Here is a 57,671-nt window from a genome sequence, read left to right as displayed (position 1 = left end):
GGTCTATCGGCATTTCGCCAGCAAGGACGAGATGATCACGGCGATCGTCGAGGAGAACATACGCGACGTCCTCGCCATGGTCCACCGTGCCGCCGAGAAGCGTCCCAGTCATTCCGTCGGTGACCTGATGGCGGACATCCTGGATATCGTGAAGGCCAAGACGGCCGAGCAGAACATCGCCGGCCTGTCGGTGCTGGTGTGGTCGGAAGCCCTCCGGAACCCCTCGCTGGCCAGGCAGTTCGACGACCTGATGGCGCAGATGCGGTCGGCCGTCACGGGCGTGATCCGCGAGCACCAGCGGAGCGGCGGCATGCCGGTCGAGGCGTCCGCCGACGGGATCGCCGCCGCACTGATGTGCATCCTGCCCGGCTACATCCTGCAGTTGGCCATGGGCGACGCCAAGAGCATGGAGGAAGTTCCCGGCGCGTTGCGGGCGCTGTGGCCGGACTCGGCGGCGTCCGCCGACTGAGCGTCGGTGGACCGGGCAGTGGCTCGGGCGGGCCGGCGGTGCCGCTACGCCACGCGGTGGGAGCCCAGGGACGGGAACTCCGGGGCGCGGAGGGGGCCGCCGTCGGAGTGCGGGGCGGCGTCCTCGGTGAGTACCCGCTCCAGCACGGCCACGTCCCCCGTCCGGGCGGCCACCAGGAAAGCCGTCAGGAAACGCTGATGGACCTCCGCGGTCACGCGGGTTCTTTTCCTCGCGGCCAGGCGTTTGCGGGCCCGGCTGACCAGCTGGCGGGTATTGACCTCCGAATGCCCGATGAGATCGGCTATTTGCCCGTACGGATAGTCGAAGGCCTCCCGGAGCACATAAGCGGCTCGTTCCACCGGCGTCAGCCGTTCGAGGAGTACGAGCACGGCGACGGCGAGGGTCTCCCCGCTGACGAAGCCCACCTCGGGGTCGCTCAGGGTGTCGACAGGCTCCGGCAGTGACATGCCGACGTAGCTCTCACGCCGGACTCTCGCGGACTGCAGCACGTTGATGGCGAGTCTGGTCACCGTCGTGGTGAGGAAGGCCTCCGGGTTCTCGACCCGGGACCGGTCGCAGGTCTGCCAGCGGATCCAGGCTTCCTGGAGGACGTCCTCGGCTTCACTGACGTTGCACAGCATCCGGTACGCGATACCGAACATCATGCCGCGGGCGTGGAGGAACACGGCCTCTGTCTCGGGGCGGTCCGAGGTGTCCAGCGCAGGCCTGTCCATCGTGGGCACGGTGTTTTTCCTTGCTTTGCTTGCTTTGGTGCTGCGGCCGGCTCGCTGACGGCCCGAGTGGGTGACGGGGCCCGTGTTCTGACGGGCCGACGAGGATCGCGCGTGGTCCGCATGAGCCGGCCGCGGCGGCGGACGCGCGGCGCTGCCCCTCGCTTCGGGAGGGCGACGAGGGGCAGGGGGGAGCCCCCTGCGCCGCCTCGTCGGTCACCGCCGCCACGACCCCCGCAGGGCCGGCCGCCGTGGCCTGCGTCAGTCGTGGAGCGCGTGACGTGCGTGGTGCGCGTGACGGTCCTGAGGCACCCCCGACGGGGAGGCGGCGGCCGCTCCGGCCGTCGCTGCCACAAGGGCGCCCGCGGGTTCGTCCGCGGCGTGCGCGTCGGACTCGTGGGACTCGTGGGAGTCCTCCTCGACGGTGTCGCCGAGGACGGTGAGGGTCCGGCGGGCGAAGACGACGGACGTCAGGCCGAGCACGCACCACAGGACGAGAACGGCGATGTGGCTTCCGGAGGCGTTGCCGTCGAAGTAGGCGGTGCTGCGCATGAGATTGGCGCCGGCGCCCGGGGGCAGCCACTGGCCGATGTCGTCGACCGCCTTCGGGAGCAGTTCCGGCGCGGACGTGCTGCCGGAGAACGGGTTGCCCACGAAGACCATCAGCACGGCGCTGGCCCCGAGCCCCGGGTGCCCGAGGAGCCTGATCAGGCCGGCGCTGGTCGCGCTGATCGCCAGCAGGGTGAGGGACAGGGAGGCATAGGTGGCCAGGTGGTTGTGCGGCAGCGCGCCCAGGATGCCCTGGGCGACCAGGTAGGCCGCCAGGCCGCCCACGGCGCACACGGCGATCAGGTCGATGACCCGGCGCCACCCCGGCAGGTGCAGAGTCGACAGTGTGATCAGCGCAGCGATGAGGATGCCGCAGATGGTGAGCGGGAGAAGTGCCGCGGTGAAGACCACTCCCCGGGGGTCCTCCGCGGAGGTCGGCACGACGTCCACGGTCTTCACGGTGACCTTGGCCGGCGCCTTGGCGACGTCCTTGCGGCCGTTGGGCCTGTGCGACGCGTCGTGGACGTCGGGGACGAACGGCTTTTGCGGCAACTTGACCGCGTGCGCGGCCAGTTGCTGTCCGGATGTCCTGAGGAGCTGGGCCACGGACGTACTCGCCGCCGTGGCTTCCAGAACGGTGACCCTGCCGGGAGCGATGACGAAGGCGCCGTAGACCTCCCGGTTCATGATGGCGGACCGTGCCGACGTCTGGTCGGGGTAGAGGTGGAAGTCGAAGCCGCCGGGGACGTTGCGGGTCATGCCCTCGACCGCGCTCTGACTGGCCGCGCTCGTGCCCACGATTCCCACGGGCAGGTCCCGCGGGGCGATGCGCGATGCGGGCCAGGCGTATGCCAGCGCGGCAAGTGAGATCACCAGTGGCAACCCCACGATCATGAGGACGACCCGGCGCCAGGCCAGGACCCTCGCCAGCGGGTTCTTCACGGTCACGCCTCTCATAAGACGAATGATCATTTTATTTAGTAGCAGTCTGGTGCGTTTGCCGAAAATCGTCAAGACGAACATTCGTTTTCTTTCGGAGTATACCCACGACCCTGGACGCGGCCGACACGGGGCCGAGGTCGCAGCCGACCCCGGCGTCGCAGGTCAGTGAGTGGTCACGGCGGGCGTGCCGTGGGGATCTCCGGTGCTGACCAGGGGGGCCGGCTCCGGCGCCGTGCGCACGGCGCGCGCTGCCCGGCCCGGGCGCTGGCGGAACAGCAGGACCCATCCGGCGACGCTGACCAGCCCGGGGGTGATCAGCCGGTAGAGGAGATCGGCGGCGGTGGCGGGGATGGTGGAGACCCCGCCGTGGTGCAGGGTGAGCACCAGGGCCGCGTCGAGGGTGCCGAGGCCTGCGGGCAGCAGGGGCATGGCCGACGCGGCCGTCATCGCCGCGACATAGGCGAGTACCACCGTGGCGAGCGTGGGCGACGCCCCGACGGCATGGCACACGGCGAGCAGGCACACGAGGTCCGCGGACCAGTTGCCCAGGGCCAGGCCGAGTCCCCGCGCCCAGAAGCGGGCCGACGGGTCCATGGCGGCCAGCTCGTCGAGCAGCCCCTCGGCCGACTGGGGCTCCGCGCCGCTGCGGCGCAGCCGGTGCCACAGGCGGAGAAGGGCGCCCACGGGACGGCGCAGCACGGCGGGGTGGTGGACCAGCGCGAGCGCCGCGCAGGCGAGGGCGACGGTCGCGAGGACATGGACCGCGACCGGGAGAAGCTGTGAACCGTCCCCCGCCACGGTGTGTCCGACCCCGGCGAGGACGGCGAGGGCGATCGTGCTCAGGACGCCGGTGGCCGCGTGGACGAAGCCGATCTGCGGTGCGCTGGCGCCCCAGGCGCGCATGCGGCGGGTCCGGTAGGTGAGCGAGATCAGGTTCCCGCCGGGCAGGCTCGCGCTCAGGGCGTTCCCGGCGAACACCGTGGCGGCGGCCGAACCGATGGTGACCCGCAGTCCGCCGGTGCCGAGCGCGAACCGCTGAAGGCGGGCGAACGCCATCATGGAAACCGCCTCGGCGGCGAGCGCCGGCAGCAGCCATCGCAGGTGGGCGTGGGTCAGCTGTCCCGCCGCCTGGCGCGCGTAGGGGGCGACGCACACCAGCTCGGTTCCCACCACGCCCACCACGGCGCAAGCGGTCAGTACCGTACGCCGGCGCGAACGCGAGGCCGTACGCTCGCTCATCGCGCCGCGGGCCAGGCGGGCAGCAGGCGGACGGGACCTTCGAGATGCATGCGGCACCGCGTGTGCGCGGGCAGGGCCAGGCCCCACAGGCCCGCGTAGAAGTGCACGTCGACGCCGAGGCGACCGGCGAGATCGAGCCGGACCAGGGGGGCGGTGTCGGTGACGCCGTTGAGGGTGAGCAGGGCGATGAGCGGCTGGTGGGTGCCGCTTCCGCCCAGGGTGCTGGGTACCAGTCGCAACTCTCCCGCTGAACCGGCGAGTTGACGTCCCAGATCGGTCCGCTTCCACCAGGAGCGCCGCGAGGGGCCGGCTTCGTCGGCGTCGGACACCCGGAACCGGACCAGACCTCCCACCGGGCCCCGGACGGCGTCGCGGACGAGGAAGGCCTCGTCCACGCGCAGCGGCAGGTACGAGGACACATGACCGCGACGGCGGCTGCGCAGCCAGCTCCCGGTGCCGCGATGGTCACCGCTGACGCCGCTGCCGTCCGCGCCCTTCGGTGGCTTGGGCTCGACGGCCGAGCGGTCGGTGCCGTCGTTCGGGGACGGGGACGGGGGCGGAGAGGCATCGATCACGGGGTTACCTGAGGGCGTGGAGGGGGACGGGGTGGCCCGGAGAACGACCGGCGTCCGGCCGTCCGGGGTTGGTACGCGCGGCCCGGGGCCGCTGAGGGCACGGGACGCCCCGTGCGCGACGGGGCGGCTTCACGCCATGGCCGCGGGCTGCCGGGCGAGCCAGTCCCGGGTGAGTGAGTAACCGGCCCGGATCAGGCGCGGTGTGTCCCGGAAGTCGACGAGGCCGACGACCTCGGTGGTGGCCGCGGGCAGCCGGAGGACCGACCCGTGGACGGCGGCCTGTCGAGGCCCTCGATGCTCGGGTCGGCCGCGAAGGCGGCGCCGTTGAGCGCGCCGGCCGAGGATCCCACGACGAGATCGGGAGTGATGCCCGCCTGGGTGAGCGCCCGCAGCGCCCCGACCTGTGCGGCGCACAGACTGCCGCCGCCCTGCAGCACGAACGCCACGGTGCCGGCCGGCGCTCCGTCGTCCCGCGGGACCTGACACGGGATCATGCCCGATCCGCCGGTGTGCACGGCAGCCATGGCACTGCGCCTCCTCCCCTTCCGGGAACGGTCATTCCAGGTGAGCGCTGCCCATCCTGCGCCTCCGGTGAAGGACGAGTCAAGACGAATATTCGTTTTTCTTTGCGTTCGGCTGCGAGGTGCGGCCGATGCCGTGCCGGTGTCAGACCCCGCGCATCGGCCCGGCCCCGGGCCGCAGATAGACCGCCCAGGTCACCACCGAGCACACGGCGTACGCCGCCAGGAAGGCCCAGTAGGCCGGGTCGCCGCTCTCGCCGTGCAGGAACGACTGCCGGAACGCGAGGTTCACCAGGACCCCGCCGAAGGCGCCGATCGCGCCGGCCAGCCCGATGAGCGCCGACGTGCGGCGGCGTGAGTCCCGCTCGGCGGTCTCCGCGTCCGCGCCTGCCGCGACCGCGGCGTGCGCCCTCGCCCGGAAGACCGCCGGGACCATGCGGTAGGTCGAGCCGTTGCCGATCCCGCTCAGCACGAACAAGGCGACGAAGCCCACCAGGAAGACCGGCAGCGACTCCCTCCGCGACGCGGCCAGCACCACGCCCACGCCCACCGCCATCGCGGCGAAGGTCCACAGCGTCACCCTGGCACCGCCCCAGCGGTCCGCCAGCCTTCCGCCCACCGGCCGCACCAGTGACCCCAGCAGGGGTCCCAGGAACGTCAGGTACGCCGCCTTCACGGGCGTGTCGAACTGCTCGTGGAACTGCACCTGGAGGACGAGTCCGAAGGCGAAACCGAAACCGATGAACGAGCCGAAGGTGCCGATGTAGAGCAGGGACACCACCCAGCTGTGCGGGTCCCTCGCCACCTCCCGCAGCGCCCGCCCGTCGTTCCTCGCCGACGCCAGGTTGTCCATCCTCAGCGCCGCGCCCAGCGCGGCCAGCACGATCAGCGGTATGTAGACCAGCGGGACCAGGCGCGGTTGCGCCGCGCCCGCCGTGGCGATCACCGCCAGGCCCACCAACTGCACCACCGGCACGCCCAGGTTGCCGCCGCCCGCGTTGACGCCGAGCGCCCAGCCCTTGAGCCGCTGCGGGTAGAACGCGTTGATGTTCGCCATCGAGGAGGCGAAGTTGCCGCCGCCGACGCCCGCCGCGCACGCCACGGCGAGCAGGGTGCCGTACGAGACCCCCGGCCGCAGCACAACCCCGGCCAGCACTGTCGGGACCAGCAGCAACAGGGCACTGAACACCGTCCAGTTGCGGCCGCCGAACCTCGCCACCGCGAAGGTGTACGGCAGGCGCAGGGCGGCGCCGACCGCCGTCGGCAGCGCGGTCAGCGTGAACTTGCCCGCCGCGTCGATGTGGTACTCGGGCCCGAGGAAGAGCAGCAGCACCGACCACATGCTCCACACCGAGAAGCCGATGTGCTCCGACAGGACCGACAGGACCAGGTTGCGGCGTGCCACCGCGGCCCCGGACCGCTCCCAGAACTTTTCGTCCTCCGGGCGCCAGTCCGTGATGGCGCGCGACCGGCTCGCGCCCGCGGCGGTGGCCGCGTCCTTGGCGGAGTCCTCTTCCGTGACGACCGTGCTCATGCGCTGTCACCCGTTCCTGTGCGTGGGGGAGTAGTGCCTCCGGCGCCGGCGGCGCGGGGCCTGTGCGTGCCTCACGCGGGAGGCCGCGAGGACGGGTCCGCGGTGCGGCGCACCGGCCAGACCCGCAGGACCGCGGGAGTGCCGTCGGGGGCGGTGGCCTCGTCCAGGCAGCGGCCGTCCCGCAGGTCGAAGACCTGCTTGTACATCGGGGAGGCCAGCGTCGGTACGTCGCCCCGGCTGCCGACGATGCCCCGCGAGAGCACGTGGGCGCCGCTGAACGGGTCCCGGTTGTCGACGGCGAACAGCTCTCCCGCCCGGTCGCGCAGGACCGCCGCCTGCTCCCCGTTCGCGAGGAGTACGGCAACGCCGCGGCCGGGGACCAGGTCCTCGTAGGCGCACGCTCGCGTCCAGGCCGTGCCGTCGAAGATCTCGACCACCGCGTTCATGCGGTCCGCACCTCCAGCCGGGGGCCGGCGACCAGCGCGGGGGCGAGCACGCGCCCGTCCTCGCCGGGGCGGGCGGGGCGGATCTGCTCGCGTTCCGGCACGAAGGTGACGGTGGGGTCGGGCGTGCCGGGCGCGTTGGCGAAGGACACGAAGCGGCGCAGCCGCTCGGGGTCGTCCAGCACGGCGGCCCATTCGTCGCGGTAGTGCTCGACGTGACGTGCCATCAGCGCGTCCAGTTCGGCGCAGATGCCCAGCGCGTCGTCCATGACGACGGCCCGTACGTGCTCCAGGCCGCCTTCGACGCGGTCGAGCCAGGTGGAGGTGCGCTCCAGCCGGTCGGCGGTGCGGATGTAGAACATCAGGAACCGGTCGATGGTCCGCACCAGCGTCTCCCGGTCCAGGTCGGACGCCAGGAGGTCGGCGTGCCGGGGCGTCATACCCCCGTTGCCGCCGATGTAGAGGTTCCAGCCGGCGGCGGTGGCGATGATGCCGAAGTCCTTGCCCTGCGCCTCCGCGCACTCGCGGGCGCAGCCGGACACCGCCGACTTGAGCTTGTGCGGCGAGCGCAGCCCGCGGTAGCGCAGCTCCAGCTCGATCGCCAGGCGGACCGAGTCCTGGACGCCGTAGCGGCACCAGGTCTCGCCGACACAGGACTTCACGGTGCGCAGCGACTTCCCGTACGCGTGGCCGGACTCGAATCCCGCGTCGACCAGGCGCCGCCAGATCGGCGGCAGTTGGTCGACGCGGGCGCCGAACAGGTCGATCCGCTGCCCACCGGTGATCTTCGTGTACAGGCCGAAGTCGCGCGCGATCTCGCCGATGGTGATCAGCCCGTCCGGGGTGATCTCGCCTCCCGGGATCCGCGGCACCACCGAGTAGGAGCCGTTGCGTTGCAGGTTGGCCAGGACATGGTCGTTGGTGTCCTGGAGGGCGGCCTGCTCCCCGTCCAGGATGTGGCCGTTGCCTGGGCCGGCCAGGATCGAGGCGACGACCGGCTTGCAGATGTCGCAGCCCTCCCCGCTGCCGTGTCCGTCGATCAACGCGGAGAAGGAGTCGATGCCGGTGACCCGGACGATTTCGTACAGCTCGGCGCGGGTGTGCGCGAAGTGCTCGCACAGGCCCCGGTCGACGACGGCGCCGCCCGCCTCCAGCTCCTCGGTGACGATCGTGCCGAGCAGCTTGACGCAACTCCCGCAGCCCGTACCGGCTTTGGTGCACCTCTTCACCTCGGTGACGGTCCCGCAGTCCGCCCGGCCGAGCGCGGCGCGGATCTCGCCCTTGCTCACGTTGTGGCAGGAGCAGACCACGGCTTCGTCCGGCAGGGAGACCTGCCCGGCGGGCGCGAGACCGGCGGGCAGGACCAGCTGCTCGGGGGGTGTCCGCAGCGGGCGGCCGCCGATCGCGAGGGGGCGCAGCACGTCGTAGGACTCGGTGTCGCCGATCAGCACGCCCCCCAGCAACTGCCCGTCGCGGCCGATGACCAGCTTCTTGTACAGACCGGAGCGGCTGTCGCTGTAAAGGACGTCGAGCGCGCCCTCGGCCGTGCCGTGCGCGTCGCCGAAACTGGCCACGTCGACACCGAGCAGCTTCAGCTTGGTGGAGGTGTCCGCGCCGGTGAACGCGGCCTCGTCGCGGTGCTCGCCCGCGAGGGAGCGGGCGGCCGTCTCGGCCATCGCGTATCCCGGGGCGACGAGGCCGTAGACCCTGCCGTCGGAAGCCTGTGCGCACTCGCCGATGGCATGGACGTGCGGATCCTCGGTGCGGCAGTGCGGGTCGACGACGATGCCGCCGCGCTCGCCGACCGGCAGACCGCTCTGCCGGGCGAGTTCGTCGCGGGGCCGGATCCCGGCGGAGAAGACGACCAGCTCGGCGGTGAGTTCGCGGCCGTCCGAGAGCTCCATGGCACGCACCCGGCCGTCCTCGCCGGTGAGGACGGCCTGGGAGCCGGCGCCGGTGTGCACGGTGACGCCCAGCTCCTCGATCTTGCGGCGCAGCAGGTGTCCGCCGCCCTCGTCGACCTGGACGGCCATGAGGCGCGGGGCGAACTCGACGACCTGCGTCTCCAGACCCAGGGAGACGAGCGCGCCCGCGGCCTCCAGGCCGAGCAGGCCCCCGCCGACGACGACGCCTGTGCGGGCGCGGGCGGCGCCCGCGCGGATCCCCTCCAGATCCTCGATGGTCCGGTAGACGTGGCAGCCGCTCGCGTCGTGGCCGGGGACCGGCGGCACGAACGGACGGGAGCCGGTCGCCAGGACGAGCGCGTCGTAGGGGTGCAGCCGGCCGGAGGCGGTGGTGACGGTCCGCGCGGCCCGGTCGATCGCGGTGACGGGGTCGGCGGGGCGCAGGTCGATGCCGTACCGGGACAGGAAACCGGCCGGGACGAGCGACAGCTCCTCGGCGCTGGTGCCGGAGAACCACGAGGTCAGGTGGACCCGGTCGTAGGCGGGGCGGGACTCCTCGGCGAGCACGGTGATCCGCCAGTCGCCGGCCCGCGGCTGCTCGACGAACGCCTCCAGGAAGCGCTGTCCGACCATGCCGTGTCCGATCAGGACGAGTTCCTTCGGGCGGTGCGTCATCGGGCGGCTCCGCGGGGGGTGAGGAGGTGGAGGGGAGGGTCGGGCATCGGGTCGTCGCGCCTCCAGGCGGAGGCGAGGTCGCCCGCGGCGGCCAGGTCGCCGAGCAGGATCGCGCCGACCAGGCGGTTGCCGCGCAGCACGAGCTTCTTGTAGCTGCCGCGGGTCGCGTCGGTCAGTCGCAGGACGTCCAGGTCGGGGTCGGCGGCCTGGTCCTCGGTGTCGAGGTGGGCCTCGCCGACGGCGGCGTACTCCAGCGGTCCCGCGCTGAGCCGGGCCGGGGTGCGCGAGCCCCGGTAGAGCGCGCCGGGGTCCGCCCCGGACAGGCGCGCGGCCAGTACGTCGGCCTGTTCCCAGGCCGGTCCGGACAGTCCGTGCACGGTGCCGCGGTGCTGGACGCAGTCGCCCAGGGCGTGCACATGGGGCGCCGAGGCGGCCAGCGCGTCGTCGACGAGGACACCGGCGGCGACCTTCAGGCCGGCGGCGTGGGCCAGGCCGGTGCGCGGCCGGACGCCGCAGGCGATCAGGACCAGGTCGGTGCCGAGACGGTAGCCGCCGGCCAGTTCGACGGCGTCGCCCTCGCCAGTGTCCACCACGGCCCGGGCGCGGTTGCCCACATACGCCTCGACGCCGAGGCGCCGCAGTCCGTCACGGAGCATCGCCGCTGCTCCGGCATCGAGTTGACGATCAATCAGGTGCGGGCCCTGGTGGACGATCTCGACGGCGAGACCGAGTGCGGCCAGTGCCCGGGCGGCACTGACGCCCAGCACGCCGCCCCCGACGACCACCGCGCGCCGCGCCGTGGCGGCGTCCTCGGCCAGCCGTGCGCAGTCGGCGAGTGTGCGCAGGGCGTGCACCCTTTCGCGCAGCCCGCCCCCGTCGGTGCGCCGCAGCCCGCGCAGGGGAGGCAGGACCGGGTTGGCCCCGGTGGCGAGGACGAGCTCGTCCCAGGGCTCGGTCCAGCCGTCGGCCAGGGTGAGGGTTCGCCGAGTCGGGTCCAGGGCGACGGTCTCGCTGCCCAGGCGCAGTTCGGCGTCGCCGGCCGGGAGCGCGATGGCCTCGGCGTCGTGGCGTCCGGTCAGCACGTCGGCGAGGAGGGCCCGATTGTAGGGCGCGCGGGGCTCGGCCCCGTACAGGGTGACGCGGCCGGTTCCGCCGAGCGCGACGTAGCGGGCGGCGAAGCGCGCGGCGGCCATCCCGGCTCCGACCACCGCGATGCGGCGGCGGCCCGTCATGGCCCTACTCCTGTAACGGACTCGGCCGAGGCGTCCCGGGCCGGCTCCACCCGTACCGCGCAGTTCTTGAACTCGGGCATCCTCGACGTCGGGTCCAGCGCCGGATTGGTCAGCGTGTTGGCGCGTCCCGCACCCGGCCAGTGGAACGGCATGAAGACCGTGTCCGGCCGGATCGTGTCGGTGATCCGTGCCGGTGCCACGGCCCGGCCGCGGCGGGAGGTGACCGCCAGCAGGTCCCCGTCCGCCACCGCCAGCCGCCGTGCGAGCAGCGGGTGCAACTCCACAAAGGGCCCCGGCGCCGCCGCGTTGAGGGCGCCGACCCGTCGGGTCTGCGCACCGCTCTGGTACTGGGGCAGCACCCGCCCGGTGGTCAGATGGAGCGGATAGTCGGCGTCGGGCACCTCGGCCGACGGGCGGTCGGTGACCGCGGCGAAGCGGGCGCGGCCGTCCGGTGTGGCGAAGGCGTCCAGGAAGAGCCGCGGTGTGCCGGGATGGTCCGTTGCAGGGCACGGCCAGAAGACCCCGTCCTCGGCCCGGATCCGCGCGTAGCTGATGCCCGCGTAGTCGGCCTGGCCCCCGGCCGAGGCGCGCCGCAGCTCCTCGAAGACCGTCTCCGGGTCGTCGGGGAAACCCCGGTCGACACCGAGCCGCGCGGCGAGTTCGCGCAGCACCCACAGATCCGTGCGGACCCCCGCGGGCGGCTCCACCGCCTTCTGCCGGAGGATCACCCGTCCCTCCAGATTGGTCATCGTCCCCGTCTCCTCGGCCCATTGGGCGCTGGGCAGGACGACGTCGGCGAGCTGGGCCGTCTCGGACAGCACGAGGTCGCTGACGACCAGCAGGTCCAGTGAGCGCAGCCGACGGGTCACCTGTGCCGCGCGCGGGGCGGAGACCACGGGATTGGAACCCATGAGCAGCAGCGCGCGCACACCGTCCGGTCCCGGCCTGCCGAGGCTGTCCAGCAACTCGTAGGCGGAACGGCCGGACCGGGGCAGCGTGTCCGGGGCCACGCCCCAGACACCGGCGACGTGCTCGCGCGCGGCCGGGTCCTCGATCGAGCGGTAGCCGGGGAGCTGGTCGGCCTTCTGGCCGTGCTCCCGCCCGCCCTGCCCGTTGCCCTGGCCGGTGAGGCACCCGTAGCCGGACCGGAGCCGGCCGGCCTTTCCCGCGGCCAGGCACACATTGATCCACGCGCCGACGGTGTCGGTGCCCTTGCTGTGCTGCTCCGCGCCGCGCGCGGTCAGCACCATGCCGGTCCGCGCGCGTCCGAAGACGTGGGCGACCTCGCGGATGTGTCCCGCGGTCACGCCGGTGAGTGCCTCGACGCGCTCCGGCCAGTGGGCCATCGCCTCGGCCCGTGCCCGCTCGAAGCCGGTGGTGCGCGTCCGGACGAACTCGGTGTCGACCAGTCCGTCCGCGATCAGGACGTGCAGCAGGCCGAGGGCGAGCGCGAGATCGCCGCCCGGCAGCGGCTGCAGATGGATGTCCGCCTGCTGCGCGGTGCGCGTGCGGCGCGGGTCGACGACGATCAGCGTGCCGCCGTTCTCGCGCAGTTCGCGGAAGTAGCGCAGCGCGGGCGGCATCGTGTCCGCGGGATTGGCGCCGACCAGGATCAGGCACTCGGTGCGGGCGATGTCCTCCAGCGGGAAGGGCAGCCCGCGGTCGAGTCCGAAGGCGATCCTGTTCCCGGCGGCGGCCGACGACATGCAGAAGCGGCCGTTGTAGTCGATGGTGGCGGTGCCCAGCACGATCCTCGCGAACTTGCCCAGCTGGTAGGCCTTCTCGTTGGTCAGACCGCCGCCGCCGAAGACCCCGACCGCGTCGGCGCCGTGCTCGGCCCCGACAGCGGCGAAGCCCTCGGCCACCCGGTCCAGCGCCTCGTCCCAGCCCGCCGCGCGCAACGTGCCGCGCTCGCGGACCAGCGGTGTGCTCAGGCGGCTCGCCGGTGCGAGCAGCGCGCCGGCCGACTGGCCCTTTCCGCAGAGCGCGCCCCGGTTGACCGGGAAGCCGGGCCGCTCGGCGACCCGCGCCCCGGCCCCGTGCGGCGCCTCCAGGCGCATGCCGCACTGGAGCGAGCAGTACGGGCAGTGGGTGTCGGTGGTGGTCGTCATGCGGACGATCCTGAACGCGGGGCGTTACACCGCTTTCACGCCCGCGTTGCGCCCGTGGTGCGCGTCGCTCACGCCGCGCCGGGGACGGGGTGCGGTCGAGGACATCTGGCGTAACACGGCACAGCACTTGTCTCACATCCGTGTGACGCCCGGGCAACCTTCCGGAAACCGCGCGGCCCGAGTCTGCACCCATGGGCACACCGGTTGAACCCACCCCGGCACCGCCGCCCGGTCCGCTGACGGGATACACCGTCGGTGTCACGGCGGCGCGCCGACGCGACGAGCTCGTCGCGCTCCTGACCCGGCGCGGCGCCCGCGTGGTGGAGGCGCCGGCGCTGCGCATCCTCCCGCTGGAGGACGACATCGCCCTCCGCCGTGCGACCGAACGCTGCCTGGCCGCCCCGCTGGACTACGTCGTCGCGACGACCGGCGTGGGCTGGCGCGGCTGGATGAGCGCCGCCGACGGCTGGGGCCGCGGTGCCGAACTGGCCGCCGCCTGCCGGAACGCCGTCGTCCTGACCCGCGGTCCGAAGGCGACCGGCGCGGTGCGCGCCAGCGGGCTCGACGAGGCATGGTCGCCCAGGAGCGAGGCCACCGACGAACTCCTCACCTGGCTGCTCGCCCGCCCCCTGGCCGGGCTGCGCATCGCGGTGCAGGAACACGGCCTGCCGCTCACCGCGTTCAGTGCCGCGCTCCGCGAGCGGGGCGCCGAGGTCGTCCCGGTACCCGTCTACCGATGGGCGCCGCCGGAGGACCCGGCACCCGTCCGGCGCCTGGTCGAGCAGACCGTCCGCCGCGAGGTCCACGCCCTGGTGTTCACCAGTGCGCCCGCGATCACCGCCTTCCTGGGGACCGCCCTGAGCGACGGGCTGCGCGAACGGGTCCTGGAGGCGATGTCCGGCGACGTGCTCCCGGTCTGCGTCGGCCCGGTCTGCGCGCGGCCCTTGCTCGACGCGGGGCTGCCGGCGGTGTGGCCCGAACGCGGCCGCCTCGGCGCGCTGGTGCGCACGCTCACCGAGACGCTGCCCGCGCGCGGCCGCCGCGAGGTGCGGATCGACGGCCGGACGCTGGTGCTCCAGGGCAGCGCGCTGCTCATCGACGGGGAGAGCCACTGGCTGTCGCCGAAGAGCGCCGCGCTCCTGCGGGCGCTGGCCGAGAAGCCCGGCTGGGTGCTCAGCCGCGCCGAACTGCTGCGCCGCGTATGGCCGGACTCCGACGCCGACGAGCACGCCGTGGAGGCCGCGGTCGCCCGCCTGCGTTCCTCGCTCGGCCCGCACGGCGACCTCGTCGGAACGGTCCCCAAGCGCGGCTACCGCCTGACGGCGACATGACGACGGCCGCCCCCGCGGCCCGGCCCGCGCCGACGCTCCTCGCCGTGGCCCACGGCACGCGGGACCCGGAGGGGGTGGCGGTGACGGAGGCGCTCCTCGCCCGGGTGCGCGCCCGCTCTCCCGGCCTGCGCGTGGAGTTGTGCTTCCTGGACCTGGTGGCGCCGTCGCTGCCGGAGGCCCTGGCGCGGCTGGACGGCGAGGTGGTCGTCGTGCCCCTGCTGCTGGGCGCGGGCTACCACCTGCGCGTCGACATACCCGCGGCCCTCGCCGCCGCGCCGCGTCTGCGGGCCCGCGTCGCGCCGGCGCTCGGCCCCGATTCCCTGCTGGCCGACGTTCTCGCCGACCGCCTCGCCGAGGCCGGGTGGCGTGCCGGCGACGGGCCGCTCGTCCTGGCGGCGGCCGGATCGACCGATCCGGCCGCCAACGCCGACACCGCGGCCATGGCCGCGCTGCTGCGCGACCGGCTTCCCGCGGTGCGGGAGGTCGTGCCCGCCTACCTCTGCGCCGCCGGTCCGACTCCCGCCGAGGCCGTCGCCGCCCTGCGCGCGGCCGGGCACGCCCGCGTGTCGGTGGCCGCGTACCTGCTCAGTCCCGGCTGGTTCGCCCGGCGCGCAGCGGACTCGGACGCCCACCTCACCTCCGCGCCGCTCGGCACCCATGACGCGCTCGTCGAACTCGTCGTGCACCGCTACCGGCAGGCTCTGGCCGAACAGGGCCCCTCGGGTCACCCGGCCCCGCATCGCGCGGCCGGGTGACCCGGTCCGGTCCGGCTACTCCTCCAGCGGTCCGAGGTCCGGGGTGTCGCACAGGTCGACGACCGCGCGGGCGGTGGCGTGCAGTTCCAGGACCACCAGCTCGTTGGTGCCGGGACGCAGGACGGGGCCGGGGACGTAGAGGCGCTTCTGCGGGCCGCGGGACCAGTAGCGGCCCAGCGCGAAGCCGTTGACCCAGGCGTTGCCCTTGGTCCAGCCGGTCAGGTCCAGGAAGGTGTCGGCGGGGCCCTCCACCTCGAAGACGCCGCGGTGGAACGTCGGCCCCACGGGCTGCGGCGCACCGGTGGCGAAGGCGAGCCCGGACAGGTCGTCCAGGGGCAGCGGCCTGCTGCGCCAGCCGGTCAGCTCGGTGCCGTTGGCGCTGACGGGGCCGGTCAGGCCCTTGCGGTCGTGGATGCCCTGGCCGTAGTTGACCCGGCCCTGGTTCTCGACCAGCACCGCCAGGGTCGCGCCGCCCGCGGGGACGGTGAGCGCCAGCGCATGCTCGTGCTGCTCGCGCTCCAGGACGCCGACCGGAGCGCCGTCGAGGAAGACCTGGGCGCGGTCCTTGACCTGGGCGAAGTGCAGCAGGGTCGGGCCCGCTTCGGTCAGCTCGGTCTCGTACAGGACGAAACCGAAGTCCTGCCCCAGTTCCTCCATGGTCAGCGGACGGGGACCGGCCACCGCCTCGCCCAGCCGGTCCGCGGAGCCGAGCAGCGACGCGGTCCCGGTGAGGGCGACGCCGAGGAGGTTGAGCTTCTTCGACGGCTCGGGCAGGGGGCCGCCGGGCACGGTGGTGTGCCGGGCGAGGACGTCGCGGAACGCGAGGTACTTCGGGGTGATGTCCCCGGCCTCGTCCAGCGGCGCGTCGTAGTCGTAGGAGGTGATGGTCGGCCGGTACGTGTGCTTGTCGTTGGCACCGTTGGTGAAGCCGAAGTTGGTGCCGCCGTGGAACATGTACAGGTTCACGCTGGCACCCGCGGACAGCAGTTCGTCGAGGTCCGCGGCGGCGCTGGCGGCGTCGCGGACGACGTGCACCCCGCCCCACCGGTCGAACCAGCCGTTCCAGAACTCGGTGCACATCAGCGGGCCTTCGGGCTGGTGCTCGCGCAGCGCCGCCAGGTTCTGCGCGGGCCGGCTGCCGAAGTTGACCGTGCTCAGGACGCCCGGGATGCTGCCGCGCGCGAGGTCGGTGGGCTGGTCGCAGGTGAACAGCGGCACGTCGACACCGCCCTGGCGCAGCTTCGTCTCCAGGTGCGTGAGGTAGGCCGGGTCCTCGCCGTAGGCGCCGTACTCGTTCTCGACCTGCACGGCCAGGACGGGGCCCCCGTTGGTGGCCAGGTACGGCGTGACGAGCGGCAGCAGCCGGTCGAGGAACGCGTCGACGGCCTCCAGGTAGCGCGGGTCGGCGGTGCGCAGCGCGATGTCGGGCGTGGCGAGCAGCCAGGACGGCAGGCCGCCGCCCTCCCACTCCGCGCAGATGTACGGCCCGGGCCGCAGCAGTACGTGCAGTCCCTCGGCCTGGGCGAGCGCCAGGAACGCGGGCAGGTCCAGCCCGCCGTCCGCGTGGAACTCGTCCGGCCGCGGCTGGTGGAGGTTCCACGGCACGTAGGTGTCGATCGTGTTCAGTCCGAGGAGGCGCGCCTTGCGCAGCCGGTCCTGCCACTGGTCGGGGTGGACGCGGAAGTAGTGCAGGCCACCGGAGATGATGCGGAACGGCTCGCCGTCGAGGCGGAATTCGTTCCCTTCTGTCCGCAGTACGGGCATGGCGGGGGCTCCTCCAGTGGAGTCGGGATCACGTGCGTGCGGTGCTGTCACGGGGTCTCGCGGACGGGCCGGCGAGGGGTGCCCGGGACGGGATGTTTGCGTTGCCATCGCGGGGCGCGACGACGAGGGGCGGGGTGGTGGAGGGGGTCAGCGGTTCACGGGCGGCGGTCTTCCGGGGGAGGGGCGGTACTGCCGCGGACCACGAGCCGGGTGGGCACCAGCGTGGTGCCCTGCTCCGCGACGTCGTCCCTGATCTGCCGCAGCACGCCGTCGACGCAGCGCCTGCCGACCTCGGCGAAGTCCTGGTGGATCGTCGTCAGGGGCGGCATGAAGGAGGCGGCCTCCGGGATGTCGTCGAACCCGACCACGCTCACGTCCTCCGGCACCCGACGGCCGTGCTCGCTCAGCGCGCGCAGCACACCGAGGGCCATCTGGTCGTTGGCGACGAAGACCGCGGTGCAGTCCGGGTCCGCCGCGATCCGCTGGCCGGCCTCGTAGCCGGACTCCGCCGACCAGTCGCCGCGCAGTAGCTCCGGGACCTCGCGGCCCGCGGACTCCAGGGCCTCCCGCCAGGCGCCGACCCGGCGCTCGGACGCGAAGGACTCCTTGGGGCCCGCGATGTGCCGGACCGTGGTGTGGCCGAGGCCCAGCAGGTGCTCGACGGCCGCGCGGGCGCCGCTGGCCTGGTCGGTGTCGACCACGCAGTACTGGTCACCTGCGTCGGAGTCGACGACGACCAGGGGTGCCGCCGGGGGCAGCGCCACCGTCATGGCGTCCAGCAGATGGACTTCCATGATCATGACGATGCCGTCCACGGCGAGCTCGCCGAGCCGCGAGAAGGCGCCGCGCACCCCGTCCTGCGTGGGCGCGGTGACCGGCAGCAGGGTGGTCGCGTAGCCCTCGCGCGCCGCGGAGGACGAGACCGCCTCCAGGGTGCGCATGTTGCCGGTGCTGGACAGGCTGAAGAGGATGACGCCTATCGTGCGGAACTCGCCGCTCTTCAGCGCGCGCGCCGCGCTGTTGGGGCGGTAGCCGAGCTGCTTCATCGCGGCGAGGACCTGCTGCCGGGTGTCGTCGAGCACCCCGGGGAAGCCGTTGGAGACCCGGGAGACGGTTTGCGCCGAGACGCCCGCCAGCTTCGCGACGTCGGCCATCGACGCGCCGCGCCGCCGTCGCTGCGCGGCGGCCACCGAGTTCTGTCCGGTCCCGTCCACGTCCGCCGTACCCTTCGTCACGCACATCAGCCGCTGAATGTCAGAAGTCTATGGGGGGCCGAACGCCGCGGATCAGCGGTCCGCGAGGCCCCGGGTGGCCGGCGCCGGCGGTTCCCCGCCGGGGAACCGCCGGGCCGGCCACGGGTGGTGCCGTTGCGTCAGTTGACGGTGAAGCCCTGGTCCTTGCCGTACTTCACCGAGGCGTCCTGCCAGTTGGAGAGGGCGTCGGGGAGCGGGGTGGAGGACACGTAGGCCTTGCCGACGGTGTCGTTGAAGATCGAGTTCGCGTACACCTGGTACGGCAGGTAGGACCAGCCGGGCGCCACGTTCTTCGCCGAGGCGGCGAAGATCTGGTTCGCCTTCTGACCGCCGAAGTAGGGGAACTCGGTGTTGAGGAACGCGTCGGAGTTCAGGTCCGCGGTCGTCGCCGGGAAGGCGCCGCCCTTGATGCGCGCCTGCACACCTGCGTCCTTGTCCGCGTACTTCACGAAGGCGTAGGCGAGGGCCTTGTCCTTGCTGGCCTCCATCACCGCCAGCGAGCTGCCGCCGTTCTCCGCGCTGGCGGTCTTGCCCGCCTCCCACTGCGGCAGCGCGGCGGCGCGCCAGTCACCGGAGGCCGAGGGGACGCCGGAGACGAAGTTGGCGGGCATCCACGCGCCGGTGTTGAGCGTGGCGATGGTGCCGTCGGCCAGTCCCTTGTACCACTGGTCGCTCCACGAGCTGATCGGGGCGAGCAGCTTCTCGGAGATGAGCTTCTGCCAGACGGCGGTGAACTCCTTGGTGCCGGGGTCGGAGAAGTCGACCTTCACCTTGGTGCCGTCCACCGTGTACGGGTGGCCGCCGGCCTGCCAGATCAAGCTGGTGACGAAGCCGGCGTCGCCGGTGTCGTTGGTGATGTACGCCTTGGGGTTCGCCTTGTGCAGCGCGCGGGCCGCGTCGAGGTACTCGTCCCAGGTGGTGGGCACCTTGATCTTGTACTGGTCGAGGACCTTCTTGTTGTAGAACATCGCCATCGGACCGGAGTCCATGGGCAGGGCGTACACGCCGTTGTTCAGAGAGACGGCGTTCCAGGGGCCGGGCGAGTAGGCCTTGGACAGGTCCTTCGCGCCGTACGGGCTGAGGTCGGTCACGGACTTGCCCAGCGCGAACTGGCTGAGCGCGTAGTACTCGATCTGCGCCACGTCCGGGGCGCCCGAGCCGGCCTGGACCGCGTTCTGCAGAGCGGTGTACTGGTCGTTGCCGGTGCCGGCGTTGACCAGCTTCACCTTGACCTTGGGGTACTTGGCCTGGAAGTCGCTGACCACCTGCTTCAGCGTCGGCTCCCATGCCCACACCGTCAGGTTGCCGCCCTTGTTCAGCGCCGCCTCGACGCTGCCCGCGTCCGCGGCCTTGGCCCCGGAGCCGGAGTCGTCCGAGGAGCCGCAGGCGGTCAGGGACAGGGCCGCCGCGCAGAGCACCGCGAACGCCTGCGCCGAACGGCGAAGTGGCTTGTTCGTCATCGCATCTCACTTCGTTGTGGTGATGAACTGCGGCGCCGCCCGACGGCCACCGCAGGGGTGTGCCGGGGAGAGGGCTGCAGGGGGGACACGGCGCCCGCCGGGCGCCGGTGATCATTCCTTGACGCTGCCGGCGCTGAGGCCGGTCTGCCAGAAACGCTGGAGGAAGAGGAAGGCCGCGATCAGCGGGACGATGGTCAGCAGCGACCCGGTGATCACGAGATTGAAGACGGGCTGCCCGCCGGCCGTGGCGGCCTGGGCGTTCCAGGCATTGAGCCCCAGCGTGAGGGGGTACCAGTCGGGATCCTTGATCATGATCAGCGGCAGGAAGTAGTTGTTCCAGGTCGCGACCACGGTGAAGAGCAGGACGGTGACGATGCCCGGCCCCAGCAGCGGCAGGCTGATCCGGAAGAAGGTGCGGATCTCGCCCGAACCGTCCACCCGCGCCGCTTCCAGCAGCTCGTCCGGGATCGCCTCGGAGGCGAAGACCCACATCAGGTAGAGGCCGAAGGGCGAGATGAGCGAGGGGACGATGACCGCCCACGGCGTGTTCGTCAGGCCCATCTTGCTGAACATCAGGAACGTCGGCACGGCCAGCGCCGCACCCGGCACGGCGACCGCGCCGATCACGACCGCGAACACCGACCGCTTGCCGGGGAAGTTGAACTTCGCCAGGCCGTAGCCGCCCAGCACGGCGAGGAAGGTCGCGCCGCCCGCGCCCACCACCACGTACAGCAGGGTGTTCAGCAGCCACCGTACGAAGATGTGGTCGTTGTAGGTGAGTGTCTGCTGGATGTTGTCCCACAGGGCGAAGTCGCCGCTGAACCACAGCCCGAAGGAGTCGAGCAGGTTCTTCTGCGTCTTGGTGGCGCTGATCAGCAGCCACGCCAGCGGGATCAGGGCGTACACCGCGACGAGCGCGGTCAGTACGGTGAGCAGGATGTTGCGCCTGGGCCGGTCGGAGGAGCGGCGCCGGCTCGCGGACCGCCCGGACAGGACGGAGCCGGAGCGCTGCCGCTTGGGCGCGAGGGTGCTGGTGCTGGACTGGGCCATCGTCACGCCTCCTTCCGCATGCCGCGCAGCTGCACGACGTAGGCGACGATCATCGTGACCACTCCCATGACGATCGCGACCGTCGCGGCGTAGTTGTGCTGCTGGCCGGAGAAGGACAGCGAGTAGGTGTAGAGGTTCGGCGTGAAGTACGTCGTGATGGCGTTGGGCGCCAGCGGCTTGAGGATGCTCGGCTCGTTGAACAGCTGGAAGCTGCCGATGACCGAGAAGATCGTCGCGATCACCAGCGCCCCGCGGATCGCCGGGATCTTGATGGACCTGACGATCCGCAGCTGGCTGGCGCCGTCGATCTCGGCCGCCTCGTAGAGGGAGTGCGGGATCACATGCAGCGCCGAGTAGAAGATCAGCATGTTGTAGCCGACGAACTCCCAGGTCACGATGTTGCCGATGCTCGCGAGCACGAGGCTCGGGGAGAGCGGGTTCGGCAGCGAGGTCCCGAAGGCGTCGTTGAGGTTGGCGACCAGGCCGAAGCGGTCGCCGTACATGAAGCCCCACATCAAGGTCGCCACGACGGCCGGGACGGCGTACGGCAGGAAGATCGTGATGCGGAAGAAGTTCCGGCCGTGGAGCCGTCCGCTGTCCAGCGCGAGGGCGATGAACAGGGCGATGCCCAGCATGATCGGCACCTGGACGGCGAGGAACAGCGCGACGCGGCCGAGTCCGGACCAGAACTGGCTGTCCTGGAAGGCCTGGGTGTAGTTGTCCAGGCCGACGAACGAGGTGCCGCCGATGAGCTGGTCGCGGAAGAGGCTCAGGTAGATCGAGTAGCCGATCGGCGCCAGGAAGACCAGCGCGAAGAAGATCATGAATGGCGCCACGAAGCCCCATCCCAACCAGCGCCGGCCCCTGCGTCCGGGCGGTGGTGCCGCCCTGCCGGTACTGGACGGCGGCGATATGGCTGCCATGATCCCATCCCTCACGTCGTCGTGCGGGGCCCCGTCGATGGGACGGAGCCCCGGATGGTTGCGTAAACATCGGCGACCGTCCGATCGCACGTTTGCGCAAACATTTTGGATGACGTGATGTTGGCACCGCTGTTCGGGAAGCGTCAAGGGGCGTTCAGGGTTTCTTCGCCGGCGGGCGGTGCGGATGGTGTCGGCGCAGGCCGGCGCGCCCCGGCCGCGCGGGTGCCGGCGGCGGGGAGGGGGCGTGTGCGTCTTTCCGGCGGCGGACGGGCGCCGGGTGCCACGGAGCCCGGGGGAACGGCCGTTCGGCGGGTGGCCGCCGTTCGGGGGATCCTCGCCTCGGGCGGGGTCGGGTGCCGCCCGGCGGGTCGCCCGTCGGGGTGGCGCGGATCACACCTTCGCCGGTGGGATCCGGCCCGTCCGCCAGGGCAACGACCCCGCCGCAGCGTGGCCGTTATGGTGAGTTATGTCCGGAATGTCGAAATGATCCGCCGCTCATGCGGCGGCAGGACCCCTCGGCGCGCCCGCTCAGTACCAGTGGTTGGTCTGCCAGAAGGACCAGGCGCCGCAGGGGCTGCCGTAGCGGCTGTCCATGTAGTTGAGGCCCCACTTGATCTGGGTGCGCGGGTTGGTGCGCCAGTCCGCGCCCGCCGAGGCCATCTTGGAGCCGGGCAGGGCCTGCACCAGCCCGTACGCGCCGGAGGAGGCATTGGTCGCGGTGAAGTTCCAGCCGCTCTCGCGGCTGACGATGTTGGAGAAGCACTGGAACTGGGCGGAGTCACCGATGATCGCCCGGGCCATGTCCTGGACCACGCCGGTCGACGACGCGGCATTCGCCATCAGCTCGTCGGCCTTGCGCTTCTCCTCGGCCTGCCGCTCGGCCTCCTTGCGGGCGGTGGCGTCCCGGGCGGCCTGCTTGCGGGCGGACTCCTCGGCGGTCTTCCGCGCGGTGGCGTCGGCGGCGTCCGTCTGCGCCAGGACCTGCTGCGTCAGCGACGCCTGCTGAACCTGCTGACCGGCGGGAATGTCCGGGAGGACGGTGATCGCGTCGGTGGCGGCGACGGGCTGCAGGCCCGGCTGCTCGCTGCCGGAGGCGACACCGACGACAGCGCCCACGGTGGTGACCGCAGTGGCCGAAGCCACCGCGAATCCCCGGACCGAGATCCGGCTCACACGGTTTCCTTCCCGCGTCGCCCGCTCGGTGACCTCACGGACGTGAACGTGCCCCTTGGTGCCGACCTGATCGTGCACCGGTCCTGGAAACCACGGAACAGCACGTCAATTCCGGGCTCCCGTAAGCCTGGTGAGCACGGACAAGCCATGGGCAGGGCCTTACAGAACCGACAGCCTGCCCTAGTCGAACACGCCGGCGCAACGTATTGGCACCTTTCCGCATCACGCTGTTCGACCGGAAGCCGTGTCGAGCGGGTCGAGCTGGGATCCGGGGGCCCGGCGGCCCGGGAGGCAGCGCTCCTGCCTCCCGGCCCGCGGGCCGTCACTCGGCGGCGGCGCCGGCGGTGATGGGGGCGGTGTTGTCGCTCAGGTCCGGGTCGAAGTCCCTGACCGGCGGCTCGTAGTGGCTGTTGACGATGGACACGGAGCCGGGGGCGTTGGCCGGGGCCAGGCTGTCGATGCGCACGGTGAAGGTGAAGTCGCTGCGGTGGTGCTCCCAGAGGAAGATCGGCGTACGGCAGTGGAAGGAGCGTCCGCCGCCCTGGCAGTTGGCGGGAGCCGTGAGGGCGGTGGTGCCCTCCGGGAGGGTCACGTCGACCAGCGCGGCCGGTTCCCCGGCGAGGAGCGAGGCCACCCAGGCGGGCCCGTCGTTCTCGACTGCGACGGTGGTGGTGACGGTGTCACCGGGCTGTCCGGTCACCTCGGCGCCGACCGCCTTGAGGTCGGCGGTGTTGGCGGCCTGGATGGTCGTGACGCGGTAGTTGTCGCCCGGATCGAGGTCCGGATCCAGGTCCGCGCCACCGGTCGCGCGGCGCGCCGCCTCGGGCTCCAGGGTGAGCCGGTCGCCGGAACCGGGGACGAAGTCCTTCCCGGTCAGCGCCTGTTGGTATGCCTCGTCGGTGTACGGCTGCGCCGAGTAGTCGAATCGCTCGTACAGGGCGGCCGTTCGGGTGTGCACCGCCGCGGCCCCCGACAGGTCGTAGGTCCGGCCCGGCCGGGCGGGCTCGTCCACGACGCACACCACGCTGGTGCCGGTGGGGTTGGCGGTGTCGTCGTCGGCGGCGTAGGCGCAGTTGGCGTACCGGTTGGTGAAGTCCAGGCCGTGCGAGGCGAAGAACGTCAGCAGGGTGCGGTCGACGGTCTGGTTGCCCAGGTTGCCCAGCCGCAGCTGCTGGGGGATGTCCGTGTCCGGGGCGACGCCTTTGAGGCGGGGCAACTGGTTCAGCGACAGGTCCGGGCCGCTGCCGATGGTGACGGTCACGTCCATCGGTTCCGCGTCCAGTGGGCCGAAGTCAGTGTCGGCGCTTGCGGAGATGTGCACGAGGCCGGAGGCACCCGCGGCGGCGCCGGTCCGGGCGTGCAGGTCGAGGGAGGCGACCGTGGTGGAGGGGCCGGCGCCGATGGCTCCGAAGTCGCAGCTGGCGGTGAGCTCCGCCGTGCCGTCCGGGACGCAAGCGGCGGGCCAGGTCACCGCGGCGACGTCCGCGAGCCCGGAGGCGTCGACGGTGAGCCGGCCGCCGGTCACGTTGTTGTCGGCGTTGCCGTGGCCGACGCCCAGCGTGAGCGTTCTTGGTATCGCGGTGCCGGATTCGGCGTCCGCGGCGGGGAGTTGCAGGTCCCACGGCGCGGCGATGGTGAGGTAGTCGGTCGGTTCGGTGGCGTCGGCGTGGGCCGGGACGGCAGTGGCGGCGAGTACGACACCGCTCACGGCCGCCAGGGCGAGCCATCCGCGGCGGCGTGACGTGCGGAACGGGTTGCGCGGTTCCCGCATGGAGTGAACTTCTTTCCTCCCGGTGCGTGCGTGCGTGCCCGTCCGGGTGAGTCCGGATGGGTCGCAAGTCGCCCGGGACGTAGGGCGATTGGATCAACCGGAAGGCTATGCGGCGGCGCTGACAGAGCCCCTTGTGCGGGCTTCGGGCGGTGCCGCCCGGGACGGCCGGGGCGGGACGGCGGTCCCGCCCCGGCCTTGTGTCTGTCCGGCCTCTCAGCGCAGCGTGTACGCCGAGGGGAGGGTCTGCCGGACGGTGTTGCCCTGGCTGTCGGTCGCGCTGATCCTCAGTCCGACGCCGTGGGCGGCCTGGTCCCGCCGGGGGTTCCTGACCGTCGTGGTGAAGGTGTTCTTCCCGGTGGCGCGGGTGGTCGCCGGGCGCCAGGTCCTGCCCCCGTCGAAGGTGGTCTCCGCCTTCAGGGAGGTCACCTTGGGGAGAGCGGTGAGGCGTTCCTGGTAATAGCCGACGACGGTGATGTCGTGGCTCTCCCCGGCCTTGACGGTGTTGTCCAGCGCCAGACCGAAGTCGTAGCGCAGGAAGATCAGCGGCTCCGGACGGCACGCCGCCGTGTCGCCGCCGACCACCTCGCCCATGCACGGGCTCAGCTGCGGGGCGTCGTCCTTGGCGGGTTCGGCGGAGGTGTACTGCCACACCGTGCTGACGTCGTCGGTCTTCGCCTCGAACGTGTACCGGGCCGACTTCGCCGGCAGGTCGTACGAGACGAGGTCACCGCCGTCGCAGCCGGTCAGCGCCAGCATCACCGCGGCTGCGAGCACCATGAGGGCCCCTCTGCGGCGTCGTGCCGACGGCACCGTGTTCTTCATCGCGTTGGTCTCCTTCGCGGTCTCTCGTGCCGTCACTGGGTCAGGTAGTCGACGTCGGGGAGCGGCTGCGTGTGCCGCGCGATCTCGTCACCGGACGCGTTCCGCAGCATGAAGTCGCAGGTGAAGTCGAGGTTCGGCAACGTGGTCGACGGGGTCGGCCCGCACGCGGGGACCTCGGTGAAGTCGTGCGTGATCAGCTCGTCGTCGACGATGCCCATCAGCGCCTGGCGGCCGCCGCCGCTGCCCGTCACGAAGACACTCGGGTAGAACGTGTCGCCCTGCCGGCACCCCGAGCACGGTCCGGCCGAGACGGTGAAGCCGGACGGGGTCCGCGCCTGCGACGCGGCTCCGGGCACGGAGGGTCCCGCGTTCCAGTGGATCGCGTTCCTGCCGGTCAGGACCAGGTCGTTCACCTCGGTCCGGTTGTGCGTCATGAAGGAGTCCGCCCCGTCCTCGGCCCAGGAGGCGGTGAACCGGCTGATCGCGTCGGGCTGCCGTGCGACGAAAACGGTCATGGCCTTCTGCGTGGCAGGGTGCGGCAGGGACACCTGCGACGTGACGGGCGTGGCCCGCAGGTGCTGCATCCAGCTCAGCTGGTGGACCCAACCGGGCCGTGCCCCGTGGAAGGACAGGTCGACCCGGTCCAGATCGCCCTTGCGGACCCGGTAGGCGCCCGTCCCGATCTGCCCCTCGTCGTGGTACCTGGCGACGTACGCCGTCGGCACGGCACTGCCGCCGAGAGTGATCCGGACGTGCGACCGGTCGGCCTTGATGCGCTTGATCAGGCCTTCGGCCTGCGCGTAGGGCACGGTCACGACGGGCAGCGCGGTGTACGCCTGGAGCGCCGGGCAGCTCTGCGGCCCGAACCCGCACTGGTCGAGCGTGCCGGGGCTTCCCAGCGAGGTCAGGTCCGGTGCCGCGACCAGCACACCGACGGCGCCCGCTGCCGCGGCGGCGGCCACCCGCTCGTCCCGCAGCCTGGCGAAGTCGCACGTGCCCTGGCAGATGTCGGCCGGGGTCAGGAGGACGAGCTTGCCCCGGGCGCCGGCGTCCGCGAGCTCGGCGGCGGTCCCGTTGCCCGCGTAGACCACCGGCAGGTGACCTTCGACCGGCAGCCGGGGAACCGGGATCGCGGCTTCGCGGAAGCCCGGGTCGCCGTCGTCGTTCAGCCACATCTGCGTCTCGCTCACCGTGGCGTCCGGCGTCGCGTAGCGGGCGGACAGGCCCGTGGGGGCGCCGCCGCCGGAGGCGCGCAGAGTGACGGCGGGGGTCACCCGCGAGCTGTAGAAGTCATGGGTGAAGGTGCCCATGCTCACCTTGCCGGTGGTGGGCAGCACCCACCAGTGGGGTTCGACGGCCTTGTAGTCGGCCGAGAACACCGTGCCCGTCGTCCACGCCCCGGTCGCCGAGACCCGGTTGACGGCGTCGGAGGCCGAGTAGGTCTCGGTGGACTCCGGGTACTGCACGCTCAGCGGCTTGGCCTTGCGCAGGTCGAACGTGACGGTGGTGGCCTTGGAGAGGCCCACCTCCGGGGCGATCGGCTGGGCCTGCTGCCACTCGCCGGACGCGTCCCGCCAGCTGACCGGCATCTGCACCGCCCAGGTGCCGCGGAAGAGCTGCTCGGTCATCGTGTCCCGGTCGATGTCGAGCACCGGGCCCGTGTGCAGGTGGACCTGGTCGTCGACCGGCAGGAAGGTGGCGGTGCCGTAGCTGACGTCGGTCGCGCCCGCCGGGGGGACGACGTTCAGGGTCAGCGGGAACTTCTCGGCTTCGAGGAAGGTGTGGATGCCCGAACTCAGCTTCACCGAGCCCGAGTCGTCGCGGGCGGTCAGCAGCCCGTTGTAGCCGCCGAAGGGCCCGTTGTCGCCGAGCACCCTGCCGTCGACGGTCACCGACACCTCGGCGGAGCCGCCGGCGGGCACGACGACCGTGTCCGTGCTCAGGGTGAACAGGCCCGCCTTGGTGGGCTTGCCGTCGGCGAACGAGACGGGCATCGCCAGGTGCAACGTGGTGTCGTCGTCACCGCGGTTGGTGTACGTGATCGTCTTTGTCACCGGCGCGTGCGGGAAGGCCAGGCGGCCGAAGTTCAGGGTCCCCTTCGGGACGATCCGCGGATTGGTCGCGGTCGCCAGGTCCACCCGGCCCCGGCCCTGGGCGTACATGTCGTGCCCGAGGTCGGTGGCGGTGTCCATCAGCAGCGCCTTGATCTGCTGCCCCGTCAGTTCCGGGTGCTGCTCGGCGACGATGGCCGCGGCGCCCGCCACGTGCGGGGTCGCCATCGAGGTGCCGTCGGCCGCGGTGTAGTACTGGTCCACCGGCGTGCCCATGGACGTGCCCGCGGCGCGTGCCGCGACGATGCCGACGCCCGGGGCCGCGATGTCGGGCTTGGCCGCGCCGTCCCCGATCCGCGGACCGCGGTTGGAGAAACTGGCCATCTCGTCGTTCTTGTCGACGGCCGCCACGGTCAGGGCGTCGTCGGCGGAGCCCGGGGAGACGACCTTCTGCGGGACGAAGCCGGAGTTGCCGGCCGCGACCACGAACAGGGTGCCGGTGGAGCGGCTGAGCTCGTTGAGCGCCTGGCTCATCGGGTCGGTGCCGTCGGTGGGGTCGCCGCCCAGACTCATGTTGACGACCTTGGCACCCGAGTGGGCGGCCCAGTCCATCGCCGCGATGATGCCGTCGTCGGGGCACTGGCCGCTGTCGTCGCAGACCTTGCCGACCAGCAGCTTGGCGCCGGGTGCGACGCCCTTGCGCAGCCCCTTGGAGGCGGCCCCGCTGCCCAGCACCGTGGACGCCACATGGGTGCCGTGCCCGTGGCCGTCCTTGGCCCCGGTGGGGCTGCCGGTGAAGTCGACCTGGCCGACGATGCTGCCGGCGACGTCCGGGTGGGTGGCGTCGATACCGGTGTCGAGCACCGCCACCGTCACGCCGGTGCCGTCGTAGCCGCGCTCCCAGGCGACGGGCGCGCCGATCTGCGGCACCGACTGCTCGAGGTCGACATGGGCCATGCCGTTGAGCCAGACCTTCTTGACCCCGGCCAGGGAACCGGCGGACCGGGCGGCGGCGGACGTGGCGTCCGTCTTGCCCCGCACCTGCTGCCACCAGCGGCCGTCCTCGGCGACGTTCATCGAACGGCCGTTGATGCTCGGCAGGGCCCTGCCGCCGGAGGCGCCGGCCACCTTGCGCGTCATGTCGGCCTTGGCGGTGCCGGTGTAGGTGACGAGCACCGGCACCGTGCCGCCCTTGCCCGCCGCGGTCAGTGCCACGAGCTGGCTCAGGTCGAACAGCCCCCAGTCCAGCAGCCCCTTGCCGATCAGCGCGAGGGCGTCGTCCGGAACGACGTACGTCCTGCCCTGGCGGGTGATGGTGTGGAACACCACCGGGGGAGCGTCGGGCCGCGCCGCGCTCTCGATGTCGCGGACGACCGGCTTGCCGGAGTCGTCGACACCGACGTGCAGCTTGTCACCGGTGATCAGCGTCACCGGCACGGCACCGCCGGACGCGGCGACGACCCGCGCCAGGTCGGTGTCGGCAATCGCCGTGGGGCTGTTCGTCCGTACGGCACCGGGTCGCGGCGTCTGCCGCGCCGGCTCGGCGGCGTGGGTCGCCGTGGTCGACACGACCATCCCGAGGACCGTCAGACCGACGGTCACCGTGCCCAGGCGTCTGCCGAGACGCTTCCTTGTGCTTCGCCTCATCTATGGGTCTCCTGTGGGATGAAGGAGGGGACATACCGGGGGACATGCGGCGCGAAGGCACGCGGGACTCCGCACCGCGGGCGAGCCCGGTGCGGCGGCGGCCCTGGGACCTCGCGCTAGAGCGGTTCGTACTCGTCGGCGCCGCCGGCGCCGTTGGTGCCCCGGGCGGCCGGAGTGCCTGACGGGCCGTCCGGTGTCGCTGACGGCGCCGGTTCGTCCTCGGCACGGAGCGCCGGCTCGAACGGGGTGTCCGCCGGCTCCGTCGCCGGCGGTTCTGCGGTTGACATGAGCACGAGTGTGCAACCGGGCCCGGACCGGCCTCGATTGGTCAGATGCGGGATTTAACTCGTCGTTCGCGCGCGCGTCTTTTTTTCGTCCGGGACGGCGGCGCCGAATTCACTCGTCGGGCAGGGTGTGCTTCTGCTCGCCGACGAGTCCCAACTCCGCCACTTTGAGCGCGAGTCCGGTCCGCGACGTCGCCCGCAGCTTGCGCATCGCCGACTTCACCTGGCTGGCCACCGTCTGCGTGGACACCACCAGCCGGTCGGCGATCTGGCGGTTCGTCAGGCCGTCGAGCAGCAGGCGGGCGACCTCCAGCTCGCGCGGGGAGAGCTGGTCGCCGTAACCGGGCCGTCCCCGGCCGCGCGCCTCCCGGGTACCGGCGCCCTGTTCGTTCAGCGAACGTGCCACCCGGTCGGCGTCGTTGCGGGCGCCGAGTCCGGACAGCGCCCGGCGGACGTCCGACAGCACCGGCAGCGCGGCGTCGTGACGGCCCGCGGCGAGCAGGCAGCGGGCGTGGTGTTCCCGTGCGAGCAGGGCGTCGTACGGCCGCGGCAGCGCCTGCCAGGCATCGGCCGCCCGGGCGAACAGTGCCGCCGCGTCGTCCGGCCGGCCGTCCGCCTCGGCCAGCATCGCCCGGCACAGCACCAGGGACGCCTGCGGCGCCGGGGCGTCCTTGCCGCCCAGGGCCCGCTCGAAAGCGCCCACCAGGTCGGCGGCGTCGCCCGGCCGGCCCGCGGCGACCAGTGCCGCGACCCGTACCGGCGCGAACTCGGCGGCCCTGGTCCAGATCCCGCTGCCGACGGCGACCTCCGCCACCTCGTCGGTCAGCCGCAGCGCCTCGCCTGCGTCGCCGTCGCGCAGATACAGCCCCGCCAGAGCTGTCGTCGCCTCGATCCGCTGCTGGTCGTCGCGGCCGGCGAAGCGCAGCCGCTCCTCGGCCGCCGCGCGGTCCCCGGCGGCGATCTGCATGAGGCCCGCCACGAGGGAGGCCTCGCACCGGTCCTTCAACCGCACGCCATCGTCGTCGTCGACCAGCCGGGCCGCCCTGTCGGCGAGTCCTTCCCAGGCCCCGGTGAACCAGTCGAGGTGGGCCCGGGACGAGGCGATGCTGGCGAGGTACTCCAGGAACTCGTGGCGCTCGGCGATCGCGGAGGCCACGGCCAGCCGCGAGCGGGCCTCGTCGTACCGCCCCCACCGCATCGCCTCCTCCCCGACGTTGGTGTGGCCCACCGCGACCATCGCCGCCTCGCGGGAGTTGGCGACGTCGTCCGGAATGCGCCGTGCCTCGTCCCAGCCGCTCTCCTCACCGAGCATGAGCAGCGCGAAGGCACGCTCCACCGACAGGCGCATGCGCTCGTGCGGCGCGATCGACACCGTCATCGCGGGTGCCTCGTGCAGCCAGCGCAGATGCTCCGACACCGGCCGTGCGTTGCCGAGGGGGAGCGCGAGGAGAATACGGGCCCGCGCCGCCTCCAGCGAGTCCGGCGGCAGTTGCGGCACGGCTTTCAGGATCTCGTTCCGGCCCGCCTCGATCTCGCCCGCCACCATCAGCACCCGGCCGATCTGGAAGCGGACCAGGGACTCCTGTCCCGCGGTCAGGGCCTGGGTCCCCAGCGCGGACCGCAGCGAGTCGATGATCCTGGAATGGGGGTCGGAGCCCGGCAGCGACTGGAACTGGATCTTCGCCACGAGGCCCACCAACTGCTCCACCGGCAGAGTCACGCTCGTGACCAGGCTGTGCAGCAGCCGCGTCGAAGTGGCCACGTCACCGGACTGCGTGGACAGGTCGGCCGCCCGCTCCGTGTAGCGGCACGCCGACTCGACGTCGCCCGCCAGCCGGAAGTGCCGGGCCAACTGCGCCACCGGCGGCAGCGGCCAGCGCTCCATCGCGCGGCCGGCCCGCAGATGCATGGCACGCCGCTCCTCGGCCGGGATGGCCTCGTACACCGCGTCGCACGCCAGGGCATGGTGGAACGACCACTGCCCGGGCCCGGCCTCGCGCAGCAGACCGCATCCCAGGGCGTCGGCCGCCAGTGCGCCGAACCGGTCCTCGGGCAGGCCCGTCACCGCCCGCACGGTCGCGTGGTCGGCCGGACCGGAGAGCACCGACACCGCGTAGAGCACCGTCCGGGTGTCGGGCCGCAGCCGCCCCACGCGCTCCAGCATGGCGTCGCGAATGGTCGGCGGCACGTCGATGCGGTCCAGCCGGCGCCGCGCCCAGCCGCCGTCCTGGCGGACCAGGTCGGCCCGGTCGTGCATCAGCCGCACCGACTCCTCCACGGCCAGCGGCACACCCTCCGTCCGCGCGTGCAGGAAGGCCGCGAACTCGGCCGACACGTGCTCACCGGCCAGCATCGACGAGACGACCGCGGCGGTGTCGTCGATCCCCAGCGGCGCCAGCACCATCCTGACCAGGTGCGCGTCGGCGGGCAGGCGGGAGGACAGCCGCAACAGCAGCGAATCGGGCGGGACATCGTCCCGCCGGTACGTCACCACCACGCTCACCGGCTGCGGGCGGCGCGACACCAGGAAGAGCAGGAACTCCAGCGTCGCCTCGTCCGCCCAGTGCACGTCCTCCACGACGAGCAGGGCCACGTCGAGCCGGCTGAGCACCTCGACGAACGCGCGGAACAACCGGTGCCGGGCCGCGGTCGCGTCCTCCAGCGGCTCCGGCGCGGGAGGCAGTTCGTCGGCCCACTCGGGGAACAACGGGCGCAGCGCGCCGCCAAGGCCGCTGAGGCGCAGCCCGGCCGCGCTTCCGACCCCGTCGCGCACCGCGTCCACAACCGCGCCGAGTGTGTACGGCACGCGCAACTCAGGGCAGGCACCGACCAGGGCCCGGCGTCCTCGTTGGGCCTCGGACGCCAGTAACTCCCGCAGCAGGCGGGTCTTTCCGATCCCCGCCTCACCGTCGATCAGCACCACGGCGGGGGGTTGACCGAGCGCCGCACCGAGCGCGCCGACCTCGCGGTCGCGCCCGACGAACCGCGGCACGGAAAGCGTCGGGAGCCGACCGGCGTCGGTGGTGGGCCGTCTCTCCAACGCCTGCCCCTTCGGTCGGTCGCCCTGCGTGAGCTCGACTTTAGCCGTGAACGATCACGAGGCAAGGGGTTCGGGCCAGATGTTTGACCCGGCAAGCGATCGCTTCCCCGAACCCTGCCGGTGTGTAGATGCGCGGCACGAGGGGCATCGCGATGCCTCGGCGGTGCGGGCAGCGCCCTGAGGCGCAGCCGAGCCGGATACAGACCGGGGCGGGGTGGGCACGGCCGCGGCCGTCCCCACCCCGCCCCCGTCGCGGGATCAGGCCGTGGCCACCGCGAACACGTGGATGACGCCGCCGTCGGTCGCGCCCGGCAGGGTCACGCTCGCCAGCCGCTTGCCCGCCTGCAAGGCGATCGGAGCCGTGGCGAAGACGTCCGTACCCACCCGGTCCACCCCGCCGCCCGACACGTCGCGGTACGGGGTGTGGAGCGCCACGACGTTGCCGAAGGACGGCTGCTGGGTGCCGCCGCCCAGCGTCCAGTCACTGAACCCGATCGAGGCCTCCTGCGTCGTGCCGTCGGTGTACGTGAGCGTCACCGTGCCCGTCGTCGTGCCGTTGATGGCACTGCCCAGCAGGCTCAGCTTCGTCGCGTCCGGGGAGCCGGCCGACAGGTCGAGGACCTGCGGCGCGCCACCGCCCACCACCTCGATGTTGTCCGGGTCGCCCGGGTTCACCGCGGGCCACGTGAAGTCGAAGCCACCCGCGGAGACCGTGCCACCGGGCTTCGCGCCGGCATCCGCGAGCGCCTTCGCCGAGTAACTCCAGCCCTGGCCGTCGAAGTTGGCCTGCGGGTTGGTGTCATCGGCCGAGATACCGGTGTTGTTGAGGTTCCACATGACACTGTCCCGCGCGGCGACGGTCACCGCGAGCGACGTGCTGGGCACGGCCGCGCCGGACGCCGAGGTCAGGGTCACCGGCACCGTGTAGAAGCCGGGCCGGGTGTCGGTCGCGGCCGTGACGGTGAACTTCTCACTGGCCGAACCCCCCGCGGGCACCTTGAGGTTGCCCTCCGACGGCGTGACCGTGATTCCCTTCGGCGGTGTCGCCTTCCAGTGCACGGTGGCGGCCGCGTCCTCGATCGTCTGCACCTTGACCTGGGAAGCGGTCCCCGTGGTTCCCGGCTCGACCTTCACCTGGCCGGGCGCGGTCCCGGTGAAGAACGGCACCCCGCCCTCGCGGAAGGACGGCGGGGCGTCGGCCGGGGCACTGCCCCAGGACGTGTCCGGCGTGCTGCCCAGCGTGAAGTCCAGGGTGCCGCCGTGCGTGACGAAGGAGGCGGGTACCCACGGCTTGTCGGACTTCTTGCCATCGGTCCGCAGACCCCGTATGTACCGGTTCTCCGCCGAGGCACCCGGTGCGTTGACCGTGATCTTCTTGCCGTGTCCGGTGCGGATCACCGCGCGCGGGAACAGCGGCGCGGAGAGCACCAGGTCGGCCCGGCTGGGGACCTGCGGGTACATGCCGAGCGCGGAGAAGACGTACCAGGACGACATCGTGCCCGCGTCGTCGTTACCGGGAATGCCGCCGGGCTGGTCGGTCCACAGCTGGTCCAGCGACGCGCGCACGGTCTCCTGGGTCTTCCAGGGCGCCCCCAAGTAGTCGTACAGGTAGGGAGCGTTGATGTCGGGCTCGTTGGTGGGGTCGAAGCGCGTGGGGTCCTGCGCCGAGAAGTCGAAAGCGCCGGCCGGGGTACGGAAGAACGCGTCCAGCCGCTTCACCGCGGCGTCGTTGCCGCCCATCGCGCGGGCGAGGCCCGCCACGTCCGAGTAGACCATCCAGGTGTACCGGGCGCTGGTGCCCTCGACGAAGCCGCTCTCGGTGCTCGGCGAGAACGAACCGCCGACCCAGGTCCCGTCCGCCTTCCTGTCCCGCATGTAGCCGCCCTGCGGGGTCGCGTTCGCGTCGAACACGTACCTCCAGGCGCCCGAACGCTCCAGGAACTTCTTCTGGTTCGCGCGGTCACCGACGGCGCCGGCCAGTTCCGACAGCCCGTGGTCGGCCGCCGCGTCCTCCAGCGTCTCGGCCGCGCCGCCCCAGCAGTGGCAGCCGTCCGCCGGCACGTAACCGAGCTTCAGGTACTTGTCGAGCGCCGGGCGCTGCCCGACACACTCCACGTTGCAGCCCGCGCTGTCCGAGTCGTTCGCCGTCGGCACGGTCGCCGCGGTGATCAGGGAGCGCAGCGCGCCCTTGACGTCGAAGTCGCGTCCTCCGAAGGCGTGGATCCCGGCGAGCGCGGCGGCCGACGGATCGCCGGACATCACACTGGTCTTGCCGTTCTCCAGCAGCCAGCGGTCCCACTCGCCGTCGCGCTGGCCCGCGTAGTTGAAGAGGGACTGGGCGTAGTCGCTGCCCGCCCGCGGGTTGAGCAGCGTCATCAACTGCACCTGCGCGCGGTACTGGTCCCAGCCCGAGAAGGTGCCGTACTGCGCCTTCTGGCCCTTCGCCAGCTTGTGCGGCTTCAGGTCCGCGCCGAGGTAGCGCCCGTCGACGTCGCTGGTCAGCGTCGGTTCCAGCATCGAGTGGTACAACGCGGTGTAGAAGGTGGTGCGCTGGGCGTCGGAGCCGCCGCTCACCTTCACCTTGTCCAGCTCGTGGCGCCAGGCCGACTCCGCCTGCGACCGTACCTTGTCGAATGTCTTGCGGGGCGGGTTCTCGGCCTTGAGGTTGGCCTCGGCGTTGGCCGCGCTGACGTACGAGATCGCCACCTTCGCCTGGACCTGCGTCGTGCCCTGAGCGAACGTCACATACGCGCCCGAGCCCTTGCCCGCTGCCGGGATGCCGTTCGTACCGTAACCGGTGCCACCGGAGGCCGAGGTCGATCCCGGGTTCAGCGTGGTGTCGGTCCAGGTGCCGACCTTCGCGAACGGCTGGTCGAAGTGCGCGGTGAAGTAAAGGGTGTAGAGGTCGTGGCGGTTGTTCGCGTTCATCGGGCCGCAGAAGTTGCCGGCGGTGACCGAGCCGGTCACGGTCCGCGCCGCCTCGTCCACCCGCACGGTCGCGTCGCCGCTGCCCGTCTCGGAGTTGGACGTACGGAACAGCATGCTCGCGGGCTTGTCGGCGGGGAAGCCGAAGCGCCCCGAGCCGGTGCGGGGGGTCGTGGTCAGCTCCGCGGACGCGCCGCTGGCCAGCCCCACCTTGTAGTAGCCCGCCTCCGCGGTCTCGTCCTCGTGGGAGAACGAGCTGGCGTACTTGGCGTCGGTGGAGTCGGCCGAGGGGGAGGAGTCGACGTCGCCGACGTACGGCATCACGGGGATGTCGCCGTTGGCCCCGTAACAGCCGACGCCGTTGAGGTGGGTGAGGCTGAAACCGCGGATCTTCTTCGCGTTGTACTCGTACCCGCCGGGGGCGGGGGTCGAGATCTGGCCCCGGGTGTTCTGCGGACTCCAGGCGAGCATGCCGAAGGGCTGCACGGCGCCGGGGTAGGTGTTGCCCGCGTTGGTCGAGCCGATCAGCGGGTCGACGTACGCCGCGGTGTCCCGCACCTCGCCCCGGTCCGAGGCGGCCGGCGCGGCCGTCGCGGGGACGGCGGCGGCCAGGGAGAGGACGGTTCCGAGTGCCGCCATGAGCGCGACGGCCGCGCCACCGGGCGTCCGGCGCCGTAGGGAGCGCGGTGTCGGCCGGAGCCGCCCCGCGCCAGAACGAACTGATGGTGTGTCTGACATCGTTGTCTACCCTTCAATTCAGTTCGGACAACGCCTCGTTAGACAACGTTGTCAGGGTGCGGACAGATGCTCCTCCGGTTGATCGCCAGGTGTCAAGGGTGCGCGTGTGGCGAGATGTACCCGGCGCCGCACGTGCCGGCGCAGCCGAACGTGGCATGCGACAGGGTGCGTTGAGCCGCTGTTGTCAGACGCGTGGGCTTGAATGGCGCGGTGTCCGTCAGCGAACTCATCCGTCAACTGCCCGCGATCCCGGTCGTCCGCGACTGCTCCCGGGCCATGGCCGTCCTCGATGCCGTCATGAGCCCGGAGTGGGAATTCAGGTTCTACTCGTTCGATGCCCGGTGGTCGCCGACCGAGGAGACGGCCTCCATGCGCGACGGGTCCGGCGGCGAATACTCGATCGTCTTCTCGTCCGCGGGGGCGTACGCCCGCGGCTTCGACCACGAGTCGCCCATGAGCCCGCACAGGGTCACGCCGCCGGTCCCGTGGCCGGGGCTGTTCGACGGCTTGCCGAAGGTGTTCGCCCACAACGTCTCGGAACCGGCGTTCACCGGGCACGACGGGACACCCCGCGTGACCGTGTGCTTCTGGCGTGAACAGGCGGACGCCCGGTGGACGGCCGGGACCGTCGAGGCCCTGCCCGGTGGTGTGGAGCACGACGGCGGTGCGGAGTGGTTGTTCGACGTCCTGGCGGACGGCCGCCCCGAGGCCTATCAGCAGTTTGCCGAGGACTACTACGAGGTCGCGGTGGACATCGAGGCCGTCCGCCACGTCTATGCGTTGCGGCCCCTCACCCAGGGCGTCGTATCGGCGCTCAACCCGGAGGTGGGCCTTGCCGATCTTGCCGAGGACCTGAGGCGAATCGGGTATCCGGGTCTGGAAGCCGGCTGCGGGGCCGCGTGATCATTCGCTGAGCGCGCCCGCCGGGGCCACGGTGGCGGCCGGGCGCCGTTCGGTGGCGGGGCGGAGGAAACGCGTGGCGAGGTGCGTGAGGAGCGCGAGCGCGAGGGCCGCGGCGCCGATGAGGAAGAGCACGTGGTGGTTCTGGCCCGTGAGGTCGAAGACGTACGAGTAGAGGTACGCCGACACCGCCAGGGAGAGGGCGCCGGCGATGGTGGCTCTGCCCCAGGCGGCCGATTGGGCCTCGGTGTTGGCGGGGACCAGTTCGTGGACGCGGCCGAGGACGACGGGTACGACCCCGGGCGGGAGGGTGCCGATGACGGCGCTGAGCACCGCGATCTCGGGGAGGGCGTGAGCGAAGGCGAGCGCGGTGAGCGCCGCCGCCTGCACGACGGTGATGAGCAGTAGGGCCCTGGCGAATCCGAGGCGGTCGCCGAGCAGCCCGTAGAGCGTGGGGCCGAGCAGTGCGCCGAGCCCGTAGACGATCCATATCAGGGAGCCGCCGCCGGAACCCCTGCCGAGGCCGCGGCTGACGAAGTCGGCCAGGAAGGACATGGCGGGGACGATGCCCATGGAGATCAGGGCGTATTCCACGAGCAGCAGCGCGAGTCGTGGCGAGCGGGCCGGCCGCTCCGCCCGCGGCGGGGGTGCGGACGGCGCGGCCGGCGAGGGCGCCGCGGGCGCGGGCCAGCCGTTCCAGCTCAGGGCGGTGAGCAGCGCGCACAGCGCGGCCAGGCCGATCCATGTGCTGCTCAGGCCCGCGGTCAGCAGGAGCGGCACCAGCGTTCCCGAGGCGGCGATGCCGATGCCGAGGCCGGCGAAGATCGCGCCGCTCGCCAGCCCGCGGCGCCGGCCGTGCAGGTGGGGCAGCACGGCGCCCGCGACCCGCACCATGATCACGCCGCCGGCCACCCCTGAGACCAGGCGCCAGGCGAAGAACCAGCCCACGGAGACCGGGACGCTGCACGCGAGGAGGCCCACTGTGGCGAGCGCCATCATCCAGCGCAGCGCCCGACGGTCGCCGAGCCGCCGGGCGACGCGGCGGGCGGCGAGTGCGCCCAGCAGGTAGCCGGCGAGGTTGGCCGAGCCGAGGTAGGCGACGGCCGACGGCGAGAACCAGTGGGCGTTGACGATCTCCGGCAGCAGGGGCGTGTAGGCGAAACGGGCCAGGCCGATGCCGACGAAGCTCGCGCTCGCGCCCGCCGCGATGGCGCGCCAGGGGGCGGGTCCGGGAGGTGTGGTGCTCATGTGCATGTGTCCGCTTTCCGGCTGGGCGCGGCGGTCCGGGGCATGGCTCGGCCCGTCTGCCCGAGCTATCTTTGACAGGCTCGTCATGTTTGACAGAGTTGCAAACTTTGACGATGGCGTCAAAAATGAATTACGGTGGCGGCATGGCTGGACGGCGGCAGTTCGATGAGCAGCACACCCTTGGCCGGATCCTGGACGTCTTCTGGCACCAGGGCTACGGCGCGACCTCCATGCAGGACCTGGCGAACGCCACCGGTGTGCAGCGCGGTTCGCTCTACAACGCGTACCAGGACAAGGAATCACTGTTCCTGCGCGTCTTCGCGGACTACGCGGACGCCTTCTTCGCCGAGGCCCGCACCGCCTTGGACCAGCCGGACGCGCGGCGGGCGCTGGAGGACTTCTTCGACTTCACCATCGCGTCGATGACGCGCGGCACCCCCGCCCGCGGCTGCCTGTCCACCAAGACCGCGACCGACACCCAGGCCGACGCGGAGCCCATCCGCGCGGCGATCCGGGGCCTGCTCGACCGCCTGGAGGACGTCATGACCGAGCGGCTGTCCCGGCCGGACGCGGCCGGCCGGCTCGCGGTCCCGCCCGCGGAAGCGTCCCGCGTCCTGATCACCATGACCCGCGGCACCGTCGTGATGGAACGCGTCTACCAGGACCCCGAGCGGCTCCGGGCCACCGCCCGCTCCATGGTCGCCATGCTCTTCGCCGGGGGCAGGGAACCCGCGACCGTCTGACGTCGCGTCAAGCAGTCGCGGGTCCCGGGCCCAACGGCTCTACCCTGGAGCGGTGTTCTCACCCGAAGGGCCCTCGCTGCGCGAGCTGGCCGTGCAGGCCCTGTCCTCCGTCGAGCACGGTTACGACCTGCTCGCCCCGAGGTTCGACCACACGCCGTTCCGCACCCCGGACCGCATCCTCGACGCGACCGCCAAGGCCCTGCGCCCGTACGGTCCTTTCGGGGACGGACTGGACGTGTGCTGCGGCACGGGAGCGGGCCTGCGCGTCCTCCGGCCGCTGTGCCGGGGCCGGGTCGCGGGAGTGGACTTCAGCGCCGGCATGCTCGCCGAGGCGCGCCGTGCCCACCCGGACGGGGAATGGATCCGTGCCGACGCGCGGAACCCGCACTTCGCCGCGGAGTTCGACCTGGCCGTCAGCTTCGGCGCCTTCGGGCACTTCCTGGCCAAGGAGCGCCCCGGCCTCTTCGCGGGGGTGCACCGCGCCCTGCGGCCCGGAGGGCTCTTCGCGTTCCCGGTCTTCGCCCCTCCGCGCATCGCCTCGCGGGGCTACTGGGTGCCCGCCGGTTTCGACGCGGCGATGCGGATACGGAACGCGATATGGCGGCCGCGCTTCGTCATGTACTACCGCACGTTCCCGCTCCGGGCGGTGCGCGCGGAGCTGACCGCGGCGGGCTTCACCGTCCGCACCGCCGTGCTGCCCGACTTCGGCCGCCGCCCGGACGGCGCCCCCAACTCCCGCCTGGTCCTGGCCCGCAGGTCGTGACGGCGGCGCACCTCAGTGGTGCGGTTCCCGCGGGCGCACCACGCCCGCCTCGTAGGCGAGGACTACGGCCTGCACGCGGTCCCGTACGCGCAGCTTGGCGAAGATGCGGTTGACGTGCGTCTTCACAGTCGCCTCGCCGAGGAAGAGCTCGCCGGCGATCTCCGGGTTGGACAGGCCGTGGGCCATGAGCCGCAGCACCTCGGACTCCCGGGCGGTCAGGTCGGCCAGGCCCGGGACGGCGACCGGCGGCTTCCTGCGCCGGCGTCGTGTACGGCGCGGCGAACGCCCTGTACTGGGTGACGTTCCCCGACGAGGTGAAGGAGGCCGCCGAGAACGTCACCGCCGCCGCCTCCAACCTCGCGGCGTGGCGCGCCGAGACCGTCCTGTTCGCCCTCGCCCACCTGCTGCTCCTGCCCGCGCCGGCCGGCCTGATCGTGGCGGTCGGCCGGCGCAAGCGTCTTGTCGCCACCATAGGAGGCGCCTTCGCCGTCCCGGCCCTCTACTTCTCCACCGTCCACCTGTGGCAGTACAACGCCTTCTACGGCCCGCTCGCCGCGGACGGCGTGTCCCTGGACACGGTGCGGCCCGTCGCCCACGCCCTGGAGAGCGATCCGTTCGTGGCGGCGTCCTTCGCGATCTGGATCCTCGGCTTCATGATCGGCGTCCTCGTCCTCGCCTACGGCGCCTGGCGGGCCCGCCTGGTGCCGCTGTGGGTGCCGCTCGCCCTGACCGGCGGCCAGGTCCTCGACTTCGTCACCAGCGACGTGGCGCCCAAGATCGTGGTGAGCCTGCTCATGGCCGCCGGCCTGATCGGCCTGGCCCTGGGGACCGGCCTGCGCGGCGCACGGCCCGGAGCCCCGGAGACGCCGGCGGAGACGTCTGCGGCCGTGGCGGCCTGACAGGGCATCAGAACAAGAGGGCGTGCGGAGATGTCCCCCCGGAGAGTTCCGGGGGGACATCTCCGCACGGGGTCGTCCGGGACGGCGCTTGATCGGGAGTGGCTCTGAAAGGACTCCTGCACGCGGCCCAAGGGTGCGGGGCATCGGGTGGTGCGGGGGAGTGGTTGTCGGCGGTGTCGGGCCGAGGGCGGCATGGGCGCCGAAGCTTGTGCGAACGCCGCGGAGGCGCTGCTGGCTTGCCCGCGTCGGTCTCGGCCTGCCGCACCCAATTGCGCAGCGCGGTCTCGCCCAGGGCGGCGATCACGGGTCCGTCCAAGCGGATCAAGCCCGCGGTGACCTGCGCCGATATTTCCGCACCGAGATCGATGGCATGGGTGGTGCGCCGTTCGTGGCCCGCTGCCGTCGGCCACTACCGGGCTTCCTGCTCCGGGTTCGTCATGTCCGCTGGGCGCCCGCGCCTGCGTGTCCCGTTGCGGGCGGCGTTGCCGAACCGGGGCGACCAGGGCTTACGACGTGGATACGGGAAGCCGACCGGGCGCTGGTGGCGGGTCATTGACCGGCGCAAGGCGCTGGATCGTCGGCAACTGGCAACCAATTGGATCCCGTTCCACCCCCTTGCCCGGTCGGGCGATCGATGTAATGCTGCGTATCGCGAACAGCCTGTTCGCATAATGAACCGCTCTGGTGCTGTCCATCAACGGAGATCGTGATCATGTTCCAGCAGCTGTTGAAGTCGGCCGGGCCGCCCGTGGTCGGCACGTTCGTGAAGATTCCCTCTTTGGAGATCGCCGAGATCATCGCGGCGGCGGGCTTCGAATTCGTCGTGATCGACACCGAGCACGCCCTGCTCTCGGTGCGCGACGTGTACTCCCTGGTCGTGCTCTACTCCCGGATGAACGTCGCGCCGCTGGTAAGGATCACTGACCACGGCTACGGCGATGCACAGCGATACCTCGACGCGGGAGCTGCCGGGATTCTCGTGCCGCATGTCTCCAACGCCGCGCAGGCCGAGTCGACCATGAAGCAGTTCCTGTTCCCTCCGGCCGGCACGCGCGGGATGGGACTGGCCGCGCGGGCGGGGTTGTGGGGCAGCATCAGCGGCGGGTCGGCCGAGTACGTTCGCGCCGGCCAGGAGGACATCGCGCGCATCGCGATGATCGAGGAGCGGGAGTCGGTCGAGGACATCGAGGCGATCCTCGCCGTGCCTGGTGTGGATGCCGTGTTCATCGGGCCCGGGGACCTCTCGCTCAGCCTGGGGGTGCCTGGCGGCTCACCGGACGTCCACGAGGCCGTGACGACATCGATCCGGGCCGCGGTCCGTGCCGGTGTCCCGGTCGGCACGGTGGTTCAGGGCGGGGAGCAGATCCACCTGCGCGCCGAGCAGGGCTGCCGGTTCATCCTGGTCGGCAACGACACTGGGATGATCTCCGAAGCGGCCCGGCGGACGCTGTCGCAGGCTCGCGAGGCCCTGCCGGCGGCCGTCCGATGATCGACAAGATCCGGCCGGGTGCCGCGGACTCCCTGGCCGGAGTCCGTAGCGGAATGTCCATCGCCATCGGCGGGTTCGGCCAGACCGGGGTGCCGGTCGACCTGATCGACGGGCTGTGCGACAGCGACGTGCGCGAGTTGCACATCATCGCCAACAACGGCGGCCGTGGCCTGCCGGGCGAGCGCGGGATCGGCAGGCTGCTGAAGGAGAACCGGGTCCGCAGGTTCTCCTGCTCCTTCCCCGTCAACCCCGACTTCTTCCAGCGGTACTTCGCGGGCGACGTCGAGATCGAACTCGTGCCGCAGGGCACGTTGGCCGAACGGCTGCGCGCCGGAGGTTCGGGCCTCGGCGGGTTCTACACCCCGACCGCTGCCGGGACGATGCTCGCCAACGGAGGATTCGTGGTCCGTTACGGCGACGGCGGCGTGGCTCACGAGACCATGGCGGAGAAGGAAGTCCGCGTGATCGACGGCCGCCCGTATGTGTTCGAGTCGCCGTTGCGACCGGATTTCGCCTTGGTGAAAGCACATCGGGCCGACCGGTACGGCAACCTCCGGTTCCGGCTCGGCGCCCGCAACTTCAACCCGCTGGCCGCGATGGCCGCCCGCACCACGATCGTGCAGGCCGACCGCGTCGAACGCGCCGGATCCCTTCCGCCCGATGACATCCACTTGCCGGGTCCGTTCGTGGACCACGTCGTGGAAACCGCAGGGGAGCCGGTCCGATGACCAGCGCACAGCTGAGCTTGACCAGGGCGCAGATGGCCCGCCGGGTGGCGGACGACCTCGTGGACGGCTGGTGCGTGAACGTGGGCATCGGTGTGCCGCTGCTCCTGCCGGAACAGGCAACACCCGGCAAGGAGATCGTCTACCACTGTGAGCACGGCCTGCTGGGCGTCGGCCCGGCCCCGCTGGGTGAGCCGGACCCGGATGTCACCGACGCGGGCAAGAACCCTGTCACCCTGCTCGAGGGCGCCGCCTCCATCGACTCGTCGCTCTCCTTCGCCCTTGCCAGGGGCGGCCGACTGGACCTGTGCGTGCTGGGCGCGCTCCAGGTCGGTGAGGCCGGGGACCTGGCGAACTGGCTTGTCCCCGGCGGCAATCCCGGGGTGGGCGGTGCGATGGATCTGGTTGCGGGCGCCCGCCGCGTCTGGGTGATGATGACCCACGTCGACAAGCAGGGAAACCCCAAGCTGCTCAAGCGCTGCAGCTTCCCTCTCACGGGCCCCGGTGTGGTGGATCGCGTCTACACCGACCTGGCCGTGTTCGAGTTCGTCGATGGCGTGCTGACGTTGCGCGAGTGCGCTCCCGGCGTCACCCCGGATCACGTCGCCGCGCTGACCGAGGCGGCCTACACCGTCGATCTGCGAGGAGAATCCCCATGACCAGGCAGGTGTCCGCGCGCATCGCCGGTGCCTTCGAGCATCCCTTGCGCAAGATTCCCGACCGCACCGTGCCCCAGGTGACGGCTGAGGTCGCCTACGGCGCGCTCGCCGACGCCGGGCTCGGCCCGGCGGATGTCGACGGGTTCTTCTGCTCGGAAGTACCCGGGCTCGGCTCGATCGCGATGGCCGACTACCTCGGCCTGACCGATCTGTCCTATGTGGACGTCACGGAAGGCGGCGGGGCGTCCTATCCCATGCACGTGGGACATGCTGCTGCCGCCGTGGCGGCCGGCAAGTGCCGTGTGGCGCTGGTCGCGATGGCCGGGCTTCCGCTGAACGGAGGAGGAACCACCGGCGGTGCCCGCGGCCCCGAGCACCCGTACGAGGCCGGCTACGGCGTCACGGTGCCCGCGGGATACGCCCTGGCGGCACGGCGGCACATGCACGAATACGGCACCACCTCCGAACAGCTCGCGGAGATCAAGGTCGCGGCAGCGCACCACGCGCAGTACAACCCCAACGCGCTGTTGCGCAACCCGGTCACGATCGAGGATGTCGTCAACTCGCCGATGATCTCGGACCCGTTGCACCGGCTGGACAGCTGCGTCACCACCGACGGCGGCGGGGCACTGGTCATCGTGTCGGAGGAGATCGCCCGCACGCTCCCGCGGCGCACGGTCAAGGTGCTGGGGCACGGGGAGACGGTGAAGCACAGTGCCACCGGCCGGATCGACCTCACCCGCACGGGCGCCGCGGTCTCCGGGCCACGCGCGTTCGCCGAGGCAGGACTGACGCCACAAGACGTCGACTACGTGTCGATCTACGACTCTTTCACCATCACCGTGCTGATGAGCCTGGAGGACCTCGGCTTCTGCGAGAAGGGCAAGGGCGGGGCCTTCGTCACCGGCGGCACCCTGCGCGCAGACGGCCGGCTGCCGTTCAACACCGACGGCGGCGGCCTGTGCAACAACCACCCCGATTCCCGCGGCGGCATGATCCGCACCATCGAGGCCGTCCGCCAGTTGCGCGGTGAGGCGGCGCCGGAGGTTCAAGTCCCGGACTGCAGGATCGGGCTGGTCCAGGGCCACGGCGGCAACCTCGGCTTCCGTACCGCCGCCGCCACCCTGCTACTCGGAGCGGAGGACGCATGATCCCGCACGACCAGGTCCTCACCCGCCTGGAGGAACGTCTGGCCGACGATCGGCTGGAACTTCCCCGCTGCACCGACTGCGGCACTCTGGTCTGGTACCCGCGTCCCCGCTGCCCGCACTGCATGTCGGACAGCCTCATCTGGGAGGCGCTTTCCGGTAACGGCACCGTCCACTCCTACACCGTCAATCACCGCGGTCAGGGCGAGTACGCGGGGAGAGCCCCCTTCGTCATCGCCTACGTCGAACTGGCGGAAGGCCCTCGCGTCCTGTCGCACGTGGACGCCGAGCCGGACTCGTTGCGCGTCGGCATGCCCGTGCGGCTGAGCCGTGGGCTGGACCTGGAAGGACGCCTGCACCTGCGTTTCGAACGTGCCGAGGAGAACTCGTGACCTACACCAAGGACGACCTTCGCGCCGCGCTGTCCGCGAAGACACCCAAGCAGTCGGGCGACGCCATTGCCGCGCCGCAGTTCCTCGACTTCTCCATCACCGCGCCCAGCGCCGTCACCGGGGCGGGCAGTCGGCAGTGGATCGTCCGGGGGCAGAATTTCGTGCTGATCCACACTCAGCCGGAGTCCGGCGACACCATCTTCTCGGCCGAGCTGGCATCCGAACAGGTCGTGCTGCTGATCGACGGGAACAGCGCCATCCGCGGAACCGGATCCGGCGAGCAGCACACGGTCACCGGCCCCGCGCTGGTCGTCGTCCCGCCCGGCTCCAGCGAGATCGTCAGCACAGGCGCCGGCCCGATCGTGCAACTCATCCAGTCCGACGAGGCGGAGTGGGCGAAACGGGCGGCCAACGCCGATCGGTACGCCGAGCCGCACCCACGAGTCGCACCGCTGGAGCCATGGCCGGAGCCGGTCGGGGGCTACCGCTGGCGGACCTACCTCATGGCCGACGTTCCGGAGGACCCCAAGCGTTTCGGCCGGCTCTTCCGGACCCGCGCTTTCATGGTCGGGTTCTTCAAGCCGGGCAACGGTCCCCGTGATCCGCACCGGCTCTCGCCGCACACGCACGACGACTTCGAACAATGCAGCCTGGTCGTCGCGGGTACCTACGTCCACCACATCCAGACGCCGTGGGGCCCCGACGCCACCTCCTGGCGGCCGGAGGACCATGCCCGCGTCGGCAGCCCCTCTGTGGCCATCATTCCGCCGCCCACGGTGCACACCTCGCAGGCCATCGGATCGGGTGTGAACCACCTGATCGACATCTTCTCGGGCCCACGCCACGACTTCTCCGCCCAGCCCGGCTGGGTACTCAACGCCGACGAGTACCCGGCCCCGGGCAACTGACCCACTCCGCCATACGCCGTGCCTTCAGCGCCGAAGGGACCTCAGCCATGTCCTCCATCACCGAAGTCAGTGCCAGACCCAGCGACTCCGACCTACGGGCCCGCAGACGGCGGGCGATCACCAGTGCCTGGGCGGGTTTCGCCGTCGACTCCTACTCCATCTACGTGGCATCGACGTCCCTGCTGCCCGCGATGGTCTACTTCCAGTCCAGCCTCTCGCCCAGCCAACTGTCGGTGTTCGTCGGCATGACCTTTGCCGCGACCCTGATCGGCCGCCCCGTCGGCGCCCTGCTGTTCGGCCACTTCGCCGACCAGATCGGCCGGCGAAGAGTCGGGTCGGTCACCATCTACGGGTTCGGCACGATCTCCCTGCTCATCGCACTCCTGCCGGGCGCCGAACAGGTCGGCGCCACACTGGCCACGACGCTGCTGATCGGGCTGCGGTTCATCGAAGGCATCTTCCTCGGCGGGGAGTACACCGCTGCCACGCCGATGGCCCTGGAGTACGCACCCCAGGGACGTAGGGGATTCACCGGCGCGCTCGTCCAGTGCTCAGCCAGCGGCGGCCCGTTCTTCGTGGCCGGTCTCACGACCATCGTCCTGCTGTTCGCGCCGAACGCCGGGCTGCACTCGCCGTACGTCCAGTGGGGATGGCGGATCCCGTTCCTCATCGGCGCCCTGCTGTCCTATGCGGTCGCCTGGTTCCTGCGGCGCAGGGTCGAGGACTCGGACGTCTACAAGGAGACGTCGCACTCCAAGTCTCCCTTGCGCGACATGCTCAAGGGGTCGTCCGGCCGGGCGTTCCTCCAGTCGTACGCCATCATGACCGGCGTCTTCTTCGCGGTGAACATGCTCGGCAGCGTCATGCCGCAGTTGCTTCTGTCCAACAAGGGTTACACCGCCTCCGACCTCGCCCACACCCAGCTCGTCAACGCGTGGCCGGGCATGGCGACCTACCTCTTCTACGGTTGGCTGAGCGACCGGATCGGCCGCAAGCGGGCGCTCTACATCGCCGCGACCACCACCGTCCTGCTGACGCCGGTCACGTTCACCCTGATGGGCAGCGGGAACGTGCACGGCTGGGTCCAACTGACCATCCTGGCCGCGCTGACCAACGTGTTCACCGTCGGCTCGCTCGGTGTGCTCCCCGCCTACATCAACGAACGCTTCGCCACCGCGGTCCGGTCGTCGGGCTGGGGTGTCGCCTACAGCACCGCGGTCGTCATCCCCGCGTTCTTCTCCTACTACCAGCTGTGGCTGGCTCATCTCGTGCCCTTCCACTACACCGCAGGAATCCTCTCGGCGTTCGGCGGGGTGATCATCCTGCTGGCCGTCACAGTCGGACCGGAGACACGCGGGGTCGACCTGAACACGGTGGGCGAACGGGCCGGCGCCAAGGCATGACACTCCGCACGAAGGCCAGGTATGCGCCCGGACAGGAAAGCCACGCCCGTCGCCGTCGCTGTCTTCGTCCTGCAGACCGCCGGCAGCGGTGTCGCGGTCTACGGCATCCCGATCTACATCGCGGCGTTCCTCCGCTCGGGCACAGTGAGCGCGGCGGAGCTGTCCATAGGGAGCACCGGCTTCTTCGTGGTGGGCGCACTCACGGGGCCGCTGTTCGCCCGCCTGGGACAGCGCAGCCCGAACCTGGTGATGCTGGGCGCGGTACTGGGCGGGACGACGGCCATCACAGCGATGGCCGTCCGTCCCACCGGAATCGTCGTCATCGCGGCGTTCACGACGCTGGGCGCGATCTTCAGCGGCGGAATCGTGGTGGTGGGGACCATCGTGCTGGTACGGGTCTTCAACGGCAGACCCACAGCCGGAATGGCACTGGCGACCTCCGGCTCCTCGGCCGGCGGCATCCTGGTCTCACCAGTGCTGGCCCTCCTGCTGACCACCCAGGCGGCAGCCACCCGATCGTTCCTGTTGATCGCGGCGGGCTTCCTTGTGGTCAGCTGCGGCGCACTGGCCCTCAGCACCTGGGCGACAGCGGCACGGCCGACACCGACGCGTATGCCTGTCCTGCCGGCCAGGTCGGTTCCGCTGCTCCATCACTGGCCATTGGTTGTGGCGTTCAGCCTGATCAGCGCCTCGCAGCTGGGCGCGACCACCTACATCGTGGCCACCGGGCTGTCCCGGGACTTCACCGGCGCGCGCCTGGCGGTCGCCGTCGCGACGGGGGCAGCGGTCGCGTCACGGTGGGTCGGCAGCGCCGGTATCCGCCGGCTGGGCCTGCACCGATGGACGATGACCAGCTTCTGCGCACAAGCCGTCGGGGTCGCCCTGGTCGGGTTGGCACCGTACGGCTGGGTCCTGTTCCTCGGAGCCGCACTGATCGGACAGAGCCTGGGCAACACCATCCTGATCCGATCACAGGTGATCGTGGAGCTGTTCGGGATCGACGACTTCCCCAGGAAGTTCGCCCAGTTCCAGACGTGGACCAGCCTGGGGTCCGCGGCCGGACCGCTGGTCCTCGGCCAGATCTACTCGACCACGCAGGACTACGTCCTCGCCTATCTCACCTTGTCCGTACTCAACGCGGTCGCCGTGCCGTTCCTGCTGCCGTGGATACGCACCTCACGCCCCCGACCCGGGAGAACCAATGAACTCCACCCCCGCGACCGTTCCACGGTATGACGAGTTGCTGCGCCGCACCGACGCCCCACCGGGTTCCTCGTGGAACGTGTTCGGCCCGGGCGACCAGCTCGGCACGCTGAACTTCCTCACACCGCGGACCGCCCTCGCCGGCGCCGCACTCGTCGAGCGGGGCCGGGTGTTCAACCTGGACTACCCACTGAACGCGTTCGTGCCCAGCCTGACCGGCACGCGGCCGCCGACCGCTCACCACATCTTCTCCAACAACCCGCACCACCGGGACGACTGGCTGGACTCGTTCTACCTCCAGTCCACCTCCCAAGTGGACGGCCTCCGGCACATCCGCCACCCCCGCTACGGCTTCTACGGCGGCGTCGAGGAGTCCGACATCGACGTGGGCACACCCTCCTTGGGTATCCAGCTCCTCGCCGAGAAGGGCATCGTGGGCCGGGGCGTCCTGCTCGACGCCGTGCGCTGGTTCGACAGCATCGGCGAACCCCTGGCGCCCGACGCGCCGCAGGGCATCACACCGTCCGACCTCGACGCGATGGCCCGGCACTTCGGGGTCGGGTTCCGCCCGGGCGACATCCTGCTGCTCCACACCGGATGGGCCCGGCACTGGCTGAACTCCACACCGGAGCAGCGTGCGGCCCGCACCGGCAGCCCGGGCCTGCACCAGTCGGAGGAGATGCTCGCGTGGCTGTGGGACCACCAGATCTCCCTTGCCGCGTCGGACAACGGCGGCCTGGAGTCCTTTCCGGTCGATGCCGGTTCCGGCTGGGTCGACCCGGAAGAACCGCCGCCCCCGCGCGGCCCTTCCCACAACGGCATGATGCACCGCCCGCTCATCGCGCTGCTCGGGCTGATCATCGGCGAACTGTGGAAGCTCGACGAGCTGGCCGAGGACTGCGCCGAGGACGGCGTGTACGAGTTCCTGCTGACGGCCAAGCCACTCAATCTGCGGGGCGGGGTCGGCTCACCGCCCAACGCGATGGCCGTCAAGTAGCCCGAACCGACCACAAACCTGACCACGAGACGAGGACGAACCCATGACGCAGACCGCGAACGCACTGTGGGACCCGATGCTGGACGCCGACCGGCTGCACGCCGACCCCGAGGTGGACGCGTTGCTCACCGGCGCCGTCGACCTGCACACCCACCCCGCCCCCAGCCCGTTCCCCCGTCGGATGTCCATCATGGACGCTGCGGCCGACGCCGCATCCCTCGGATTCCGCGCCCTGGTGGCCAAATCCCACCACCACAGCATGCAGACCGACATCCTCGCGTTGGAACAGGCCGGGTTGCGGGACATTCCCGTCAAGGTCTACGGGGGTATCGCGCTCAACAACACCGTCGGCGGGCTCAATCCGTACGCCGTCGAACTGGCCCTGCGCATGGGCGGCAAGGTCGTGTGGTTCCCGACCATCGCCTCGCGGGCACACCTGGACTTCCATGCGCACAACCACAGTGGATTCCCGATCGCGGGCGTGCCGCTGCGGGAGAACGAGCCGATCAGTGTGCTCGACGAGTCCGGCAAGCTCAACGCCGCCACCCGCGACATCCTCGACGTGATCGCCGCCGAGTCCGCCATCCTCAACTGCGGGCACCTGCCGGCCGCCGAGATCGACGTGCTGATCCCGGGCGCGCTCGAAGCGGGCGTCACAAGGATCGTGATCAGCCACCCCGACTTCGTCCTCGGCGCCTCCCCCTCGAGCATTGCCGACTGGTGCCGCGCTGGTGCTTTTGTCGAGCACTGCCTGGCGATGCTGGTCGGCCGGGACCCGAAGGACAAGCCGTTCGACCGGATCACGGAGTTCTACCGGGCAGCCGGCCCCGGCCGGACGATCCTCTCCTCCGACCTCGGGCAGAAAGGCAACCCCTTGCCGGTCACCGCGTACCGCAGGATGGTCCGGGTGCTCTTGGACGAGGGTGTGGCAGCGGCCGACATCACGTTGATGACCGGGGAGAACGCAGCCGGACTCCTGTCCATTTGAACCCCGTGCCGGGCGCTCGGTAGAGTTCGTTGCACGTGAAAGCAACGTGAGGAGCGGGCTTGACCAGCGGGGGCGGCACCGGCGACATCCAGGCGGTGCACCGCGTCGCGGAAATCCTGCGGTTGTTCACGCTCAACAAGCCGAAGGTGACCGTGGCCGAGGCTGCCGCACGGATCGGACTCAACCGGACCACCGTGCACCGCTACTTCACCTCGATGGTCCTCGACGAGATTCTTGAACGTGCGCCGGACGACCCGACGGCGTACGTCCCCGGGCGGCTGCTTCTGCAGCTCGGCGCCGTCGCCCAGGGCCAGCGGCGCGTGCTGGACATCGCACCTCGCCATATGGACGCCTTGTCGCTCGACACGGGCCGATCCGTGGTGCTGTCCGTGTGGGGCGCATCCGGTCCGGTGGTCTCGCTGGTGTCGGAAGCCGGCACCCACCCGATTCTGATCACCGTCCGGATCGGGTCGACCCTGGGACCCGACTCGGCGCAGACCAGGCTCTTCGTCGCGCTGTCCGGGGATCAGGAGAGGACCAAGAGGTACCTCTCCCGCATCCCGGACGAAGAACGGGCGAAGCTCCAAAACCAATTGGAGCCGTGCCGGTCCCGCGGTCTCAGCCGGATCCGGGTGCCGTCGATCGATGGCGTGGTCCTGGCCGCGGCCGTCTTCGACGAACATGACGTCGCGGCCACGGTGGCCCTGGTGGGCACCACCTCCTCGCTACCGGAGCACGCCATCGGGACCGAGTCCGCGCTCCTGCGGACAGCCCTGGCGATCACCGAGGAACTGGGCGGAACGGACACCCGCGATACTGCCCTGACCGATCCGACCACCTGAGCCGCGGACCGTTTACGGCACTTCAGGGATGCGGCAGGCCTTGAAACCGCGACACCCGCCGCTCGATGTGCAGCGGCGCTGCCCGCCGCTCAGGCCCAGATCGCCTGGGCGAGCGCGCCCCCGATGAACGCGGCCCCGAGGCCGGCGACGACACTCGCGACGACGTTGGCCGCCGCGAAGAACCTCGCTCCGGTCTCGGCCAGGCGCAGCGTCTCGTAGGAGAACGTCGAGTAGGTGGTCAGCGCCCCGCAGAATCCGGTACCGACGAGCAGTTGCACCGACCGGGAGGCGGCGCCGTAGGTGACCGCGCCGGCGAGGGTGCCCAGGACCAGGCAGCCGACGATGTTGACGGTGAAGGTGCCCCAGGGGAAGACGGTGTCGTGCCGCGTCTGGACGGCTCGGTCGGTGAGATACCTCAGGGGCGCGCCGACGATGGCCCCCGCGATGACCAGTGCCCAGTTCACGAGTGGTTTCCCCGTCCTACGTATCGGATGACCTCGACCTCGTCGAGGGTCACCAGGCCTTCGGTGACGAGTTCGTCGAGCTGCGGCAGGAACGCGCGGATGCGCTCCTCGTGGTCGACGACGGTGACGGCCACCGGCAGGTTCTCGTTCATGGAGAGCAGCCGGGCGGTGTGGATGAGCGACGAGGCCCCGAAGCCCTCGACGCCGTGGAAGACGCTGGCGCCTGCCAGGCCGGCCTTGTGTGCCCGGTGGACGATCTCCGTGCAGAGCGGCTTGTGGTGCCAGGTGTCGTTGTCGCCGATCAAGATCGTCAAGCGCATGGCATTGCCGTGCAGCCGTGTCATGTCTGCCTCCTCGCGATCAGGTGGCGTGTGCCGGTCGCGGCGCCCCACACCGCGGCGAGGGCGACGACCGGGGTCGCGGCCAGGTAGGCCAGCGCGGTCTGGGCGTGACCGTCCTGGATGAGGGTGTGGATGTCGACGGTGTAGGTCGAGAAGGTGGTGAAGCCCCCCAGGACGCCGGTGCCGAAGAAGGGGCGTACGAGCCGGTGCGCGGACCACAGTTCGGTGATGACCACCATGAAGATCCCGATCACGGCGCAGCCGACCGCGTTGACCGCGAACGTGGTCCACGGGAAGGCGCCGGGCGCGGTGGGCCACAGCAGGCCCGCGCCGTAGCGGGCGCACGCCCCCAGGACTCCTCCGATCGCGACGACACCCACGGCAGGCCCTTGCCCCCGGACCTGCGAAGCCCGCGGCGGCGCAGGAGCCGGCTGTGGGATGTCGGGATCGATCGGCTCGGTCATCGGCGCGAAGGGCTCTTGCGAGGTCATACGTCTCCTACTCGTGCGGCGCCGTGTCGCGGGCGCGGATCGTCACAAGTAGGGACCGTTGGCGGCATCCTCACCGCGGTTCGGGTACGGCGGGCCCCACCGCCGCGCGGCAGTCGCGAGGACCACCGCTGTCAGCAGTTTACCGCGGCGGGGCGAGGTGCGTCCGGGCGGGGCCCCGGCAGCGTCAGGCGCCGATCAGGACTGGGCGACCCGGCGGGCCCTGCGGCGGCGCAGCATCAGGAAGGCGGCCTTGGCCAGGACGACGGCCAGGAGGGCGCCGAGGGCCCAGTGCCTCCACGGGCCGGACGCGAGGAGCAGACCGCCCAGGCCCAGATGGGCGGCGACGACCACGGCGACGACGAGGGCGAGAACCAGCTTCCCGCCCCGTCGCGAGGGGCGGGGCGCGGCGGGTCCGGCCGGTCGCCAGGCGACGTGGGCCGCCTCGCCTCCGCCGATCTCCCGCAGGCGGTCGGAGACCAGCTTCCGGACGTGCCGGAGGCCGTCCTCGTCGGCGGCTTCGACGCGGATCGTGAGCGAGTCCGGCCCGGTCTCCAGCGTGCACCGGCCCCACGGGGTGTCGAGGGTGCCCCGCGTGCCGGACCGTTCGGCGTCCGTGCGCAGTCCTGCCAGGAGCCTGGCCGGCTGGTCGGTGTGCAGGTGGCCTTCGGCTCGCCGTGACGGCTCGACGCCCATGGTGTGGAACCTCCGCTGCGCGACTGGCGTGCTCTCCGACCATGACGACAGGGCGGCGGCGCCGTATGTGACACCGTCCACGCGACGACTTCGCGAAAACCCGTTGGCGGACCGCGGCGGCGGTTGCTAGTCTCCGCGAGGCCGTGCGAGAGAACGAGGAGGTGGTACCCGTGGACGCAGTATCGACATGGGTGCTCCCCTCCGGGGTCACGGTCGGGCGGTAGGCCGTCCGGGAGCGCCGTTCCACGAGCTCTCCCGAAAGGCACGACCGTGCACTTCACTTCCGAACAGCGCCTCGACGACGGCGTCGTCGAGCGCGAATTCACCCTCGGCGACATCCCCGGCACCTTGTGGACCCCGGGCTCCGCACCGGCCCCGCTGGTCCTGATGTCCCACAACAACGGCCTGCCCAAGGCCGATCCCCGGCTGGTGGCCCGGGCCCGCCACACCGCGGCGCGCGGCTACGCGGTGGCCACCATCGACGCCGCCGGGTGCGGTGACCGTCCCCGTTCCGAAGCCGACGAGCAGGCCCGCGCCGACCTCCGGCGGGCGATGCAGGCCGGCGAGCCGGTCGACGACATCTTCGAGTCCTTCATCGGCCCGCTCGTCGAGAACGCGGTCCCGGAATGGCGGACCACACTGGACGCCCTCCTCGAACTGCCCGGTATCACCGGCCCGGTCGGGTACTCCGGGGGATGGGCCGCCCTCGGCATCCGGCTCGCGGTGGCCGAGCCGCGCATCGTGGCCGCCGGCTTCTTCGCCGGCGGGTACGTGCCGCGTGCCCAGCGCGAGGAGGCGCGTCAGGTCACCGTCCCGCTGCTGTTCCTGCTCCAGTGGGACGACCAGGGCAACCCCCGGCAACGGGCCCTGGACCTGTTCGACGCCTTCGGCAGCAAGGAGAAGACACTGCACGCCAATCTCGGCGGACACACGGGGACCCCCTGGTTCGAACTCGAGGACGGCTGCCGGTTCCTGGACCGGCACCTGAAAGGAGCCGGGTCGTCCGCCGGGCGGTAGCCGGTAGTTCTTGGCCGCGCCGCCCGGAATGCCGTCGTCGGGGAAAGGCTCCGGCCCTTCCCCGATGCCGGTGACCGGCCGGTGCCACGTACGCGGTGTGGGCGTTCCCGGAATTCATACGCGGCCTTGACGCGGCCTTGATTTCGCCGCCCGTTACGGGTGGTGCGGCGGTGCTAACGTTCACATCCGTTTGAGAACAAGTCGAGTCGGAGAATTGCGGCGGTGCTGGGCCGCGGCATGCTCAATGCGCACGGTGGACAGTGAGCCCAATGAGAACTGATCGTCATGTGAATGCGTCCTGTGTGCACGAGGCATTCGAGCAGCAAGCGCGGAGAACTCCGGACCGTACGGCCGTGGTGGTGGGCGACATCCGGCTCGGATACGCCGAAACGGATCGCCTGGCGAATGGAATTGCCGGGCGACTGCACGCCGCCGGGGTGCGCCGCGGCGACCGTGTCGGTCTGTGCGTCCAGCGGGACCAGTGGCTGATTCCCGCGCTCCTGGGCGTGCTGAAGGCCGGTGCCGCCTATGTGCCGCTGGATCCGGCCTACCCCGAGGAGCGCATCAGGTTCATCGCGGAGGACGCCTCGCTCTCCACTGTGCTGACCTCCAGGGGCACGGAGCACATCGTGCCGCCGTCCGCCGTGTCCGTCCCCGTCGAGGACACCCGGCCGGCGGACACCCTGGGTGTGCGGCCCGATCCGCACGACGCTGCGTACGTCATCTACACCTCGGGCTCCACCGGTACGCCGAAGGGCGTGGTCGTGGAGCACCGCAATCTGTACAACCTGATCCGCTGGTTCACGGAGTTCCTCTCCGCGGACGAACTGGGCGGCATGCTGGCGGCGACGTCGGTGTGCTTCGATCCGTCGACCGTGGAGATCTGCGCCCCGCTGGCGGCCGGCGGCACCGTCATCCTGGCGGAGAACCTGTTCGCCGTGCCGACGCTCCCGGCCCGGTCCGAGGTGACCGTGCTCATCGCCGCGGCGTCCGCCCTGTCGGCGCTGCTGCGCGACACCCTGCCGCCGAACGTACGGACCGTCATCACCGGCGGCGAGTTGGTCACCCGGGCCCTGTGCGACCGGGTCTACGCCCACCCCCAGGTGCGGCGGGTGGTCAACGGCTACGGCCCCACCGAGTGCACCGTGTGCTGCACCATGACCGAGGTGGACCGGCACGGCACCGGCAACCCCTCGATCGGGAGCCCCATCGCCGGCGCGGAACTGTCCGTGCGCTCCCCGGACGGCGCGGTCCTGCCGGAAGGAGAGACGGGGGAGTTGTGGATCGCCGGGCCGGTCGTCGCCCGCGGCTACCTCGACCGCCCCGAACTGACCGCCGAGCGCTTCGGCTCCTTCGGCTACCGCACCGGCGACCTGGTGCGGCGGCTGGGGGACACCTACCACTTCGTCGGACGCGCCGACGAGCAGGTGAAGGTCGGCGGCGTCCGCCTGGAACCGGGTGAGGTGGAGGCCGTGCTCGCCGACCACCCCGGCGTCCGGCACGCCGTCGTCCTGGCCGCCGAGGACCGGCTCGTCGGATACGCCGAGTCGGACACGGCCACCGAGGCGGAACTGCGCGCCTGGCTGACCGCGCGGCTGCCGCGGCACGCCGTGCCGTGGCGCATCGCGGTGCTGCCCCGGCTCCCCGTCCACCCCACCGGCAAGGTCGATCGCGCGGCACTGCCCGTCATCACCGCCGGACGGCGGCCGGACGCCCCGTACACGGCTCCCCGCAACGACACCGAGCGGCTCGTCGCGGACGTGGTCGCCGAGGTCCTGGGCATCGACCAGGTCGGTGCCGAGGACCGCTTCGCCGACCTCGGCGGCCACTCGCTGGCCGCCGCCCGCGTCGTCAGCGAGCTCGGACGGCGGCGCGGGACGCCGGTGCCGCTCGCGACCTTCCTGAACCATCCCACCGCGGCATCCCTGGCGCTTGCCATGGAGACCACGGACGCCATCGCCGCCGAACCGCCCCCGCGCCGTACGCCCGGCCTGAGCCGCTACCCGCTCACCGCCATGCAGCGCGAGTTCTGGCTGCTGCGCCAACTGGCCCCGGACGCGCCCGTCACCACCCTGACGATGCGCATCGGCGTGGCGGGTCCGGTGAGCGGACCGGCCGTGCGCGAGGCGCTGGACGCCATGGTGCGCCGCCACGAAGTGCTGCGCGGCACCGTCCGGTTCGACACCGAGCCGTACCTGGTGGTGGGTCCCGCGGTGTCCGTGCCGGTCGTCGTGGCCGACCTGCGCGCCCTGACCGCCGACGAGCGGCAGGGGCGTCTCGACGCGCTGCACCGGGAGACGGCGGGGCACGCCTTCGACCTCGGGAGCGAAACCCCGCTGCTGCGGGCCGCGTTCGCGCGCACCGCCGACGACGCCGGCGAACTCGTCGTCGCCGTGGACCACATGGCCTTCGACGGCGCCTCCGTCGCCGTCTTCCTGCGTGAACTCGCAGCGGAGCTGGCCGGGGACCCGGTGGACGACCTCCCCTTGCAGGTGAGCGACCTCGCCCTCCACGAGCGGGAACTCGACGGCGACCGCCCGCGCCACGACGGGCTGGACGCGTACTGGCGGACCGCGCTGGAAGGCGCCGTCATCCCCGACGACCTGCCGGGGGCCGATGCGGCACCCGGCTGGGCGACGGACCGCGTGACCGTCACCCTGGAGCAGTCCCTGCCGGCCCGCCTGGCCCGCTTCGCCGCCGAGACCGGGACGACCCCGTTCGCCTGCTACCTGGCAGCCCTGGGACTCGTCACCGGCGGGCTGGCCGGACACGACGACGTGGTGATCGGCGCGGCCGCCGCCCGCCGCCACCGGACCGGGACCGAACGCCTGCTGGGCCCCCTGGTCGACACCCTGCCGCTGCGGCTGCGCATCGACGGCGCACAGACCTTCCGGGACCTGGTCCGGCACTGCGCCACGACCACCGTCGACGCCCTCGCCCACCAGGAGTTCCCCGCCCGCGAGCTGATCGACCGTCTGCCCGCCCACCGGAGCGCCGGCGCGTCGCGTACCCCGGTCGTCATCACCATGCTGCCGCTCGACGAGCCCGCGACGGTGTCCCGCGGGGCCTTCCGTCTCGACCTGCGCTCGGACCGGGGGAGCGGCGCCGCGGCCAACGAGTTCTCGGTCTTCGTCACGCGGACGTCCACCGCCGCCGAGCTCCAGATCGAGTACGCCACCGGGCGTTTCACGCGGACCGACGCCGAGGCCTTCGCCGAGCGCATGCTCAGGATCCTGCGCACCGGGCTGGCACAGCCCGGTCTGCCGCTCGCCGGACTCGAACTGGTCAGCCCCCGGGAGCGCGGCTCCCTGCTGGCTGCCGCCGCCGGACCCGCGCTGCCGGTGTCGATGCCGGCGACCGTACTGGACGCCGTCCTGGACGCCGCCCGCACCCGGCCCGGGTCGGTCGCCGTGACCGGCCCCGGCGGATCCCTCACCTACGCCGAA

General features: G+C 71.7%; 47 protein-coding genes and 1 pseudogene (2 of these 48 running past the window's edge). 20 read left to right on the top strand and 28 right to left on the bottom strand.

What is annotated here, in order from left to right; translation table 11 throughout:
* Positions 1 to 469, top strand: partial view of a TetR/AcrR family transcriptional regulator gene (locus ACIP9H_RS16105; RefSeq protein WP_401592120.1) — the 3' portion only. The gene continues 140 nt to the left of window position 1, outside the view; only the last 469 of its 609 coding nucleotides appear in the window; its start codon lies off the left edge, out of view; the stop codon is at positions 467 to 469.
* A 44-nt stretch (positions 470 to 513) separates the two neighbouring features.
* Here the strand turns inward: ACIP9H_RS16105 and ACIP9H_RS16100 are convergent, their stop codons facing one another.
* The 10 genes from ACIP9H_RS16100 to ACIP9H_RS16055 form a co-directional block, all read right to left on the bottom strand.
* Positions 514 to 1,203 (bottom strand): sigma-70 family RNA polymerase sigma factor, encoded by a 690-nt coding sequence (locus ACIP9H_RS16100; protein WP_401592304.1) that lies wholly within the window; start codon positions 1,201 to 1,203, stop codon positions 514 to 516.
* A gap of 258 nt (positions 1,204 to 1,461) precedes the next feature.
* The gene (locus ACIP9H_RS16095) at positions 1,462 to 2,706 is read right to left on the bottom strand and encodes an ABC transporter permease (protein ID WP_401592121.1); all 1,245 of its coding nucleotides are present in this window, start codon (positions 2,704 to 2,706) and stop codon (positions 1,462 to 1,464) included.
* 147 nt (positions 2,707 to 2,853) lie between these two features.
* Positions 2,854 to 3,861, bottom strand: a complete 1,008-nt coding sequence (locus ACIP9H_RS16090) for a YbhN family protein (RefSeq protein ID WP_401592122.1) — start codon at positions 3,859 to 3,861, stop codon at positions 2,854 to 2,856.
* A gap of 65 nt (positions 3,862 to 3,926) precedes the next feature.
* Positions 3,927 to 4,505, bottom strand: coding sequence for a hypothetical protein (locus ACIP9H_RS16085; protein ID WP_401592124.1), 579 nt, complete (start codon positions 4,503 to 4,505; stop codon positions 3,927 to 3,929).
* 191 nt (positions 4,506 to 4,696) lie between these two features.
* Entirely contained in the window at positions 4,697 to 5,029 is a 333-nt protein-coding gene (locus ACIP9H_RS16080) for a patatin-like phospholipase family protein (RefSeq protein ID WP_401959476.1), read from the bottom strand.
* Between the two features lie 142 nt (positions 5,030 to 5,171).
* A complete protein-coding gene (locus ACIP9H_RS16075; RefSeq protein WP_401592128.1) occupies positions 5,172 to 6,560 on the bottom strand; it encodes a nitrate/nitrite transporter in 1,389 nt (462 codons plus the stop codon).
* 71 nt (positions 6,561 to 6,631) lie between these two features.
* Positions 6,632 to 7,006: a nitrite reductase (NAD(P)H) small subunit gene (locus ACIP9H_RS16070; protein ID WP_401592130.1), complete on the bottom strand. Its 375-nt coding sequence runs from the start codon at positions 7,004 to 7,006 to the stop codon at positions 6,632 to 6,634.
* Positions 7,003 to 9,582, bottom strand: coding sequence for a nitrite reductase large subunit NirB (gene nirB / locus ACIP9H_RS16065; RefSeq protein WP_401592132.1), 2,580 nt, complete (start codon positions 9,580 to 9,582; stop codon positions 7,003 to 7,005). Before nirB ends, ACIP9H_RS16070 begins: the two co-directional genes overlap by 4 nt.
* Positions 9,579 to 10,814 (bottom strand): NAD(P)/FAD-dependent oxidoreductase, encoded by a 1,236-nt coding sequence (locus ACIP9H_RS16060; protein ID WP_401959473.1) that lies wholly within the window; start codon positions 10,812 to 10,814, stop codon positions 9,579 to 9,581. Before ACIP9H_RS16060 ends, nirB begins: the two co-directional genes overlap by 4 nt.
* Positions 10,811 to 12,925, bottom strand: coding sequence for a molybdopterin oxidoreductase family protein (locus ACIP9H_RS16055; RefSeq protein ID WP_401592136.1), 2,115 nt, complete (start codon positions 12,923 to 12,925; stop codon positions 10,811 to 10,813). The genes ACIP9H_RS16060 and ACIP9H_RS16055 overlap by 4 nt, the downstream gene beginning before the upstream one ends.
* A 191-nt stretch (positions 12,926 to 13,116) precedes the next feature.
* Between ACIP9H_RS16055 and ACIP9H_RS16050 the strand changes: the two genes are divergently transcribed.
* Positions 13,117 to 14,256 (top strand): uroporphyrinogen-III synthase, encoded by a 1,140-nt coding sequence (locus ACIP9H_RS16050; RefSeq protein ID WP_401592138.1) that lies wholly within the window; start codon positions 13,117 to 13,119, stop codon positions 14,254 to 14,256.
* The gene (locus ACIP9H_RS16045; protein WP_401592140.1) at positions 14,253 to 15,011 is read left to right on the top strand and encodes a sirohydrochlorin chelatase; all 759 of its coding nucleotides are present in this window, start codon (positions 14,253 to 14,255) and stop codon (positions 15,009 to 15,011) included. The genes ACIP9H_RS16050 and ACIP9H_RS16045 overlap by 4 nt, the downstream gene beginning before the upstream one ends.
* Positions 15,012 to 15,026: 15 nt before the next feature.
* On the opposite strand, the gene ACIP9H_RS16040 is transcribed toward ACIP9H_RS16045, so the two are convergent.
* The 12 genes from ACIP9H_RS16040 to ACIP9H_RS15985 form a co-directional block, all read right to left on the bottom strand.
* A complete protein-coding gene (locus tag ACIP9H_RS16040; protein ID WP_401592142.1) occupies positions 15,027 to 16,775 on the bottom strand; it encodes a beta-galactosidase family protein in 1,749 nt (582 codons plus the stop codon).
* Between the two features lie 155 nt (positions 16,776 to 16,930).
* On the bottom strand, positions 16,931 to 17,989 hold the full coding sequence (locus tag ACIP9H_RS16035; RefSeq protein WP_401592144.1) for a LacI family DNA-binding transcriptional regulator: 1,059 nt from the start codon (positions 17,987 to 17,989) through the stop codon (positions 16,931 to 16,933).
* Positions 17,990 to 18,147: 158 nt separating this feature from the next.
* Complete coding sequence (locus tag ACIP9H_RS16030) at positions 18,148 to 19,488, bottom strand: ABC transporter substrate-binding protein (RefSeq protein WP_401592146.1); 1,341 nt, start codon at positions 19,486 to 19,488, stop codon at positions 18,148 to 18,150.
* Positions 19,489 to 19,599: 111 nt separating this feature from the next.
* Positions 19,600 to 20,538, bottom strand: a complete 939-nt coding sequence (locus ACIP9H_RS16025) for a carbohydrate ABC transporter permease (RefSeq protein WP_401592148.1) — start codon at positions 20,536 to 20,538, stop codon at positions 19,600 to 19,602.
* A gap of 2 nt (positions 20,539 to 20,540) precedes the next feature.
* The gene (locus tag ACIP9H_RS16020; protein WP_401592150.1) at positions 20,541 to 21,461 is read right to left on the bottom strand and encodes a carbohydrate ABC transporter permease; all 921 of its coding nucleotides are present in this window, start codon (positions 21,459 to 21,461) and stop codon (positions 20,541 to 20,543) included.
* Between the two features lie 528 nt (positions 21,462 to 21,989).
* Positions 21,990 to 22,634, bottom strand: coding sequence for a transglycosylase SLT domain-containing protein (locus ACIP9H_RS16015; protein ID WP_401592152.1), 645 nt, complete (start codon positions 22,632 to 22,634; stop codon positions 21,990 to 21,992).
* A gap of 322 nt (positions 22,635 to 22,956) precedes the next feature.
* A complete protein-coding gene (locus ACIP9H_RS16010; RefSeq protein WP_401592154.1) occupies positions 22,957 to 24,405 on the bottom strand; it encodes a hypothetical protein in 1,449 nt (482 codons plus the stop codon).
* A gap of 213 nt (positions 24,406 to 24,618) precedes the next feature.
* The gene (locus ACIP9H_RS16005; protein ID WP_401592156.1) at positions 24,619 to 25,227 is read right to left on the bottom strand and encodes a hypothetical protein; all 609 of its coding nucleotides are present in this window, start codon (positions 25,225 to 25,227) and stop codon (positions 24,619 to 24,621) included.
* Positions 25,228 to 25,259: 32 nt separating this feature from the next.
* Positions 25,260 to 28,925: a S8 family peptidase gene (locus tag ACIP9H_RS16000; protein ID WP_401959469.1), complete on the bottom strand. Its 3,666-nt coding sequence runs from the start codon at positions 28,923 to 28,925 to the stop codon at positions 25,260 to 25,262.
* Positions 28,926 to 29,041: 116 nt separating this feature from the next.
* Positions 29,042 to 29,212, bottom strand: coding sequence for a hypothetical protein (locus tag ACIP9H_RS15995; protein ID WP_401592160.1), 171 nt, complete (start codon positions 29,210 to 29,212; stop codon positions 29,042 to 29,044).
* A gap of 109 nt (positions 29,213 to 29,321) precedes the next feature.
* Positions 29,322 to 32,249, bottom strand: coding sequence for a helix-turn-helix transcriptional regulator (locus tag ACIP9H_RS15990; RefSeq protein WP_401959468.1), 2,928 nt, complete (start codon positions 32,247 to 32,249; stop codon positions 29,322 to 29,324).
* Between the two features lie 258 nt (positions 32,250 to 32,507).
* Complete coding sequence (locus ACIP9H_RS15985) at positions 32,508 to 35,813, bottom strand: GH92 family glycosyl hydrolase (RefSeq protein ID WP_401592164.1); 3,306 nt, start codon at positions 35,811 to 35,813, stop codon at positions 32,508 to 32,510.
* 309 nt (positions 35,814 to 36,122) lie between these two features.
* Between ACIP9H_RS15985 and ACIP9H_RS15980 the strand changes: the two genes are divergently transcribed.
* Positions 36,123 to 36,815 carry a hypothetical protein gene (locus ACIP9H_RS15980; protein ID WP_401959466.1) on the top strand — a complete coding sequence of 231 codons (693 nt, stop codon included), beginning with the start codon at positions 36,123 to 36,125 and terminating at the stop codon, positions 36,813 to 36,815.
* Here ACIP9H_RS15980 and ACIP9H_RS15975 read toward each other — a convergent pair whose 3' ends face one another.
* Positions 36,816 to 38,060, bottom strand: a complete 1,245-nt coding sequence (locus tag ACIP9H_RS15975; protein WP_401959464.1) for a YbfB/YjiJ family MFS transporter — start codon at positions 38,058 to 38,060, stop codon at positions 36,816 to 36,818.
* Positions 38,061 to 38,203: 143 nt separating this feature from the next.
* On the opposite strand from ACIP9H_RS15975, the gene ACIP9H_RS15970 reads away from it, so the two are divergent.
* Positions 38,204 to 38,803 carry a TetR/AcrR family transcriptional regulator gene (locus tag ACIP9H_RS15970; RefSeq protein ID WP_401592170.1) on the top strand — a complete coding sequence of 200 codons (600 nt, stop codon included), beginning with the start codon at positions 38,204 to 38,206 and terminating at the stop codon, positions 38,801 to 38,803.
* 52 nt (positions 38,804 to 38,855) lie between these two features.
* On the top strand, positions 38,856 to 39,566 hold the full coding sequence (locus ACIP9H_RS15965) for a class I SAM-dependent DNA methyltransferase (RefSeq protein WP_401592172.1): 711 nt from the start codon (positions 38,856 to 38,858) through the stop codon (positions 39,564 to 39,566).
* A 12-nt stretch (positions 39,567 to 39,578) separates the two neighbouring features.
* On the opposite strand, the pseudogene ACIP9H_RS15960 reads toward ACIP9H_RS15965, so the two are convergent.
* Positions 39,579 to 39,800, bottom strand: a pseudogene (locus ACIP9H_RS15960) (response regulator transcription factor); the annotation flags it as partial.
* A gap of 32 nt (positions 39,801 to 39,832) precedes the next feature.
* Between ACIP9H_RS15960 and ACIP9H_RS15955 the strand changes: the two are divergent.
* The 12 genes from ACIP9H_RS15955 (at position 39,833) to ACIP9H_RS15900 (ending at position 51,219) form a co-directional block, all read left to right on the top strand.
* Complete coding sequence (locus tag ACIP9H_RS15955; protein WP_401959463.1) at positions 39,833 to 40,465, top strand: hypothetical protein; 633 nt, start codon at positions 39,833 to 39,835, stop codon at positions 40,463 to 40,465.
* Between the two features lie 712 nt (positions 40,466 to 41,177).
* A complete protein-coding gene (locus tag ACIP9H_RS15950; protein ID WP_401592176.1) occupies positions 41,178 to 41,954 on the top strand; it encodes an HpcH/HpaI aldolase/citrate lyase family protein in 777 nt (258 codons plus the stop codon).
* Entirely contained in the window at positions 41,951 to 42,682 is a 732-nt protein-coding gene (locus ACIP9H_RS15945; RefSeq protein ID WP_401592178.1) for a CoA transferase subunit A, read from the top strand. Before ACIP9H_RS15950 ends, ACIP9H_RS15945 begins: the two co-directional genes overlap by 4 nt.
* A complete protein-coding gene (locus tag ACIP9H_RS15940; protein ID WP_401592180.1) occupies positions 42,679 to 43,338 on the top strand; it encodes a 3-oxoacid CoA-transferase subunit B in 660 nt (219 codons plus the stop codon). The genes ACIP9H_RS15945 and ACIP9H_RS15940 overlap by 4 nt, the downstream gene beginning before the upstream one ends.
* Positions 43,335 to 44,489 (top strand): thiolase domain-containing protein, encoded by a 1,155-nt coding sequence (locus ACIP9H_RS15935; RefSeq protein ID WP_401592182.1) that lies wholly within the window; start codon positions 43,335 to 43,337, stop codon positions 44,487 to 44,489. The genes ACIP9H_RS15940 and ACIP9H_RS15935 overlap by 4 nt, the downstream gene beginning before the upstream one ends.
* On the top strand, positions 44,486 to 44,878 hold the full coding sequence (locus ACIP9H_RS15930; protein WP_401592184.1) for a Zn-ribbon domain-containing OB-fold protein: 393 nt from the start codon (positions 44,486 to 44,488) through the stop codon (positions 44,876 to 44,878). The genes ACIP9H_RS15935 and ACIP9H_RS15930 overlap by 4 nt, the downstream gene beginning before the upstream one ends.
* Positions 44,875 to 45,786 (top strand): hypothetical protein, encoded by a 912-nt coding sequence (locus ACIP9H_RS15925; protein ID WP_401592186.1) that lies wholly within the window; start codon positions 44,875 to 44,877, stop codon positions 45,784 to 45,786. The genes ACIP9H_RS15930 and ACIP9H_RS15925 overlap by 4 nt, the downstream gene beginning before the upstream one ends.
* Positions 45,787 to 45,833: 47 nt before the next feature.
* Positions 45,834 to 47,189: an MFS transporter gene (locus tag ACIP9H_RS15920; RefSeq protein WP_401592188.1), complete on the top strand. Its 1,356-nt coding sequence runs from the start codon at positions 45,834 to 45,836 to the stop codon at positions 47,187 to 47,189.
* Between the two features lie 21 nt (positions 47,190 to 47,210).
* The gene (locus tag ACIP9H_RS15915; RefSeq protein WP_401592190.1) at positions 47,211 to 48,425 is read left to right on the top strand and encodes an MFS transporter; all 1,215 of its coding nucleotides are present in this window, start codon (positions 47,211 to 47,213) and stop codon (positions 48,423 to 48,425) included.
* Entirely contained in the window at positions 48,391 to 49,389 is a 999-nt protein-coding gene (locus ACIP9H_RS15910; RefSeq protein ID WP_401592192.1) for a cyclase family protein, read from the top strand. The genes ACIP9H_RS15915 and ACIP9H_RS15910 overlap by 35 nt, the downstream gene beginning before the upstream one ends.
* A 43-nt stretch (positions 49,390 to 49,432) precedes the next feature.
* On the top strand, positions 49,433 to 50,377 hold the full coding sequence (locus ACIP9H_RS15905; RefSeq protein ID WP_401592194.1) for a DUF6282 family protein: 945 nt from the start codon (positions 49,433 to 49,435) through the stop codon (positions 50,375 to 50,377).
* A gap of 59 nt (positions 50,378 to 50,436) precedes the next feature.
* Entirely contained in the window at positions 50,437 to 51,219 is a 783-nt protein-coding gene (locus tag ACIP9H_RS15900; protein ID WP_401592196.1) for an IclR family transcriptional regulator, read from the top strand.
* A gap of 89 nt (positions 51,220 to 51,308) precedes the next feature.
* Here ACIP9H_RS15900 and crcB (ACIP9H_RS15895) read toward each other — a convergent pair whose 3' ends face one another.
* The 4 genes from crcB (ACIP9H_RS15895) to ACIP9H_RS15880 all read right to left on the bottom strand — a co-directional run bounded on the left by crcB (ACIP9H_RS15895) (position 51,309) and on the right by ACIP9H_RS15880 (position 53,289).
* The gene (gene crcB, locus ACIP9H_RS15895; protein WP_401592198.1) at positions 51,309 to 51,683 is read right to left on the bottom strand and encodes a fluoride efflux transporter CrcB; all 375 of its coding nucleotides are present in this window, start codon (positions 51,681 to 51,683) and stop codon (positions 51,309 to 51,311) included.
* Complete coding sequence (locus ACIP9H_RS15890) at positions 51,680 to 52,027, bottom strand: DUF190 domain-containing protein (protein WP_401592200.1); 348 nt, start codon at positions 52,025 to 52,027, stop codon at positions 51,680 to 51,682. The genes crcB (ACIP9H_RS15895) and ACIP9H_RS15890 overlap by 4 nt, the downstream gene beginning before the upstream one ends.
* On the bottom strand, positions 52,024 to 52,488 hold the full coding sequence (gene crcB / locus ACIP9H_RS15885; protein WP_401592308.1) for a fluoride efflux transporter CrcB: 465 nt from the start codon (positions 52,486 to 52,488) through the stop codon (positions 52,024 to 52,026). The genes ACIP9H_RS15890 and crcB (ACIP9H_RS15885) overlap by 4 nt, the downstream gene beginning before the upstream one ends.
* Positions 52,489 to 52,710: 222 nt before the next feature.
* Positions 52,711 to 53,289 (bottom strand): DUF2218 domain-containing protein, encoded by a 579-nt coding sequence (locus tag ACIP9H_RS15880; RefSeq protein WP_401592202.1) that lies wholly within the window; start codon positions 53,287 to 53,289, stop codon positions 52,711 to 52,713.
* A 189-nt stretch (positions 53,290 to 53,478) separates the two neighbouring features.
* Between ACIP9H_RS15880 and ACIP9H_RS15875 the strand changes: the two genes are divergently transcribed.
* Both ACIP9H_RS15875 and ACIP9H_RS15870 read left to right on the top strand, forming a co-directional pair.
* On the top strand, positions 53,479 to 54,225 hold the full coding sequence (locus ACIP9H_RS15875; RefSeq protein WP_401592204.1) for a dienelactone hydrolase family protein: 747 nt from the start codon (positions 53,479 to 53,481) through the stop codon (positions 54,223 to 54,225).
* A gap of 269 nt (positions 54,226 to 54,494) precedes the next feature.
* Positions 54,495 to 57,671, top strand: the 5' portion of a protein-coding gene (locus ACIP9H_RS15870) for an amino acid adenylation domain-containing protein (RefSeq protein ID WP_401959458.1). 1,635 nt of this gene lie beyond the right edge of the window; only the first 3,177 of its 4,812 coding nucleotides appear in the window; its start codon is at positions 54,495 to 54,497; its stop codon lies beyond the right edge, outside the window.

Origin of the sequence: Streptomyces sp. NPDC088732, assembly GCF_044751205.1 — a bacterium.
Taxonomy (GTDB): Bacteria; Actinomycetota; Actinomycetes; order Streptomycetales; family Streptomycetaceae; genus Actinacidiphila.
The sequence above is the reverse complement of the archived record's forward strand: the minus strand, read 5'-3'. Positions and strand labels throughout refer to the sequence as shown.

Bases quoted from the DNA above. Each gene is read 5' to 3' on its own strand.
- ACIP9H_RS16100 (WP_401592304.1), bottom strand. From the start codon at position 1,203: ATGGACAGGCCTGCGCTGGACACCTCGGACCGCCCCGAGACAGAGGCC.
- ACIP9H_RS16040 (WP_401592142.1), bottom strand. From the start codon at position 16,775: ATGCCCGTACTGCGGACAGAAGGGAACGAATTCCGCCTCGACGGCGAG.
- ACIP9H_RS16000 (WP_401959469.1), bottom strand. From the start codon at position 28,925: ATGAGGCGAAGCACAAGGAAGCGTCTCGGCAGACGCCTGGGCACGGTG.
- ACIP9H_RS15920 (WP_401592188.1), top strand. From the start codon at position 45,834: ATGTCCTCCATCACCGAAGTCAGTGCCAGACCCAGCGACTCCGACCTA.
- ACIP9H_RS16005 (WP_401592156.1), bottom strand. From the start codon at position 25,227: ATGAAGAACACGGTGCCGTCGGCACGACGCCGCAGAGGGGCCCTCATG.
- ACIP9H_RS15935 (WP_401592182.1), top strand. From the start codon at position 43,335: ATGACCAGGCAGGTGTCCGCGCGCATCGCCGGTGCCTTCGAGCATCCC.
- ACIP9H_RS15910 (WP_401592192.1), top strand. From the start codon at position 48,391: ATGAACTCCACCCCCGCGACCGTTCCACGGTATGACGAGTTGCTGCGC.
- ACIP9H_RS15905 (WP_401592194.1), top strand. From the start codon at position 49,433: ATGACGCAGACCGCGAACGCACTGTGGGACCCGATGCTGGACGCCGAC.
- ACIP9H_RS16045 (WP_401592140.1), top strand. From the start codon at position 14,253: ATGACGACGGCCGCCCCCGCGGCCCGGCCCGCGCCGACGCTCCTCGCC.
- ACIP9H_RS15975 (WP_401959464.1), bottom strand. From the start codon at position 38,060: ATGAGCACCACACCTCCCGGACCCGCCCCCTGGCGCGCCATCGCGGCG.
- ACIP9H_RS16010 (WP_401592154.1), bottom strand. From the start codon at position 24,405: ATGCGGGAACCGCGCAACCCGTTCCGCACGTCACGCCGCCGCGGATGG.
- crcB (WP_401592308.1), bottom strand. From the start codon at position 52,488: ATGACCGAGCCGATCGATCCCGACATCCCACAGCCGGCTCCTGCGCCG.
- ACIP9H_RS16095 (WP_401592121.1), bottom strand. From the start codon at position 2,706: ATGAGAGGCGTGACCGTGAAGAACCCGCTGGCGAGGGTCCTGGCCTGG.
- ACIP9H_RS16080 (WP_401959476.1), bottom strand. From the start codon at position 5,029: ATGGCTGCCGTGCACACCGGCGGATCGGGCATGATCCCGTGTCAGGTC.
- ACIP9H_RS16055 (WP_401592136.1), bottom strand. From the start codon at position 12,925: ATGACGACCACCACCGACACCCACTGCCCGTACTGCTCGCTCCAGTGC.
- ACIP9H_RS15970 (WP_401592170.1), top strand. From the start codon at position 38,204: ATGGCTGGACGGCGGCAGTTCGATGAGCAGCACACCCTTGGCCGGATC.
- ACIP9H_RS16020 (WP_401592150.1), bottom strand. From the start codon at position 21,461: ATGGCAGCCATATCGCCGCCGTCCAGTACCGGCAGGGCGGCACCACCG.
- ACIP9H_RS16050 (WP_401592138.1), top strand. From the start codon at position 13,117: ATGGGCACACCGGTTGAACCCACCCCGGCACCGCCGCCCGGTCCGCTG.
- ACIP9H_RS16070 (WP_401592130.1), bottom strand. From the start codon at position 7,006: ATGAACGCGGTGGTCGAGATCTTCGACGGCACGGCCTGGACGCGAGCG.
- ACIP9H_RS15950 (WP_401592176.1), top strand. From the start codon at position 41,178: ATGTTCCAGCAGCTGTTGAAGTCGGCCGGGCCGCCCGTGGTCGGCACG.
- ACIP9H_RS16075 (WP_401592128.1), bottom strand. From the start codon at position 6,560: ATGAGCACGGTCGTCACGGAAGAGGACTCCGCCAAGGACGCGGCCACC.
- ACIP9H_RS16025 (WP_401592148.1), bottom strand. From the start codon at position 20,538: ATGGCCCAGTCCAGCACCAGCACCCTCGCGCCCAAGCGGCAGCGCTCC.
- ACIP9H_RS15945 (WP_401592178.1), top strand. From the start codon at position 41,951: ATGATCGACAAGATCCGGCCGGGTGCCGCGGACTCCCTGGCCGGAGTC.
- ACIP9H_RS15915 (WP_401592190.1), top strand. From the start codon at position 47,211: ATGCGCCCGGACAGGAAAGCCACGCCCGTCGCCGTCGCTGTCTTCGTC.
- ACIP9H_RS15930 (WP_401592184.1), top strand. From the start codon at position 44,486: ATGATCCCGCACGACCAGGTCCTCACCCGCCTGGAGGAACGTCTGGCC.
- ACIP9H_RS15995 (WP_401592160.1), bottom strand. From the start codon at position 29,212: ATGTCAACCGCAGAACCGCCGGCGACGGAGCCGGCGGACACCCCGTTC.
- ACIP9H_RS16060 (WP_401959473.1), bottom strand. From the start codon at position 10,814: ATGACGGGCCGCCGCCGCATCGCGGTGGTCGGAGCCGGGATGGCCGCC.
- ACIP9H_RS15890 (WP_401592200.1), bottom strand. From the start codon at position 52,027: ATGACACGGCTGCACGGCAATGCCATGCGCTTGACGATCTTGATCGGC.
- nirB (WP_401592132.1), bottom strand. From the start codon at position 9,582: ATGACGCACCGCCCGAAGGAACTCGTCCTGATCGGACACGGCATGGTC.
- ACIP9H_RS15985 (WP_401592164.1), bottom strand. From the start codon at position 35,813: ATGGCGGCACTCGGAACCGTCCTCTCCCTGGCCGCCGCCGTCCCCGCG.
- ACIP9H_RS15940 (WP_401592180.1), top strand. From the start codon at position 42,679: ATGACCAGCGCACAGCTGAGCTTGACCAGGGCGCAGATGGCCCGCCGG.
- ACIP9H_RS16030 (WP_401592146.1), bottom strand. From the start codon at position 19,488: ATGACGAACAAGCCACTTCGCCGTTCGGCGCAGGCGTTCGCGGTGCTC.